The following is a 56,735-nucleotide window of genomic DNA, read 5'->3' as shown; positions in this document are numbered from 1 at the left end:
TGGATGGTGAGGTTCTGCAGTTGCAGGCCATTGTTCTGTGACCAGAAAACAGCGGAACACATCACGCCAACGGTGGCGTTACGGTTGCTCTGGCATTTATCAAACATATACCAGGCGGGTTTACCCGGCATGTATTTGCCTGATGGATTGACCAGTTTACGCCATGTCGTGCTGTCCATTTCAGAGTCGATAGCCAGCCCGATTTTCACGTCCAGCGGTTTTTCGCCGGTACCGTAAATGGTCACGCTGCCAGACGCCGCAGGAACATACACCGTGCCTTCGTAATCACCCGGCATCACGGCAATATACTGACGATCGCTGGAGTGTTTGTTGATGGCTGCGTCAACCGCTGCCTGAATGGTGTTGTGCGTTACGCCAGGCGTACCCGCCGGGCCAACCACGAAGTTTGCCTGTGCCGGCAGACGGATAGCATAAGGCTTCCACGCGGCTGCGTTCGGCGTCAGGGAGGCGAAGTAGTTATCCGCAACGAAGTTTTTCGCTTCGCCCGCCGTCAGAACAGGGCGCGATGCTGTACCCGGCGCAGTTTGTTGAGAAGGCTGTTGATCCGGCGGCGTTGAGCTACAGGCGGTCAGTGTCACGCCAAAAGCCAGTGCCAGCGTCAGACGAGAAACCGAGAATGTGTTCAAGAGGTACTCCAGCTGTGCAAGTTTAAATGATTTCGTCAGAAGCCTGCTTTTTTATACTAAGTTGAGCGAAACGGGAAGCCGATTGTGCAAATCGGCCTCAAATGAATGGTTTTTTAGCTAAAAAGGGCGGTGAGGGAGGCGCTGGCGAGAGAATGGAAATGCACATTAAAGCCGACCATTGCACCGCTGGCGTCGGCATCGACCTCTATAGCCGGAACATCCAATGCATAGACGGTGAAAATATAGCGGTGGGTTTCACCTTTCGGCGGTGCCGCGCCGCCATAACCGGCTTTGCCAAAGTCGGTTCGTGTCTGGATAGCGCCATCCGGTAGCGCGCTTATTCCTGAACCGGCTCCTTGTTGTAATACGCGGGTATCGGCGGGCAAGTTCGCGACGACCCAGTGCCACCAGCCGGACCCCGTGGGGGCATCCGGGTCGTAGCAGGTAACCACAAAACTTTTGGTTGCGGCGGGAACATCATCCCAGGCCAGATGCGGCGAAATATTGTCGCCGTCGTAGCCCATGCCATTGAAAACGTGGCGGTGGGGCAGTTTGCCCCCGTCCTGTAAATCATAACTGATCAGTTTCATTTCACCTCCTGTCAGCGATGCAACAACTTGACGATTTCCTGTGCGGCAGCGGCCGATGACGCCGGGTTTTGCCCGGTAACCAGGTGACCGTCGGTGATTGCATACACGCCCCAGTCTTCACCGCGCTCGTACAAGCCTCCGGCCTGTTTTAACGCATCTTCAACCAGGAATGGCACAACCTGTGTCAGGCCGACGGCTTCTTCTTCGCTATTGCTAAAACCCGTCACGCGTTTGCCCTGGACCAGTGGGCTGCCATCTGGCTTATGGGCATGGCGTAGCACGCCCGGCGCGTGGCAGACGGTTCCTACCGGCTTGCCTTCGGCCCAATATTTTTCGATAAGCGCGATAGATACAGGATGTTCTGCCAGATCCCACAGCGGACCGTGCCCGCCGGGGTAAAACACAGCTTCATAATCCCCTGCAGCGATATCACTCAGTTTGTGGGTGTTTGCCAGGGCGATCTGTGCGGCTTTGTCTTTGCGAAAGCGCTCGGTGTCCTGGGTTTGGGCATCGGGCGCATCGCTTTTCGGATCCAGTGGCGGCTGTCCGCCTTTGGGGGTGGCAAGCGCAACCTCCAGCCCTGCATCGCGAAAAACATAATAAGGCGCGGCAAATTCTTCCAGCCAGAAACCGGTCTTTTGCCCGGTGTCGCCGAGGGTGTCATGCGAGGTCAGTATCATTAAAATCGCCATTATTCCTCCTGATTCCGGGATGAGTTAACCCTCCAGAGTGTAGCATCCCGGAATCAGGCGGGCGTTAAATCAGACAATGAACATCTCGTCCATGGCGACGGCGGCATTCACGGCCTGGGTTAAGCGCGTCAACTGCTCGCGGCTTATCGCATAAGGCGGCATCAGGTAAATGAGGCGGCCAAACGGGCGGATCCACACGCCTTGCCCGACAAAGAAACGTTGCAGCGCCGCCATGTTCACAGGGCGCCTGGTCTCCACCACGCCGATTGCGCCCAGTATGCGAACGTCCTCCACATTGGCGCTATCGCTCGCTGCTGCGAGCTCGTCGCGTAACTGGCGTTCAATCGCGGCCACCTGGGATTGCCATTCGCCGCTTTCCAGCAGGCCGAGACTGGCCGTTGCCGCCGCACAGGCCAGCGGATTGCCCATAAACGTCGGGCCGTGCATAAAGCAGCCCGCTTCGCCGTTGCTAATTGTCTCGGCCACATGGCGCGTCGTAAGCGTGGCGGAAAGCGTCATTGTGCCGCCGGTTAAGGCCTTGCCAAGACAGAGAATATCCGGGGCAACCCCGGCGTGTTCGCAGGCAAACAGCTTGCCGGTACGACCAAAGCCGGTGGCAATCTCATCGGCAATCAGCAATATCCCTTCCCGGTCGCACATTTTACGGATCCGTTTAAGCCACTCAGGGTGGTACATGCGCATCCCGCCGGCGCCTTGCACGATGGGCTCAAGGATCACCGCGGCGATCTCATGGCGATGCGCCGCCATCAGGCGGGCAAAACCCACCATATCGCGCTCGTCCCATTCACCGTCGAAACGGCTTTGCGGCGCGGGGGCGAAGAGGTTTTCCGGCAGGTAGCCCTGCCACAGACTGTGCATGGAGTTGTCCGGGTCGCACACCGACATCGCGCCAAAGGTGTCGCCGTGGTAGCCGTTACGGAAGGTGAGAAACCGCTGCCGGGGCTCGCCTTTCGCCTGCCAGTATTGCAGGGCCATTTTCATCGCCACTTCCACGGCCACCGAGCCAGAATCAGCGAGGAAAACACACTCCAGATTGTCCGGGGTCATCGCCACCAGTTTACGGCACAGGGTAATGGCGGGTTGGTGGGTGATGCCGCCAAACATCACGTGCGACATGGCATCAATTTGCGCTTTCATCGCCGCGTTCAGTACCGGGTGATTGTAGCCGTGAATAGCGGCCCACCAGGAAGACATGCCGTCTACCAGCCGCTCGCCGCTGGTCAGCGTCAGTTCGCATCCTTGTGCGGATTGCACCGGATAAACCGGCAGCGGAGAGGTCATGGAAGTGTACGGGTGCCAGATGTGGCGCTGGTCAAAGGCAAGATCGTCCGTTGTCATAATCGACTTGTAAACCAAATTAAAAACATTTAGGTTTACAAGTATAACCCGAATCGAGATTTAACAACACCCTTTGGAGAAGCCCAATGGCTCACCAGACACGCTGGACAATGTCGCAAGTCACCTCCCTGTTTGAAAAACCGCTGCTGGAACTGCTGTTTGAAGCGCAACAGGTTCACCGCCAGCATTTTGATCCCCGCCAGGTGCAGGTCAGCACGCTACTTTCGATCAAGACCGGGGCCTGTCCGGAAGATTGCAAATACTGTCCGCAAAGCGCCCGTTATAAAACCGGGCTGGATGCAGAAAGGTTGATGGAGGTGGAGCAGGTACTGGACTCGGCCCGTAAGGCGAAAAACGCCGGTTCAACGCGCTTTTGTATGGGCGCGGCCTGGAAGAACCCGAACGATCGCGATATGCCGTATCTGGAACAGATGGTCGAAGGGGTGAAGGCAATGGGCCTGGAAGCCTGCATGACGCTCGGAACGCTCACTGACAGTCAGGCGCAGCGTCTGGCGCATGCCGGGCTGGATTACTACAACCACAACCTGGATACCTCACCGGAATTCTACGGCAACATCATCACCACCCGAACCTATCAGGAGCGCCTGGATACGCTTGATAAAGTGCGTGGCGCGGGAATCAAGGTCTGCTCTGGCGGCATTGTGGGGCTGGGCGAAACGGTCACCGATCGCGCCGGGTTACTGCTGCAACTGGCAAACTTGCCTACACCGCCGGAAAGCGTACCCATCAACATGCTGGTGAAAGTGAAAGGCACGCCGCTGGCTGATAATGAGGATGTCGACGCCTTTGATTTTATCCGTACCATCGCCGTTGCCCGTATTATGATGCCCACCTCGTATGTACGTCTGTCCGCAGGGCGCGAGCAGATGAACGAACAGACTCAGGCCATGTGCTTTATGGCCGGGGCAAACTCCATTTTCTACGGTTGTAAGTTGCTGACCACCCCCAACCCGGAAGAGGACAAAGACCTGCAACTGTTCCGTAAGCTGGGGCTGAATCCGCAGCAGACCGGGGTGCTCAACGGCGACAGAGCGCAGCAGGAACAACTGGAACAGCAGCTCGTGCATGCGGATACCGATCAGTATTACAACGCGGCTGCGCTATGAGCTGGCAACAGCGCATCGATGAGGCGTTAGCGGATCGTCTGCAGGCCGATGCCTTGCGCACACGCCAGTGCGTGGCACAGGGGGCCGGGCGCTGGCTGGTTCGCGACGGGCAGCGCTATCGCAACTTCTCCAGTAACGATTATCTGGGCTTAAGCCAGCATCCGGCGGTTGTTCGCGCCTGGCAGCAGGGGGCAGATAAATACGGGGTTGGCAGCGGCGGTTCTGGTCATGTGAGCGGCTACACCCTGGCACACCAACAGCTCGAGGCCGGGCTTGCCGACTGGCTGGGGTATCCGCGCGCGCTGCTGTTTATCTCGGGATTCGCTGCCAATCAGGCGGTGATTGCCGCGCTGGGTAAGAAAGAGGACCGTATCGTTGCCGACAGGCTAAGCCACGCCTCGTTGCTGGAAGCGTCCAGCCTCAGCCCGGCAGAACTACGCCGCTTTGCCCATAACGACGCCACGCATCTTGCGGCTCTGCTGGCAAAACCGAACGGTGGCGAACAACTGGTTGTTACCGAAGGGGTGTTCAGTATGGACGGCGACAGCGCGCCGCTGGCTGACATCGCCCGGGTGACCCGACAGGCAAACGGCTGGCTGATGGTCGACGATGCGCACGGTATTGGCGTATGCGGCGACGAGGGGCGCGGTAGCTGCCACGCCCGCCAGGTCACGCCGGATATCCTGATTGTCACGTTCGGCAAAGGGGTTGGCGTGAGCGGTGCGGCGGTGCTGTGCAGCGAATCGCTGGCCGATTATCTGACACAGTTTGCCCGCCATCTGATTTACAGCACCAGTATGCCGCCCGCCCAGGCCGCGGCAATCAGCGCCTCACTTGCTGTTATTCGATCCGAAGAAGGCGCACAACGCCGCCATAAACTGAATGCGCTGATTGCGCAATTCCGTGCCGGCGCACAGGCGCAGAAACTACAGGTGACAGCATCTGACAGTGCCATTCAGCCGCTGATTGTGGGTGAAAACAACCGTGCGCTGCAACTGGCCGCGCAGTTACGGGCGAACGGTTTTTGGGTAACCGCGATTCGCCCGCCAACCGTCCCGCAAGGTACCGCCCGGTTGCGCTTAACGCTCACTGCCGCCCATGAGCCGGAAGACATTACGCAGTTGCTGGAGATATTGCATGACGCGCGTTGATAAACAAGCCATTGCCGATACCTTCGGTCGCGCCGCCCACCGCTACGACCAACACAACGGATTGCAGCAACAAAGCGCAGAATTACTGCTTTCCCGTCTCCCTTCTGCCCCTGTTGAACAGGTGCTGGATGCCGGCTGCGGGCCGGGGTTGCTGAGTCGCTACTGGCGAGAGCAGGGGGCGCGGGTGACGGCGCTGGATATCTCCCCGCCCATGCTGGAGGAGGCCCGGCGCAGGCAGGCGGCAGAACGCTATGTGCTGGCGGATATCGAAGCCATGCCTTTTGCCCGCGCTGAATTTTGTCTTGCCTGGAGTAACCTGGCGGTGCAGTGGTGTGATGATGTGCGTCAGGCGCTGGCGGAGTTATACCGCGTAGTGCGCCCCGGTGGACATATTGCGTTTACCACCCTGGTGAGCGGCTCGTTACCTGAATTGAATGAGGCATGGCGCGCGATTGATGACCAACCTCATGCCAATCGCTTTCTGGCCGCTACGCAACTCCACGATGCGTTATCGGGCTGGCGCTATCAGGCGGGCATTGAGCCCATCACGCTCTATTTTGCGGGGGCCCTGGAGGCCATGCGATCGCTTAAAGGGGTTGGGGCGACCCATCTGCATGCCGGACGCAGGCAAGGGCTTACGCGAGGGGGGCTACAACGCTTGCAACTGGCCTGGCCGCAACAGCAGGGAGCATTCCCGCTGACCTATCAACTTTTCTGGGGAGTTATCACGCGTGACTGAACGCTATTTTGTCACCGGCACGGACACCGAGGTCGGAAAAACGGTGGCGAGCTGCGCGCTCTTGCAAGCGGCAAATCTTCGGGGGCTGCGAAGTGCGGGTTACAAACCGGTGGCCTCGGGCAGTGACATGACTGCACAGGGGCTACGCAACAGTGACGCGCTGGCTTTGCAGCACAACGGCAGCGTGATGCTCGATTACGACCAGGTAAACCCCTGGACTTTTGCTGAGCCGACATCGCCGCATATTGTCAGCGCAGAGTCCGATACGCCTATTACGCTTGAGGGGATGTCTTCCGGGCTTCGGGCGCTGGAAGCGAAGGCCGACTGGATATTGACAGAAGGGGCTGGCGGGTGGTTTACGCCGCTTTCAGAGACATTCACTTTTGCCGATTGGGTGGTGGCCGAGCAATTGCCGGTGATTCTGGTGGTGGGCGTTAAACTTGGGTGTATTAACCATGCAATGTTGACCGCACAGGCGATAGAGCAGGCGGGATTGCGTTTTGCTGGCTGGATTGCCAATGATGTTCAGCCGCCAGGTAAACGGCATACCGAGTATCTTGCGACGCTACGGCGCGTGTTAAAGGCACCTTTGATGGGAGAAATTCCCTGGCTTGCCCACGCGCCGTTCGCTACACAAAACGGTCATTATCTCGATCTCAACGTGCTGAATCAGGCGACATCCAGTGCGACAGAAGTTGATCGTCAAGCTGTCTGACATCCCCTTCGGCGACGTTGCGACCACGATGTAACAGACAGAAACGGTCGGCCACCCGGCGTATAAACGACAGATGTTGTTCGGCCAGCAGGATAGTCATACCGAAATCCTGGTTGAGCCGGACAAGTAAATTGCCGAGTTTATGGATAAACGCCTGTCCAAGCCCGCGTGTGGGTTCGTCCAGAATCAACAGCCGCGGGCGATTGACGAGCGCGCGCGCCATCGCCAGTTGGTGCTGATTATCCTCAGACAGCCCAGCGCCTTTCACCTGACGTAGCCCGTAGAGTTCGGGAAACAGGTCATAAATCTCACGATTGACGGTACTGCGCGGTTCACCAGCGGCCAGCATGGCGATATGCAGGTTCTCCTCAACGGTCATTTGTGAAAATATCCGCCTGTCCTGGGGAACATAGCCTATGCCCATTGCGCTGCGATGCTCCGCCTGTAGGTTGAGTAAATCCCTGGGCGGCGCCCCCGCTTCTTGCCAGACCATGCTACCGCTCTCCACGGGCAGATAACCGGTAATGCAATTGATAAGCGTCGTCTTGCCCATCCCAGGGAGGCCAATAACAGAGGTGCATACGCCGGGGGAGAGGTCGAGATCGACATTCCACAGCGTATGTTGATTGCCGTAATACTGATTGACTGCACGTAAGCTCAACACGGTTCGCTCCTTATCTCTGATCGGGTGACAGAGAAGATGTTGTAGAAGTCTCTGCAAAAGCCTTGCCAGAACCTAAAAGCGAGATTTTTTTCGGAACCCGCTGATGAATAAGAGAGTAAAAGTGCGTTTTGCGGGTGGCAGGCGAAAATATATGCTCTTTGACAGTGCCAGGGATGGCGGGAAATGGTGCAGTCAATTGGTGAATTGTGAGCAGGATCGCATGATAATTCACCGATTCGTTAGCAGATATTCTGCGAAAATAAGCGAGAAAATTTTTTTATTGACCTCAAAGAGGCTGCCGGGTGGTTTTTGGCGACAGGCGAGGCATATGGGCTGGAAGCAGTTATCCACTATTCCTGTGGATAACCTTGTGCATTAGAGTTAGAAAAAGTGCGAGAAGCGAGTAAATACGCGGCTTGCGCCTGAATTGCTGCGAAAGGCGTCTTTTATGATATTCCTTTATTTTTTAATTAGTTAAATAAAAGCAATCCTTGTAAGAAATCTGTCACCCACTGCCACAAAACTTTCATTACCTGTCTTGACAAGTGTTAAAAAAGGAAATGTTCTGGGGATAACCCGCTTTTGCTGGTGTTTTGTACCGTCCCAGATGATTTTCGAGGTGTGCTCATCGTGCCGGGCCAGTGAGTAGAAGAGATTCCTGATTATGCCACTGTTTTTACATCCAGTATTTTTTATTGGCAAATCTCGCTGTGGTGAGTAAAATTACTTTCCTGCCCGCTCATTCCTTCATCAGGTAGCCGTCCATGAGTAAACCATTCAAACTGAATTCCGCTTTTCGTCCCTCCGGCGATCAGCCAGAAGCTATTCGTCGCCTGGAAGAAGGGCTCGAAGATGGTCTGGCTCATCAGACTTTGCTGGGCGTGACCGGTTCAGGGAAAACGTTCACCGTGGCGAATGTCATTGCCGATTTACAGCGCCCGACGATGGTGCTGGCACCGAACAAGACCCTTGCGGCACAGTTGTATGGCGAAATGAAAGAGTTCTTCCCGGATAACGCCGTGGAATATTTCGTCTCTTACTACGACTACTATCAGCCGGAAGCTTATGTGCCGAGTTCGGACACGTTTATTGAAAAAGATGCCTCGGTGAACGAACACATTGAGCAGATGCGTCTGTCGGCCACTAAAGCGCTGCTTGAACGTCGGGATGTCATTGTGGTGGCATCGGTCTCCGCGATTTACGGCCTGGGCGATCCGGACCTGTACCTGAAGATGATGCTGCACCTGACAAAAGGGATGATCATCGATCAGCGCTCCATACTGCGTCGGCTGGCGGAGCTGCAGTACACCCGCAATGATCAGGCGTTTCAGCGCGGTACCTTTCGCGTGCGCGGCGAAGTGATCGATATCTTCCCGGCAGAATCGGACGATATTGCCCTACGCGTTGAGCTGTTTGATGAAGAAGTTGAGCGTTTGTCGCTGTTTGATCCGCTGACCGGGCATGTTGAGTCGACCATCCAGCGTTTTACGGTCTATCCCAAAACTCACTACGTCACGCCGCGTGAACGCATCGTTCAGGCGATGGAAGAGATCAAGGTCGAGCTGGTCGACCGGCGCAAGGTACTGCTGGAGAATAACAAGCTGCTGGAAGAGCAGCGGCTGACCCAGCGCACCCAGTTCGATCTGGAAATGATGAATGAGTTGGGCTATTGCTCCGGCATCGAAAACTATTCGCGCTACCTTTCCGGGCGCGGGCCGGGCGAGCCACCGCCGACGCTGTTTGATTACCTTCCGGCGGATGGCCTGCTGGTGATTGATGAATCCCACGTCACCATTCCGCAAATTGGCGGTATGTTCCGCGGCGACCGCGCGCGTAAAGAGACGCTGGTGGAGTACGGTTTCCGTCTGCCGTCAGCGCTGGATAACCGCCCACTGAAATTTGAAGAGTTCGAAGCGCTGGCACCGCAAACTATTTATGTGTCGGCGACGCCGGGCAACTATGAGCTGGAAAAATCCGGTGGCGATGTGATTGACCAGGTTGTGCGCCCAACCGGGTTGCTCGATCCGATTATCGAAGTGCGACCGGTGGCAACCCAGGTGGACGATCTGCTCTCCGAAATCCGCATACGCGTCGCCATTAACGAACGCGTACTGGTCACGACACTGACCAAACGCATGGCGGAAGATCTGACCGAATATCTGGAAGAACATGGTGAGCGGGTGCGTTACCTGCACTCCGACATCGATACGGTCGAACGTATGGAGATTATCCGCGATTTACGCCTTGGCGAGTTCGATGTGCTGGTGGGCATCAACTTGCTGCGTGAGGGGCTGGATATGCCGGAAGTGTCGCTGGTGGCGATTCTGGATGCGGATAAAGAAGGGTTCCTGCGTTCTGAGCGTTCGCTGATTCAGACCATTGGTCGTGCGGCGCGTAACGTCAACGGGAAAGCCATTCTCTACGGCGATAAAATTACCCCATCCATGGCGAAGGCGATGGGGGAAACCGAGCGTCGTCGCGAGAAACAGCAGCAGTACAACGAAGAACACGGCATCACCCCGCAGGGGTTGAACAAAAAAGTGGTGGATATTCTGAGCCTCGGCGAAAGCCTGGCGAAGACCAAAGGCAAAGGTCGCGGTAAATCGCGCACACCGGCTCAGGTGGAAGCTGCTGAACTGGCGTTAACCCCGAAAGCGCTGCAGCAGAAAATTCACGAGCTGGAAGGGCAGATGATGCAACATGCACAGAATCTCGAATTCGAAGAGGCGGCGAAATGCCGTGATCAACTGCATCAATTGCGGGAATTGTTTATTGCCGCCTCGTAACATGATGCCGCTCACGAAATTGACCTGTGCATCTTAATGTTTACTTAATGAAAGCCGATTACTCTCCTGTGAAAAATCAGGAGAGTATCTATGCACAAAGAAAATCTGGCTCAGTATCTGGCCGTTGCTCTGTCCCTCGCCATTATCATCGGCTTTACCCATCTCTGGGTGCTGACTTACTGAACTCCCCTTAACGTGCAATGGGGTTGAGTTTCACCCATGCGCGAACGCCAGGGCCTGGCTGACGGTTGTGTAAGAAGAATTGCGCGTCATGGAGCTGTGCGATGCGTGAAACGATACTCAATCCAAGCCCTGAACCACCATAGCGACTATCCATTCGCACAAATGCTTTGCTTAACTCTCCGCTGCGGGATTCATCCACGCCTGACCCCTCATCTTCCACCGACAGAACCGGCGTTGAACCACCGATAAGGCTCACGGTAATGGTGGTGCCGGGCGGGCTGTACCGGTGGGCGTTCTCTACCAGATTTCGCAGCAGCACCTGCAGGAGTGTGGCATCGCCTGCCACGGCGATATCTTCTGTCATTTCCGGCAACTGTAAGTGCTGCTGACGGGTGTGCAGCATTCTCTCCAGCTCACTGTGGACCGGCATGACCACATCTTCCATCAGCATCACCTGCTGATAGCTGCCAGCGGAAAAAGATTGCCCGACGCGGGCGAGTTGTAGCAACTGGGCAATATTTTCGGTCATCTGGTCCAGCCGCTGGAGCAGGGGGGCGACATCCAGAGCATGGCTTTTGGCCATTAACTCCAGGTGCAGACGCAGGCCTGCCAGCGGCGTACGCAACTCATGGGCTACGTCAGCGGTAAACAGACGTTCGCGATCCAGTGTGACGGTAAGGCGTGAAACCAGTTGATTGATGGCAGAGGCAACGGCTTCCACCTCACGGACCGGGTTTTCCAGAACGATGGGTTCAAGGTTGCCCGGCGCACGCGCATCGAGCTCGCGCTGTAATGCTGAAAGAGGGCGGGTTATGGTTTTCAACGCTTTAAAACAGAGCAGCAGGGCGAGACCAATGATCAGCAGGCTTGGCACCAGCAGACTGGCGACCGCCTCGTGTACTTCATGCTCAACCTGTTTATGGTTGTTATGGCTGTGAATCGCGCTTTCCACCAATAACTGGACTTGCTCTTTACTCTCATGCCATAGCCAGAACACGCTGACCAGTTGACACACCACCAGAATCGCCCCGACGGTGAGCAGCAAGCGGCTTCGCATTGACCAATTCCTGAACTGAAAGATCGCCATGCTTATTCCTGTTTATCGGCGTGGATCAACATATACCCATAGCCGCGAACGGTACGGATACGCGATTTGCCGATTTTGTCACGCAGGTTATGGATGTGCACTTCCAGCGTATTAGTCGCCGGTTCGTTGTCCCAGTTGTAAATGTCGTTATAGAGTATTTCACGGTGTACCGGCGTACCCACTTTCATCAGCAGGCGTGACAGCAACGCGTACTCTTTTGGCGTAAGCTCCAGTAACTCTTCGCTGAGCCATACCTGACGGCGGGTCAAATTCAGCCGCAAATTACCGTTTGTTAATTCGCTGTCTGCCTGGTTATTGTGACGCCGCAGCAGGGCACGAATACGCGCGTTAAGCTCTTCGAGTGCGAAGGGCTTAACCAGATAATCATCCGCACCGGTGTCCAGCCCGGAAATACGATCGGAGAGCGTGTCCCTGGCGGTCAAAATTAATACCGGCAGCGTGAATTTCTCGCGGCGAACACGCTCCAGGAAATGGAGGCCATCTTCGTCCGGAAGGCCAAGGTCAAGCACCATCAGACTGTAGTGTCCGGTTGCCAGACTCAGGCCCGCTTCATGCGCGGTGGATACGCCATCGCAGGCGTATCCTTCACTTTGCATGGCCAGAATCAATCCCTGTAATAACAGTGCATCATCTTCGACGACCAGAATTTTCATTTCGGCTCTCCACGACAGGCAGTCAAAATATCATCTTGCGCACGGTATTCCTTCGTACTGACCCCTGTCATACCCAACATGGTCGAGAAGAGATTATCCTGCGAAAAGTTCTTTTGCTGTGCCTCTTTTTGCAGGCACTGATTATCTACGCCGTAACGCTTTTGATAATCCTCAGACAGCCAAATAAGCATCGGAATATGTTTTTGCGTTTCCGGGGCGATGGAATAAGGCAAACCGTGTAAATAGACACCGTCTTCACCCAGCGATTCACCATGGTCGGAAAGGTAAACCAGGCTGGTGGTGAATTTATCCTGTTTCGATTGCAGTAATTTAATGGCTTTGTCGACAATATAATCAATGTACAAAATGGTGTTGTCGTAAGTGTTCACCAGTTGTTCCTGCGTGCAGGTCTGAATCTGGCTGGTATCGCAGGTCGGGGTAAATTTACGAAATGCCGCCGGGTAGCGGTTATAGTAGGTTGGCCCGTGGCTACCAATGGTGTGCAATACAATGACGCCGTCATGTTGCAGATTATTGATATAGTCTTCGAGCTGATGAAATAACGCTTCATCCTGACATTCACCGTCAATACATAACCCCGGAAGATTCAGCGCAGTCACATCCTGATGAGGAACGCGATCGCAGGCGCCTTTGCAACCGCCGTCGTTTTCATTCCACAACACCTGAATACCCGCGCGCTGAATAATATCCAGCAACCCTTCCTGATGATGGGCCAGTTCTTCGTCGTAATTCTGGCGCGGCATATTAGAGAACATGCAGGGCACGGAAATGGCCGTTGCCGTCCCGCAGGAGGTGGTGTTCGGGAAATAGACCACATTATCCTGTTTTAAACGCGGGTTGGTATCATGAGCATATCCACCGAGGGAAAAGTTGGCGGCACGCGAGGTTTCACCCACGATCAAGATGGTCAGATTCTTACGCGGGCCGTTTTGCATCTGCGCACGTTGTTCTGCATCTTCACCGATACGCACCAGCGGCAAATTATCCATGCGATGATGGCTATACCAGGATAAACCTGCGGTGATGCTGTTTGACGGGCTGAGGGATTTAACCAGTTCTTTATTATTGCGAAACAGTGAGGCGTAATCTTTATAGAACAGCAGCGCGACGAAAACGATCAGTAATGCAGAAACCGCAATGCTCACGAGGCGGCTGATAATACTGCGCCAGGCCGGGACCGGCGCTTTGATTTTAATCCACCAGGCGATAAGCACCATTAACGCGCCTGAGAGCAGCAGCACCACAACCATACGTGGCGATAGCAGGGCGAAACTCTCTGCCGGGGTGGTATCGAGAATATTGGTCACCATTGAGCGGTCGATAATAATGCCAAAGCTCATGATGAAATATTGCGCCGCCGCGCTGACCAGGATAAAGAGACTGATCGTCAGACGGTCCAGGCGTAAAAATGAAGTCAGAGTGAGCGCAATATTGATGACGCTAAAGGCCACAACGGGCATGGAAGCAAATACCAGCGCGTTATGCAATGAGTCTACCGGCAATAATCTAAATGCCTGGCGATAAAACGCGATGTTTAAAATCACTGCGATATAAAGCGCGAACAAAATCAGAAAGCTCAGGCGGCTTAAGCTAGGCCGGCGAAGACGAAAAGTAGGCATGACAACGATCCTGACAAAGACAGGATGACTATTCTGGACAAAGATCTTTAAGACAACCTTAAGAAATTAAGGAAACGTGATGGCGCGAGCACAAATCGTGCTCGCTGCGCGATTAACCCAGCGCCTGAACCGCTTTTTCCAGCGCTTCACGCAACAAGTGCCTGTCATGACGATAGGGGATATCGCTGGCGTCCAGTACCCCCTGAATAACAACCCGGTCGGAAACCGCAGAGACATCCACTTTCGGGCCAACGATAACGGCATCAATGATCGGTTTACCCACATACTGCTCCATGATCGTCAGCTTATCTTTAAGCGTCAGGTTGGCGGCGGCCACGCTCAATTCTCTGCCAAGATTTCCGATATAGACCACGGGCGCCGGGGTGCGGCGCAACGCTTGTGAAAGGTCTTCCAGCAGCAGTAAAGGCAGCAGGCTGGTATAAAAACTCCCCGGACCAATTAAAATCAAATCCGCCTCGGCAATCGCCTGAACGGCTTCCCGCGTGGCGTGTACTTTGGGAAACAGCATCAGTTCCTGTACCGGGGATTCCAGCAGGTCGATATTCACTTCGCCATAGACCATATGGCCTTCGTTGTCTGTTGCCATTAAATCAACGGGTTGTTCAGACATCGGAATAAGAAACGCATCGACCTTGAGCAGGTTGCGAATGAGATTGATCGCCTCCAGAGGGCGCACGCTGAGATGATCTAACGCCTTTAACATCAAGTTTCCGAGGTTATGGCCGGAAAGTTCGCCATTACCGCTAAAACGGTACTCAAACATCGCCGAAGCGACGCTGGGTTCGGTAATAAGCTGGTTTAAACAGTTGCGCATATCGCCCCAGGCGATCCCTCCCTCAGAGCGGCGAATCCGCCCGGTAGAACCGCCGTTATCGGTGGTCGTCACAATACCGGTGAGTCGTGAACCTAATGATGATAAAGCTGACATCACGCGGCCCAGACCGTGCCCACCGCCAAGCGCAACGACGCGATCCAGATCCGCAAGAGTGCGATTACGCATAAACCTTCCTTATAAATGATTACCGCGCTACGTTAACCTAAATACCACCTAATGACGATGCCGCGCAGGGTGGAAAATGACGTATATCAAAGCAAAAAAGGGATTTTCACGTACTCTGTTATGAAAATGCGCGATCATGTCGCTATATACGGGTTTATATAGCGATAATGATATTGGCGAAACAAAACGCTTCGCGCTACTATCGCCATAACGAATTTATCTCGTTACGCACAACATACACTCTAGCCTCTGTACCTACGTCTGACGATATGGTGCTTTGGCCGTGGCGATACCACCGGTATCAGCCGCCAGGGTGCAGGAAGAAATGACTGCATCTCCCGTATTTGGAAAGGTGTACATGGCCACACAACTGACTGACACGTTCGCGCGTAAGTTCTTTTACTTGCGTTTGTCGATCACTGATGTATGCAACTTCCGTTGCACTTACTGCCTGCCCAACGGCTACAAGCCAGGTGGCGTCACCAATAAAGGTTTTCTCAGCCTCGAGGAGATTCGTCGTGTTACGCGTGCGTTTTCTGCTATGGGGACAGAGAAAGTCCGTCTGACCGGTGGCGAACCTTCGTTGCGTCGCGACTTTACCGACATTATTGCTGCCGTGCGGGAAAACCACGCCATCCGCCAGATTGCCGTCACCACGAACGGCTATCGGCTGGTGCGCGATGTGGCGCACTGGCGTGATGCCGGGCTGACGGCGATTAACGTCAGCGTCGACAGTCTCGACGCGCGCCAGTTTTTCGCGATTACCGGTCAGGATAAGTTTAAGCAGGTGATGGACGGCATTGATGCTGCTTTTGCGGCAGGCTTTGAGAAGGTCAAAGTCAATACCGTGCTGATGCGCGATGTCAACCACCACCAGCTCGATACCTTTCTTTCCTGGATCAAACCTCGCCCCATTCAACTGCGTTTTATTGAACTGATGGAAACCGGCGAAGGCAGCGATCTCTTTCGAAAACACCATATCTCCGGCGATGTGCTGCGCGTCGAGCTGCTCAAACGCGGCTGGATCCAGAAGCTGCGCAGCCGCAGTGACGGTCCGGCACAGGTTTTTTGCCACCCGGACTATGCCGGAGAGATTGGTCTCATCATGCCCTATGAAAAAGACTTTTGCGCCAGTTGTAACCGGCTGCGGGTCTCTTCCGTCGGCAAGCTGCATTTATGCCTGTTTGGCGACGGGGGGGTAGACCTGCGCGATCTGCTGCAGGATGACCATCAGCAGGCCGCGCTGGAAGCGCGCATTGCCGCGTCCCTTGCGCATAAAAAACAGACCCATTTTCTGCATCAGGGCAACACCGGCATTACGCAAAATCTGTCTTACATTGGCGGATAATGGCCGCAAGGAGAAAAAGCAATGAGTCAGGTTAGTACTGAATTTATCCCTACCCGTATCGCGATTCTTACGGTTTCCAGCCGTCGTGGCGAAGAGGATGACACCTCAGGCCATTTCCTGCGCGACTCAGCGCTGGAGGCGGGGCATAAAGTGGTGGCGAAAGCGATTGTCAAAGAGAATCGCTATGCCATTCGGGCGCAGGTCTCTGTGTGGATTGCCAGCGATGACGTCCAGGTGGTGCTGATTAACGGCGGCACCGGTTTTACCGAGGGCGACCAGGCGCCGGAGGCCTTATTGCCGCTGTTTGACCGTGAAGTAGAAGGGTTTGGTGAGCTGTTCCGGATGCTCTCTTTCGAAGAGATAGGCACCTCTACGCTGCAATCACGTGCGCTGGCGGGGATCGCCAACAAAACGCTGATTTTCGCGATGCCGGGCTCCACCAAAGCCTGTCGCACCGCATGGGACAATATCATCGCGCCGCAACTCGATGCGCGCACGCGTCCGTGTAATTTTCACTCCCACATTAAGCCCTGAATTATGTCACAACTGACCCATATTAACGCCGACGGCGAAGCGCATATGGTGGATGTCTCCGCCAAAGCAGAAACCGTGCGGGAAGCGCGCGCCGAAGCGTTTGTCACCATGCAGCCACAAACGCTGGCGATGATTATTGACGGCAGCCATCACAAAGGTGATGTCTTTGCCACGGCGCGTATTGCGGGCATCCAGGCGGCAAAACGCACCTGGGATTTGATTCCGCTGTGTCACCCGCTGTTGCTTAGCAAAGTGGAAGTGCAATTACAGGCACAGCCGGAACATAACCGGGTTCGCATTGAGTCGCTGTGCCGTCTGACGGGCAAAACGGGCGTGGAAATGGAAGCGCTGACGGCGGCGTCGGTAGCCGCATTGACGATTTACGACATGTGCAAAGCCGTGCAGAAGGATATGGTCATTGGCCCGGTACGTCTGCTGGCGAAAAGCGGCGGTAAGTCAGGTGATTTCAAGGTAGAAGCAAATGATTAATGTACTTTTTTTCGCGCAGGTACGCGAGCTGACCGGGTGTGACCGGTTGACGCTGGACGAGATATTTCCGTCTGTGGAAGCGTTACGCCAACACCTTGCCGCGCGTAACGATCGTTGGGCGCTGGCGCTGGAAGAGGGCAAACTGCTGGCGGCGGTGAACCAGACGCTGGTGAGCTTTGACACTCCCCTTACCGATGGCGACGAAGTGGCGTTTTTTCCGCCGGTGACCGGAGGCTGAGATGGCGCAGACACGTATCGTGGTTGGCCACGCGCCGTTTAACGTCGGCGAAGAGTATCAGTGGCTGAATGCGCGGGATGAAGACGGCGCGGTAGTGACCTTTACCGGCAAAGTGCGTAACCATAACCTTGGCGATAATGTCAGCGCTCTGACGCTTGAACACTATCCGGGGATGACTGAAAAGACGCTGGCCGGAATTGTTGATGATGCGCGTGAGCGCTGGCCACTTGGTAACGTCACGGTGATTCATCGCGTGGGCGAACTCTGGCCTGGCGACGACATCGTCTTCGTCGGCGTGACCAGCGCACACCGCAGCAGCGCCTTTGAGGCAGGGCAGTTCATTATGGATTACCTTAAGACGCGTGCGCCGTTCTGGAAGCGCGAAGCCACGGCGCAGGGTGAGCGCTGGGTAGAGGCGCGCGATAGCGATAAACAGGCGGCGCAACGCTGGTAACGCTTTGTCGGGATTGTGTTAATCTTGAAGATGGGTATCCACTTTTTGAGGAGTCATTATGGACAGATTCCCGCGTTCCGATTCTATCGTTTCACCCGCCCGTGCTGGTTTGCAAACCTATATGGCGCAGGTCTATGGCTGGATGACCTGTGGGCTACTGCTGACCGCTTTTATCGCCTGGTATACGGTATTTAATGAAGCCGTATTAATGGCTATCTACTCCAGCCGGGTGGTCTTCTTCGGGCTGATTATTGCGCAACTGGCGCTGGTTTTTGTGCTCTCTGGCCTGATCCACAAACTCAGCGCGGGCATGGCGACCACGCTGTTTATGCTCTATTCCGCCCTGACCGGGCTGACGCTTTCGGGCATCCTGTATGCCTACACCGCGGAGTCTATTGCGGCGACCTTTGTCGTTACCGCCGGGATGTTCGGCGCGATGAGCCTCTACGGCTATACCACCAAACGCGACCTGAGCGGTCTTGGCAGTATGCTGTTTATGGGGCTAATCGGTATCCTTCTGGCTTCCCTGGTTAACTTCTGGCTGAAAAGTGAAACGTTGATGTGGGCGGTGACCTATATCGGGGTGGTTATTTTTGTCGGGTTGACCGCGTATGACACTCAGAAACTCAAAGACATCGGCATGCAGCTTGATGTGAATGATAAAGCGCATCTGCGGAAATATTCGATTTTAGGGGCGTTAACGCTCTATCTCGACTTTATCAACCTGTTCCTGATGCTGTTGCGTATCTTCGGCAACCGTCGTTAATGTTATCCCGGCCGGGGTACGTCAGATAGCCAGTGAAAAGCATAAGCCGCACCGGGACATAACCGGGTGCGGCTTGTTCACCTCATGGAGAAGAGATGAAACCTTTTGGTTGGCTTTCGCCGCCGCATATTAAGCCCACGGAACTTATCGTTAATATCTGCCTGTGGCTGGCTGCGGGCATGGTGCTGGGTATCGGTGTTGCCTGGCTGGCGCTGCATCTTCCCGTTATACGGGCGTGGTTTATTCCCGGACCTGCCATCCTGGTGATGATTGCCGCCTTATTTATCAGCGGCCTTCTCCTCTACTGCCTCTTTGAGCGCTTTAGTACGCCGCTGGCGCTGTCCTGGCTCATCTTGATGAACCTGCTGACGGGGCTACTTTTCGCCTGCATCTTCTCCTGGACGGGAATCGCCTTAGCGCTGGGTGTAACCGGCGCGATGTTCGCCATCAGCGCGGTTATCGCCCACTATGCGGGCAGCAATATCAGCGGCGGTGGCTATTATTTGTTGATGTTGCTAGTGGGGCTTAGCCTGACGGCGCTGGTTAATATCGGGCTGCACAATGGCCCATTGGAATGGATTGGCTGTCTGGCGATGGTATTGCTGTTTGGATTAACAACGGCGGGCAGCAGTTCACGGATTCAGATATCCGCCCGCGAACTCTATATGAAACAATTTACCACGGTACAGGCCTGCGCCATCCATGGCGCATTGCGGGTCTGGCTGAATATTGCCAGTCTCGTGTTTGAACTGCTACGTCTGGCAAGCTATGTGATTGATGGCATACGCTCCCGCTAATCAGCCTTTTGCCATCGCCTTTTCATTTTTCGCCCGCAGTTTCTTCGCCCGACTTTCCAGTAGCAGATAGGCAATCAGCGCCAGCAGTAGCGGGATAAAATAATAGAGTACGCGGTAGGCCAGCAGGGCCGCGATGATAACCCCTTGTGACATATGTTCCCCGGCCAGCAGTGCCAGAAAGACGGCTTCCAGCACGCCAATCCCCGCCGGGATATGGACAATCACGCCAGCGATACTGCTGACCAGCAACACGCCCAGCACAAAGAAGAAGTTGGCCTGGTGCCCCATCAGCAGCCAGATAATCACCCCCATAGCTATCCAGTTGGCGCTGGAAATGGCCATCTGGGCAAGGGCAAATCTCCACGAGGGGATCACTAACTTCTGTCCTCTAATCGTGAAATGGCGACGTTTCGCAAAGCCGCAGGCCCACAGATAGAAGGCGATAAAGAGCAGCAGCACCACGCCAATAATGCGCAGTGTGGTGTCGGAGATATACCAGTGCGCCGGGATGTCCACCACACCGAAGGTGAAGATGATGCCGCCGAGTAAAATATAACCCAGCCAGTTGGTGGTGATGCTGAGCGAGAAAATGCGCGTGATGGTGCTGCTGGGTAATCCAAGGCGGGAATAGAGACGATAACGCATGCCGATCCCACCCACCCAGGTGCTGAGCGTCAGGTTAAAGGCATAACAGATAAACGACACCAGCATTACCTGGCGTTTAGCCAGTTTATGTCCGCAATAGGCGCGACCGAGCAGGTCGTAGCAGCCATAAATCAAATAGCTGACCACGACCAGCGCGGTAGCACCCAACAGTACGATGCGGTTATAGTCGTGAATAACCTTCCAGACATCATCCCAGTTGACCTTCTGGGCATACAGCACTAACAGGACGGCAACGGCGATAAAAAAGAGCCAGGTGAGAACCTTTTTTACCAGCCGCCAGCGTGGATGTGATTTCGCCATCAGGATTTCCCCCCGGAATTTTCAGAAGCGACGCGATCCTGAGTCTCTATTTCCGGCTGGATGGGGGGCTTCACCTGGGCCAGCCTTGGCGTATGTGCGGGCAGCCAGCCAACGAGTGCAGGAAAATGGCGCAGGAAGTGGAACACCACCACACTCTTGGCGAGATTCCACCAGGTCCGCTTAGGTGCCATTGATTCGTCCACACGCAGGCAATCTTTGGCGATAATCGCGTTGAGGTTGTCGCGCAGCGTCTGGTTGAATTCCCGATCATGAATGATCAGATTGGCTTCAAGGTTCAGCGACAGACTTAACGGGTCAAGGTTGCTCGACCCGACGGTAGCCCAGTGATCGTCCATTAACGCCACTTTGCCATGCAGTGGGCGACGGCGATATTCGTAGACCTGAACGCCCCCTTTCAAAAGATAGTTATAGAGCAGTTCGGCGCCGACTTTGACGATCGGCATATCCGGCTCGCCTTGTACGATGAGCTTCACTCGTACGCCCCGGCGCGCCGCGTTTTTCATTGCATGCAGCAGGCGGTAGCCGGGAAAGAAGTAGGCATTGGCGATAATCACTTCGCGCTTCGCATTGGCGAGCATTTTCAGGTAGTGGCGTTCGATGTCATCACGGTGATCGTCATTGTCGCGCCAGACAAACAGCGCCTGAGCTTCACCGGGCGTGCGGTTATCCTCCGCCTGGTGGCGACGTCGTTGCCACCAGCGTCTGACTGGCGCGTTTTCAGGCAAATTTTCCACTTCAAATTGCAAAATGTCGGCCACCACCGGGCCTTCAACCCGCACGGCATAGTCCTGCTTGGCTTCGGGGCCATAGCTGGTGACATGTTCAGCGGAATAATTAATGCCGCCAACAAACGCCACCGTGTTATCGATTACCACGATTTTACGGTGCATGCGGCGAAAGACATTGGTCCGCATACCAAACAGCCGGGGACGGGGATCGTAGTAGCGGAAGACGACGCCAGCAGAGGTGAGCGTATTGACGAACTCATCGCTGAGGTCGGGGGAGCCATAGCCGTCGAGCAAAACTTCGATGTTCACGCCGCGACGGGCTGCTTTGAGTAAAACAGCATGCAACTCACGCCCTACTTCATCTTCAAACCAGATAAAGGTTTCGAGGATAACTTTCTGCTGTGCCTGCTCAATAGCGGCATACACCGCCGGGTAAAAGTTTTCGCCATTTTCGAGAAGCTCAATACGATTACCCTCTTTCCATGTGCATTTCATAGGTGGATCTCCGCACTCAGAGGGGCATGGTCGGATAAATGGCGCCAGTTGCGCAGCGGCAGTGCTGTGGGCGAGCTGACGCCAGCATTTTTGACATAGATACGGTCCAGGCGTAACAGCGGCAGGCTGACCGGAAAGGTGCGGGCAGGGCGGCCATGGGCGCGGGTAAAGATCTCTTCCAGCCCGGCCTGGACTTTTAACGGATGGTTCGCCCGCTGCCGCCAGTCGTTAAAGTCGCCAGCCACCACCACCGGTTCATTTTCCGGCAGCGAATTTACCCATTCCGCCAGCATCGTGAGCTGTGCCTGGCGATGGGCTTCACGTAAGCCCAGGTGCACACAAATCACATGCACCGGCCGCTCAATATCAGGCGGCACGATACGACAATAGAGCAGGCCGCGTTTTTCACTGCCGCCCACGGAGACGTCGCGGTTCTCATAGTGCTCGATAGGAAAACGGGAAAGCACGGCGTTACCGTGGTGGCCTTCAGGGTAGACAGCATTACGCCCATAGGCGTAATCGCTCCACATAGCATCAGCAAGAAATTCGTAGTGGGTGGTATCCGGCCAGTTCTCCACATGCAGCGGATGAACCTCATGCGCGCCCATCACTTCTTGCAGGCAAACAATATCGGCGCTGACGGTGCGCACCGCGTCGCGAAGTTCCGGCAAAATGAAACGCCGGTTGAAGGCAGTAAAGCCTTTATGGGTATTTATGGTGAGTACTTTCAATGAAAATTGACGAGTTTGTTGGGTCATAATTCTCCTGCCAGCCTCACTATCCTGATGAAAATAAATTGTAGTCTCTGTCACAAAAAGATGCGGGGTTACGGAATTTTCTGTAAATATCAGTACTCTTTGTTAAGAGAAAAATTCGTCAGGAGAGATGCCATGAAGTGGCAACAACGTGTTCGTGTCGCAACCGGTCTGAGTTGCTGGCAGATTATGTTGCATATGCTGGTTGTGGCGGTGTTAGTAACAGCCTGGATGAGCGGCGCGCTGGTGCGGGTCGGCCTGGGTCTGTGCGTCCTTTATAGCGTAACGGTGCTGTTGATGCTGTTTTTGCAGCGCCACCACGAAGAGCGCTGGCGAGGCATTGGCGATGTTCTGGAAGAGTTGACCACCACCTGGTATTTCGGGGTCGCCATGATCGTGCTGTGGCTGCTGTCACGCGTCATGCAAAACAACCTGCTGCTTGCCCTGGTCGGGCTGGTTATCCTCGCAGGCCCAGCGGTGGTCTCCCTGCTGGCAAAAGAGAAGCGTATCCCGTCCAAATCCTTCAAAGTTTAAGGTGCGAGAGGCGTAAGGTTACATCACCTTACGCCGGAACATCGCATAGGCCGCTGAACCCGTGGTGGCCGTTATCACCAGTAGCGGCCACACGCTTTGCCAGACAATCGCGAAGCTCGCATCCTTCAAATAGATCTGCTTGGTAATGTCCGTAAAATGGCGGATAGGATTAATCCATGTCAGATCCTGCAGCCAGACCGGCATATTCTCGACCGGCGACACATATCCCGAAAGCAGAATAGCGGGCATCATAAAGACAAACACCCCAATAAACGCCTGCTGCTGTGTTGAGCACAGGGATGAGATCAGCAGGCCAAACCCTACCAGCGACAAGCCGTAAATCAGCATCGTGAAATAGAACAGCAGTAGCGATCCGGCAAAGGGGATTTTATAGGCAAGGATCCCGGCGAGCAGCACGATGGTGGCCTGGAACGTCGCCACCACCAGCGCAGGTACCGCTTTGCCGACAAAAATTTGCCAGGTCGCCAGCGGTGAGACCAGCAGTTGATCCAGCGTACCCTGTTCCCGTTCACGGGCAACCGAGAGTGAGGTAACGATCATCACGCCAATGGTGGTGATCATGGCGATAAGCGATGGCACCACGAACCATTTGTAATCGAGGTTTGGGTTGTACCAGTTGCGGATCACCAGTTCGCTGTTGTTCGGTTTCGTTTTCCCCTCTATCAGCTCCTGTTGATACTCTTTAACGATCGCTTGCAGGTAATTGGCGGCAATCTGCGCGCTGTTAGAGTTTCGTCCGTCGAGAATAAGCTGTAGCGGTGCCTGGGTGAAGGTATCCAGCTTGCGGGAAAAGTCAGCCGGAAAACGCACCAGTAGCAGCGCTTTTTGCTCGTCGATTGTCGGGCGAATCTCCTGCGGGCTTTTCAGCATCAGCACATGGGTGAACGCTTTTGCCCTGGCAAAGCGCTGGGTCAGCTCTACCGCATGTTTGCCGTTATCTTCGTTATAGACGGCAATGGTGGCGTTAGTGACCTCCAGCGTCGCGGCAAACGGGAACAGCAACACCTGGATGACAACCGGCAGAATCAAAATGGCGCGGGTCTGCGGTTCGCGCAGCAGCGACTGCAACTCTTTGCGAATCAGTGTCCATAAGCGATGAAACATGGTGCCTCCCTAATCCAGCCGCCGTTTGGTTTTCACCCACGTCAGGCCAATAAACATGATTGCCGAAGCCAGCAAAAACAGCACATTGATGACCAGTACCACCGGGATATTGCCTGCCAGAAACAGGCTTTGCAGGGTACTGACGAAGTAGCGCGCCGGAATAATGTAGGTCACCGCCCGAATCACCGCAGGCATACTGTCAATCTGGAAGATAAACCCGGACAACATGATCGACGGCAAAAAGGCGGCGTTAAGCGCCACCTGCGCGGCATTGAACTGATTGCGCGTAATAGTCGAAATCAGTAACCCCATCCCCAAAGTGCTGAGCAGAAACAGGCTGGTGATAAAAAACAGGATCACCAGAGAACCGCGATACGGCACCCCGAGAATAAATACCGACACCAGCATACACAGCAACATCGCCAGCATTCCGAGGAAGTAGTAGGGGATAAGCTTGCAGAGCAGGAGTTCGGTACGGGTAACTTCGGTAGAGAGCAGCGCCTCCATGGTGCCACGCTCCCATTCGCGCGCCACCACCAGCGAGGTGAGGATCGCGCCGATCACTGTCATGATGATGGTGACCGCGCCGGGGATAATAAAATGCTGGCTGATGGCGGCGGGGTTAAACCAGTAGCGCATCTGCAAGTCAATCAGCGGTTCGAAACTTTCGCCGCGATCGTCGGCCCGCTGTTGTTGCCAGACCTGCCAGATCCCCTGTACATAGCCCTGAACGAAGTTGGCGGTATTGGGTTCGCTGCCATCGGTGATTACTTGTAGCGGGGCATCTTCACCGGGGCGCGCCATCTGTTCGGCAAAATTCACCGGAATGACCACCAGCCCGCGAATACGCCCGGCCTGCATCATCTGAATGAGCTGCTGGCGATTATCGCTGACCGTCGTGTCAAACCACGGAGAGCCGGTCATCGTATGGGCGAAGTCCAGCGCCTCTTCGCTGTGCTGCTCCAGTAAAATGCCCACGCGCAGCTTGCTGGAGTCCAGGTTTATGCCGTAGCCGAAAATAAACAGCAGCATTAACGGGATCACCACCGCAATCAGCCAGCTACTGGGATCGCGCACAATCTGGCGCGTCTCTTTGACGCAGAGCGCGCGCACGCGACGCAGGGAGAGAGGGCTATGCATCGTGATGCTCCTTATCCCAGTTATGGATGAGCGTGATAAAGGCATGCTCCATCGTCGGGTCGGTGTGCTCTGCATCGGCCGTTTGCGCTTTCAGGGCATCCGGCGTGCCGCTGGCGATAAGTTTACCGCGATAGACCAGCCCGATGCGGTCGCAATATTCGGCTTCGTCCATAAAGTGGGTGGTGACCATGACCGTTACCCCTTTCTCCACCATGCTGTTAATGTGCAGCCAGAACTCGCGGCGGGTCAGCGGGTCGACGCCGGATGTCGGTTCATCGAGGAACAGAATGTCCGGCTCATGCATCAGCGCGCAGGCCAGCGCCAGGCGTTGCTTAAAGCCCAGCGGCAGGGCGTCGGTTGCCTGATTGGCTATCGCCTTAAGGCCAAACGCGTCCACCATCCGTGTGATTTTATCCTGCTGCGCCCGTCCCCGCAGGCCGTAGACGCCGGAGAAAAAGCGCAGGTTTTGCGCCACCGTCAGGTTGCCGTAAAGGGAGAATTTTTGCGCCATATAGCCAAGATGCTGGCGTGCCTGGCCGGAGCTGGTTTTTAAATCCATATTCAGTACCAGCGCTTTGCCGGAGGTGGGGACCAGCAACCCGCACATCATCTTGAAGGTGGTGGATTTCCCCGCGCCATTCGGCCCGAGCAGGCCGAAAATCTCGCCGCGCTTGACGGCGAAATCGACGTGGTCGGTGGCGGCGAAATCGCCAAATTTTTTCGTCAGTTGCCGGGCTTCGATCACTGTCTCATCCGGCGTACCTTCCACGGTATGCAGAATGGCCCCCAGCGGCGACTGGGTGAACGCGGCGCCGCCCAGCAGGTCGATAAACGCGTCTTCAAAGCGCGGCGCGGTCTCTTCGATGTCTAACCGGGTCAGTGACGATGCGCTGCGCAGGGCGTCCACCGTTGAGTCTTTCGCCAGAATCACCCGCACCGAACGCCCCTGAATCATCCCGTCGCTGACCTGCGGCAGTTTCAGCAGGCGTTGCAATAACTGGCGGTTGTTTTCCTGTGGGCTGCTGGCGAGAAAACTGCGCCCGGCCATGGTTTGCGTCAGCGCGCGCGGTTCGCCCTGATAAAGCAATTCCCCTTCGTTCATCAGCAGCACATCGCGGCACTGCTCGGCCTCATCCAGATAAGAGGTGCTCCATAAAATCAGCATGCCGTCCCCGGCGAGGGTATGCACCATCTGCCACAGTTCACGGCGTGATATCGGGTCCACGCCGACACCGGGTTCGTCCAGCAACAGCACTTTCGGTTGCCCGACCAGGGTGCAGGCAAGCCCCAGTTTCTGTTTCATACCGCCGGACAACTTGCCCGCCAGCCGCCCGGTAAAAGGGGCGAGGGCGGTGAATTCAAGCAGTCGGGCAAAGGTCTCCTCGCGCTGTTCCCCGGTGACGCTGCGCAGATCGGCATACAGGTTGAGGTTTTCTATCACCGTAAGATCTTCATACAGGCCGAATTTTTGCGGCATGTAACCGAGCGAGGCATGCAATTCGCTGTTGTTGGCGATGGGGTCCAGGCCAATAACCTCCGCGCTGCCTTCATCGGGTTTCATCAGTCCGGCGAGCATGCGCATCAGCGTGGTTTTCCCCGCGCCATCCGGGCCAACCAGCCCCGTGACGTATCCGGCTTTCACGGTGCAGTCCAGACGGGCGACGGCGGGTTTCTCCATCCCGGCGAAGCGCTTGACCAGGCCGTTCAGACGGATGGTTGCCTCACTCATTCCGTGCTCCATTGTCGAAGCTCACGGTAACCGGCATCCCCTGGCGCAGAGCGTCATCGGCGTCGGTGACGATAATGCGCAGCCGATAGACCAAATCGGTACGCAAGTCCGGCGTTTCCACGGTTTTCGGGGTGAATTCCGCCGTCGGGGAAACAAAGCCAATTTTGCCGTGGTAAGGCTTATTGGGGCGGCCATCAACGTACAACAATACCGTCTGACCGGGCTGGGCCTGATGCAAATTGACTTCACTGATGTAGGCGCGAACCCAAACCGGGCGGGTCAGGGAGAGCGTCAGAACGGTACTCCCGGCATTTAACATGCTACCCGGCTCCACGGCGCGGGTGAGCAGAGTACCATTAGAGGGCGACACCAGTTGGGTATCCTGCAAATCCAGCTGTGATTGCGCCAGTTGCGCCTGTGCCTGCTCAAGGCTGGCTTTGGCCTGGGCTATCTCCTGCGGGCGGTTACCGGTACGGTACTGGCTGAGTTTATCCTTCGCCGATTTCAGTGTGGCTTGCGCCTGGTCACGGGAGGAACGCGCATTTTCCAGGTCGTTGGCGGAAATGGTGCGGCTTTTCCACAGCCCCTGCTGGCGCTGATAAAAGTTTTGCGCGTAATCGTAGGCCGCCTGCGCCTGATTGACCGCCGCCGCCGCCTGGGCAATCTCTTCATCGCGATAGCCTGCGGTGACCAGATCGTATTTTGCCTTCGCCGTCGAGACATTGGCTTGTGCCTGCATAAGGGCATTCCCGTAAGGGGCTTTGTCGATTTCGCCAAGCTTCTGCCCGGCGGTTATCGCATCCCCTTCATCCACCGTAAGTGAAGCGAGACGTCCGCCGACCCGGAAACTGAGGTTCACGGTGCGAATATCCACATTCCCGTAAAGCGTGAGGGTGGCTGCCTGTCGGCTTTGATACCACATCCAGCCCCCGCCAAGCGCGGCGAGTACGATAACGACAATCAACACGATGACGACAGGCTTTTTCATAACCCGGAACTCCTTGTTAATCCCTGAAGGATAAGATCGATATGGCACGTGATGACCTGGCAAATCAGGTCGGCTTTCTCATCGTCGAATTGCGCCCATCCGGTGCGCAGTAAAATGGTTTCCCGACCCAGGCGGAAGGCGAGGATCTCGCCGATCAGCGCATGGGTGTGCAAAATGGTTTGCGTATCGTTGGCTTCTCTGCCGGTGTAAGCCGCAATCAGCCGGGTAAGATGGCTATGCAACGGGGCGATCACCTGGTCATGGATTAACTGGTAGGCGCGGGTAGGGGAGAGCTGTTCGCGCGAGATAAATTTACTCAGATTAAGCGTGTCATCGTGGGTGAGCAGCATAATCATGTTCTTGCAGGCGCGATGAATCAGTTCACGTATCGCCTCTTTATCGGGTTCCGCGTGGGTAAACAGGATTTCGGCGGCTTCGGCGTGGGGGCGAAAATTTGCGCCAATAAAATCGGCGATCCACTGGGCGCAGGCGAGATACAGATCCTCTTTTGAACCGAAGTAGTAGGGGATCGCGGCAATATTCTGCCCGGCCAGCGCAGCGATATCGCGCGTGGTGGCATGCAACCCGTATTCGCCAAACTGCGCGAGGGCAGCGGCAATCAACTGGTTTCTGGCCTGCTCACCTTTACTGGTCGTCGAGTTCATATTCATCGGTGGAATAAAGTTAATCAATCGATTGATTAACTTTATGGCTAATTTTTCGCCGTGTCCAGTCGGGTGTTATCACTCTCTTACCGCTAAAAATAGCGTGTCGTTCCCCAGGCCCCGGGCCATCCGGGTTGGGAAAATCGGAGAAATATTTCTTCAATGATTAGCAGAGCGATATTTTATGCGCTGTGTCACAAAAGCTGTTACACTCCGCCCCTTCATGACATTGTGGTTTTTGTCATCTGTCATATTATTATCTCCTCGAAAACTACACCTGTTATGGTCGGGGCGGTGCGGAGTTGTTATGTCTTTTGATTCCCTTGGCCTGAACCCGGAAATTCTGCGTGCTGTTGACGAGCAGGGCTACCGTGAGCCAACCCCTATTCAGCAACAGGCGATCCCAGCGGTGCTGGAAGGCCGCGACCTGATGGCGAGCGCCCAGACGGGTACTGGCAAAACCGCGGGCTTTACGCTGCCGCTGCTGCAACGTCTGGTACAAAAAGAGCCGCACGCGAAAGGCCGTCGCCCGGTGCGTGCGCTGATCCTGACGCCAACGCGCGAACTTGCCGCGCAAATCGGCGAAAACGTACGTGATTACAGCAAATATCTGAACCTGCGCTCGCTGGTGGTTTTCGGCGGCGTGAGCATTAACCCGCAAATGATGAAGCTGCGTAGTGGTGTCGATATCCTCGTCGCCACGCCGGGTCGTCTGCTGGATCTGGAACACCAGAACGCCGTCAAACTGGACAGCGTGGAGATCCTGGTGCTGGACGAAGCTGACCGCATGCTGGACATGGGCTTTATCCACGATATCCGCCGCGTGCTGGCTAAACTGCCTGCGCGTCGTCAGAATCTGCTGTTTTCCGCGACCTTCTCGGATGACATCAAAGGCCTGGCCGAAAAGCTGCTGCGCAACCCGCTGGAAATCGAAGTGGCGCGCCGCAACACCGCCTCTGAGCAGGTAACGCAGCACGTTCACATGGTCGACAAAAAACGTAAGCGCGAGCTGCTCTCCCAGATGATTGGCGAAGGCAACTGGCAGCAGGTGCTGGTCTTCACCCGCACCAAACACGGTGCGAACCATCTGGCCGAACAACTGAATAAAGACGGTATTCGCAGCGCGGCTATCCACGGTAACAAAAGTCAGGGCGCGCGTACCCGTGCGCTGGCAGACTTTAAATCGGGTGATATCCGCGTACTGGTCGCAACCGACATTGCGGCCCGTGGTCTGGATATCGAAGAGCTGCCGCACGTAGTGAACTACGAGTTGCCGAACGTGCCGGAAGATTATGTACACCGTATTGGTCGTACCGGTCGTGCTGCGGCAACCGGTGAAGCGCTGTCGCTGGTCTGCGTCGATGAACATAAACTGCTGCGTGACATCGAACGCCTGCTGAAAAAAGAGATCCCGCGTATCGCTCTGCCGGGTTACGAGCCCGATCCGTCTATCAAGGCCGAGCCGATTGTGAATGGTCGTCAGAGCCAGGGCCGTGGTGGTCGTGGTCAGGGCGGTGGCGGTGGTCGCGGACAACAGCAGCCACGCCGTAACGACGGTGGCGCGCCGAAAGCGAAAGCGCCACGTACCCAGGAAGGAAGTAAACCGGCGGGTGAGAAACCGCGCCGTCGTCGCCCGCGTAAACCCGCGGCGAGCGCCTGACGCCTGATGTGATTAAGAAGCCCTGCCCGCGTGCAGGGCTTTTTGTTTTTTGGGTTTGAGTAAGGGGTTATATGTTCCCCTCACTCCAGCCCTCTACCTGGAGAGATGAGATGAGATGAGATGAGATGAGGGGAGGGATGAGGGGGAAAAGCTTATACCGCCGTCGGCCTGAATTGTGCAATCCATGCCTGACGTTGTTCCCGCGCCCGCTGGGCCACGCGTGCCTGCGGATCAGAGTTAAAGCCGTGATACGCCCCAGGCCACACATTCATTTCTACCGCCACGCCTGCACGGATTAACGCCTGCGCAAAGCGAAGATTCTCATCAAGAAACAGATCCAGCGTGCCCACGCCGAGCCAGGTGGGTGGCAAAAAAGTCAGGTCCGTTGCTCGTCCCGGCGCAGCATAAGCCGACACCCCTTCCGAGCCCGGCTCGCAGCCCAACAGCGATCGCCAGCCAAAACGGTTATATTCACGCGTCCAGACAAACTCACCGGTCACCGGATTCGGGTTTTCTTCCGTCACCGTACGATCATCGAGCATAGGAAACATCAGGTTCTGAAAGGCAATACGTGGGCCATTGCGATCGCGGGCCAGCAGCGCCAGCGAGGCCGCAAGTCCGGCCCCTGCACTGTCGCCCATCAGCCCAATATGGTCAGAATGGATACCGAGTGCGGTGGCCTGTTCGTTCATCCACACCAGCGCGGCGTAACAATCCTCCAGCGATCCCGGAAAGACCGTTTCGGGTGCCAGACGATAATCGACAGAGACAATCACGCAGTCGTGTTGCAGCGCGGTGGCGCTGGTCAGCGACAGTGACTGCTCCGGGCTACCGAAAAGATGACCGCCGCCGTGAATATGCAAAATGCCCATTCGGTTCTGCCCCGGCGTTGCGGGGGTAATGACACAGACTCTGACGGCAGGATGTGCGGGTGAGGAGATAAGGTGTTCTTCCACCGATAACCCGGTATCCCGGAAATGTTGCACATTAGCCAGCGCTGCCTGCTGGCGTTGTTGGCGAAGGGCAACGAGAGCGTCTTGTGTCAGGGAGAGGGGGCGGCTATCCGCCAGTGCCGGGCGTAATTCAGGATCGACCAAATTCCATGTGTTCATCATGTAGCCTTGTCTGTCTCGGTAATATTTGCAGAGCGGGAAATCTCCCGCTCCGTCATTACCTTACAGTGTTTCGCCGTTGCTGGCGATAACCTGCTTATACCAGTCAAAGCTGCGCTTTTTGCTGCGTTTTAGCGTACCGTTGCCGTCGTTGTCCTTATCGACATAGATAAAACCGTAGCGTTTTTTCATCTCGCCGGTCCCGGCGCTGACAATATCAATCGGTCCCCACCAGGTGTAACCCATGATGTCGCAGCCATCGGCAATGGCCTCGCCCATCTCACGGATATGCTGGCGACCATAATCAATACGCGCGGTATCGTTGATGACACCGTTTTCATCTGGCTCATCCACCCCGCCGTAGCCGTTTTCGACGACAAACAGCGGCTTACGATAGCGGTCCGCCAGTTCATTGCAGACGATACGAAAACCTTTGGCGTCAATCGGCCAGCCCCAGGCGGTTTTTTCGAGATACGGATTGTCCTGACCGACAGTACCGCCGGTGTCGACGCGAAACTCACCGCCTGCCTGATGCAGCACGCTGCGATAATAACTAAAGCCCAGGTAATCGGACGGGTAACGGGCGATAAGCTCGAGATCGCCATCCTCCATGACCAGTTCAATGTTTTGCTCGCGAAACAGGCGTGGTGTCCAGGCCGGATATTCACCCAGCATCATCACATCAGAGTAGAAGAGTGAACGGCGGCGCAACTGCATGGTCGAGAAAATATCTTCCGGGTTGCAGGTGGCCGGGTAGACGGTGCTCAGCGACAGCATGCAACCTATCTTCGCGTCCGGGATAATCTCATGACACAGCTTGTTGGCCAGCGCGTTGGCGACAAACTGATGATGGTTTGCCTGATATAGCTCCTGCGCAGTGGAGTTGGGGTCAACCGCGCCTGTCGCAAAGGGCATCCGGTTCATATTGTTCAGTTCGTTAAAGGTCATCCAGTATTTGACCTTCTCGCGATAACGCCTGAACACCACCTCACAGTAGCGGGTGAAGAAATTCACCAGTTTGCGGTTCTTCCAGCCGCCATACTCCTGATACAGCGCCAGCGGTGTTTCGTAGTGGGAGAGCGTAATCACCGGCTGAATACCGTATTTCAGCAGCTCATCAAACAGGCCATCATAAAATTTCAGCCCGGCCTCGTTAGGCGAGGTTTCATCGCCACGCGGGAAGATGCGTGTCCAGGCGATAGAGGTGCGAAAACAGGTAAAGCCCATCTCAGCGAACAGCGCCACGTCTTCTTTGTAATGGTGATAGAAATCGATGGCTTCATGGCTGGCGTAGTATTTATGCGGATCGATAACCGCATCGTGTTTGCCGGAGGCGATACCGCCGCGTACCACATCGGAGATAGACGGCCCTTTGCCGTCCACATTCCATGCCCCTTCTGCCTGGTTGGCGGCAATGGCACCGCCCCATAAAAAATCGTTCGGGAAAACAGACATATCCACTCCTTAATCCGCCAAATCTTCGCCATTGGAGGCGATCACTTTTTTGTACCAGTGGTAGCTCTTTTTCAGGGAACGCTTCTGGGTGCCGTTACCCATGTCATCCTGATCGACATAGATAAACCCGTAGCGTTTGGAAATTTGCGCGGTGCCCGCGCTCACCACGTCGATTGGCCCCCACCAGGTGTAACCAAACAGATCCACGCCATCGGCCAGCGCCTCGCGCATCTGTTCGATATGCAGACGCAGATACTCAATGCGGTAATCGTCATCGATTGAGCCATCCGGGTTCACCGTGTCCACTGCGCCAAGGCCGTTTTCGGCAATAAACAGCGGCTTCTGATAGCGGTCATATAACTGATTTAGCGCCAGGCGCAGCCCTTTCGGATCAATCTGCCAGCCCCACTGGCTGGTGGGCAGATGCGGGTTACGAACACCGCCGGTGATCAGGTTGCCCTCGGCCCCTTCCAGTTTTTCCGGGTGGGCGCTGACGGTGCTGGACATGTAATAACTGAACGAGACGAAATCCACCGGGTGCTGACGCAGGATCTCATCGTCACCCACCACTTTTTGCAGCGTGACGCCTTTCTCTGCCAGCATACGGTCGGTATAAGCCGGGTAGTAGCCGTGCGCCTGCACATCGCTAAAGAACAGCGACACGCGCTGCATCTCTTCACAGGCCTGCAAATCGTCCGGGTGACAGGTGTGGGGGTAGAGCATCTGGTAGCTGATCATGCAGCCGACTTTCGAGTCGGGAATGATCGCATGGCAGGCTTTAGTCGCCAGGGCGCTGGCGACGAACTGGTGATGCGCCCCCTGGTATTTATCCTGTTCAAGGTGCGGGTTATCCTCTTCAATCACCCCGACGCTGACGTACGGGTGGTGCTTCACGCAGTTAATCTCGTTGAAGGTCATCCAGTACTTCACTTTTTTGCGATAACGGGTAAAGCAGGTCGTGGCGAAACGCACATAGAAATCCACTAACTGACGGTTCGGCCAGCCGCCGTAATCGGTCACCAGCGCCAGCGGCATTTCGTAATGGGAGAGGGAAACAATCGGTTCGATACCGTGAGAGTGCAGGGTGTCAAACACCTCGTCGTAGAACTTAAGCCCGGCTTCGTTAGGCTCGCTTTCGTCACCACGCGGGAAGAGACGCGTCCAGGCAATCGACATGCGGAAGCATTTAAAGCCCATCCCGGCGAAGAGAGCGATATCCTCTTTGAAGTGGTGGTAAAAGTCATTGCCTTTGCGTTTCGGGTAATATTTGGTACTGTTCGGATCCTGCGCTTCACGCACCTGCGCGTGGGTCATTCCCAGCCATTGATCGAGCCAGCGCTCTTTGGGCGTATTGATGTCAAAGGTATAGACATCGGAGACGGACAGCCCCTTGCCATCGACGTTCCACGCCCCTTCGAGCTGGTTTGCCGCCGTCGCGCCACCCCATAAAAACCCTTCCGGAAATGATTTAGAAAATGTCATGCGCTTGCTCCTCATGCCGCTGATGCGGTCAGTGTCAGAAATTCGTCGCGGCTGGCAACATCGCCGTTCGCTTTAACCGGGCTGATATCGCCGTAGCATTCGCTGTTGGTCACTACCAGGATAACGCTCGGATCAATGCCTTCGGCCCGTAAGGCGTCAAGATCAAAGGTGACCAGCAGGTCGCCCACTTCGATAAACTGTCCGGCCTCGATATGGCTGGTGAAGTGCCTGCCGCCGAGTTTGACGGTGTCGATACCGATATGAATCAGGATTTCCGCCCCGGTATCGCTTTGCAGCGCCAGTGCGTGGTGAGTTTCAAAGACCGATGCCACCTTGCCGTTAACAGGGGAACGTAACTCACCGGTGGTGGGATAAATTGCCAGTCCTTTGCCGAAAATCTCGTCGGCAAAGACCGGGTCGCTCAGGGTGTTAAGCGCTTTCAGCTCCCCGCTTACTGGCGCAAACAGCTTCTCTTCTGAGCGGGCGATGGGCATCGGGCTTACGCCTGCGACCACCGGCTGTGCTGCCTCTTCAAACCCCAGAATCACCGTGAGGGTGGCGGCACAGACAAAGGAGATGGCGATACTGACCAGCGCCCACAAAAAGGTTGGGCCCACCAGCGCCGGAAGACCAGGCAGGCCGCTTAAGGCGAAGGCATAGGTTTTCACTCCCATCGCCATGGCGAAAGCACCGCCGCAAGCCCCGCCTGCCAGCGCTGCGGCAAAGGGCCGTTTGTAGCGGATGTTGACCCCGTACATCGCCGGTTCGGTAATCCCCATCATGGCGCTAAAGCTGGTGGTCAGCGCCAGTGATTTGAGCTTTTTATCGCGAGCACGCAAGAAGACGCCGAAGGCGGCACCGGCCTGCCCGAGGTTGGCAATGTAAAAGAGGATCTTGATAGGGTCGAAGCCCATGGTACTGATGTTATTGATCATGATCGGCACGATCACATAGTGCATACCGGTAATGATGATCAGCGACAGCGTGCCGCCGACCACGACGCCTGCCACGATCCCCATATTCTCCACCAGCCAGATAATGCCGCCAGAGAGGGCATTGCCGGTATAAATCCCCACCGGGCCGATGGCGATAAGGGTAATGGGCGTGACAATCAGCAGGCACAGCAGCGGCACAAACATGGTTTTCAGCGGGCCGGGCATAAAGCGGTCAATGAGGCGCTCAACACGACTGAGCAACCACACGGCAAGCAGAATCGGGATCACCGTTGAGGCGTAATTCACTGTGGGAACCGGTAGGCCGATAAAATTCACCGGCGCGCCGGCTTTAAACAATGTCTGGATAGCCGGATGAAAGAGAACGGCGGCAAGTGCGACCGCAACGTAAGGGTTAGCACCGAATTTCTTCGCTGCGCTAAAGGAGAGCGCTAACGGCATGAAGTAAAAAACGCCGTCACTGATTGCCAGCAGGATTTGATAGGTCTGGTTAGTGGTTTCCACCCATTGCATGGCCACCATCAACGCCAGCATACCTTTCAGAATACCGGCCCCGGCAATGGCCGGAATAATCGGCGAAAAAATACCCGACAGGCCTTCCAGTACCACCGAAACCGGGTTACGCCGTTTGGTGGGGCGAGCGGCATTGTCGAGATCGGGGAGCACTGCGAGTAGGGCTTTACACAAGGGTTCGACGTCGTTACCAATAATAAGCTGGAACTGGTCGCCGGAAATATTCACACCCATGACGCCATCAAGGGCTTCGAGGGCGGCGCGGTCAGCCTTGTCGTTATCCTTAAGCAGAAAACGCAGGCGGGTAATGCAGTGAAACAGTGAGAGTACGTTCTCTTTGCCGCCAATCCTGTCGATGATTTGGCAAGCCGTGTCCTGATAATTCATAAAAATTCCTCCAGACTGAAGTCAAAAGCCGACTTCATCCACAATGACCGGCGTTTGCCGGGACCTTGTTTCCTCTGGGGTTTGCCTGATCTTCCCGTCTATTTAGGGGATGAACAGTAACAAGCCTGGATGGAATTTATACGCTTCATCCTTCGGGCTACAGATGCGTTGGCTTTCCTCGTTCACCCCAGTCACTTACCAATGTAATCTCCTGGAGATTTACTGCGTCGCCACCTTCCTGTAGCCCGAATTATTTTGCGTATAACTTAACATTTTAAATTTTCCCTGCGTCGGGCACCGTCCGCTGCACAATATTCTCGATGTGCACCGCAAGGTAGAGCTTTTCCGAGTTGCTCATGGGGTGGTGATAATTCTTGCTGACGAACTCATTCATTGCTTCGACACATTTCAGCGTAGTTTGATAACGGCGCTGGACCAGTTCGAAGAACTCTTCGTCGTCATTATTTAACACCACCCCATCAATCACCCGTTGGGCAAAGAACTTTAGATGAGTAATAAATCGCTGGTAATTCAGACTATGCTCATCAAGCGGGATATTAAAAAAATACTTCACAATGTTTTGTAACTGATAAATAAGCCGTGTAATTTGTGCGGTTTTTCCCATGGTGTCATTGAGCCCGGCATTCACAATATGCAGAGCGATACTACACGCCTCGCTGTCGGGTAATAATGTTCCGGTGCGGGCGACAACCATCCCCAGCGCCTGGCGGCCAATGGCGTATTCCGCGGTGTAGAAATGGCGAACTTCCCACTCCAGCGGATTGGGTAAAACTTCATTGTTTTGTTGGCGTTGCAGCGCAAAATGCAGGTGGTCTGCGAGGGTCACATAGAGCCCATCGCTGAGCTTGTGCGTCAGCACGCTGCGGGCGTGAGTGATGATATCGGCGGTTAACTGCAAAATATCCACAGGCACTTCGCTGACCAGGTCTTTAAAACGAGCAGAAATTTGCGAATCTTCCAGACGGAATATTTTATCGATGGCGTCACGGTCGATGCTGGCACCGTTGTGGGTATTAAACCCCAGCCCCCGGCCGGTTAAAATAACCTCCAGACCATCCTCATCCACTGCGCTGACAACATTATTATTTAATATTTGTTTGACCAGCATCGCCAACTCCTGAAAACAAAAACGGGCAAGACATAAATACAGATATGGGCGGATTAGCCCCTCAGTCTGCATTTAGGTTTTGCCCGATAGTCGGTAACAAGCGTAATGCAGTTAAAACCTAGCACCGCGAAAAAAATTATTCAATGTGACAAAAGGCGTTGCGTAAATTCGTATGCCAAATTGTGATCCGGTCTGCGAAAACGGGCGCGGCGACGGAAAATGTCTGTCAGGTCGCAACCCGGAACCCTTAGCCGGCTCAACCAGGTGATTGCGAAGAACGGTTTTATCCGGGGGAGGCCGGGTGGCGGTTTGCCGAGAGTCATTTTTGCGAGCGGCTTTCCGTAATACGAAAAAGCGTTACCCCTGAAACGTGAAAAATGCCACAATAGTGGCTGTTTATACAGTGTTTCAGGTTTATCGATGGCCCTCACCGCCGCGCTAAAAGCGCAAATTGCCGCCTGGTATAAGGCGTTGCAGCAACAGATTCCGGACTTTATTCCTCGTGCTCCGCAGCGGCAGATGATCGCCGATGTGGCGAAAACGCTCGCCGGGGAAGAGGGGCGGCATCTGGCCATTGAAGCGCCGACAGGTGTCGGTAAAACTCTGTCGTACCTCATTCCCGGCATTGCCATCGCCCGTGAAGAACAAAAAACGCTGGTGGTCAGTACCGCCAATGTCGCCTTGCAGGATCAGATCTACAGCAAAGATTTACCGCTGCTGCGCAAAATTATCCCCGATTTGCGCTTTACCGCTGCCTTTGGGCGTGGGCGCTATGTCTGCCCGCGTAACCTGACCGCGCTGGCGAGCTCCGAGCCTTCGCAGCAAGATCTGCTGGCCTTTCTGGATGACGAATTAACCCCTAATAATCAGGAAGAGCAGAAACGCTGCGCGAAGCTGAAAGCCGATCTCGACAGCTACAAGTGGGACGGCTTACGCGATCATACGGATCAGGCTATCGAAGACGATCTCTGGCGGCGGCTCAGCACCGACAAAGCCAGTTGTCTCAATCGTAATTGTCACTACTATCGTGAATGCCCGTTTTTTGTCGCCCGGCGTGAGATCCAGGAAGCCGAAGTGGTGGTGGCTAACCACGCGCTGGTGATGGCGGCGATGGAAAGCGAGGCGGTGTTGCCGGAGCCGAAAAACCTGCTGCTGGTGCTGGATGAAGGCCATCATCTGCCGGATGTAGCGCGTGATGCGCTGGAGATGAGTGCCGAGATCACTGCCCCCTGGTTTCGCCTGCAACTTGACCTTTTCTGCAAGCTGGTTGCGACCTGCCTTGAGCAATTTCGCCCGAAAACCACGCCGCCGTTGGCGACGCCCGAGCGCCTGAATGCCCACTGCGAAGAACTCTACGAACTGATTGCTTCGCTTAACAACATCCTCAATTTATATATGCCCGCCGCCCAGGAGGCCGAACACCGGTTTGCGATGGGGGAGTTACCCGACGAGGTGATGGCTATTTGTCAGCGGCTGGCCAAACTCACCGATATGCTGCGCGGCCTGGCAGAACTGTTTCTCAACGACCTGAGCGAGAAAACCGGTAGTCATGACATTGTGCGTCTGCACCGGGTTCTGTTGCAGATGAACCGGGCGCTGGGAATGTTTGAGGCGCAAAGCAAATTATGGCGGCTGGCAGCAATGGCGCAGGCCTCTGGCGCGCCGGTCACGAAATGGGCAACCCGTGAAGTGCGCGACGGGCAACTGCATATGTATTTCCACTGTGTTGGCATTCGCGTCAGCGATCAGCTGGAAAAACTGCTCTGGCGCAGCGTGCCGCATATTGTTGTGACCTCTGCGACCCTGCGCTCGTTGAACAGTTTTTCGCGCCTGCAGGAGATGAGCGGGCTGAAAGAGAAAGCAGGCGACCGCTTCGTGAGCCTGGATTCGCCGTTCAATCATGTTGAACAGGGCAAAATCGTCATTCCACAAATGCGCTATGCCCCGCTGGTTGAGAACGAGGCGGAGCATCTCGCCGAGATGGCAGCTTATTTTCGCGAACAGGTAGAGAGCAACGCTCACCGGGGAATGCTGGTTTTGTTCGCCAGTCAGCGGGCGATGCAGCTCTTTTTGACGTTTGTGACCGATCTGCGCCTGTTGCTGCTGGTGCAGGGCGATCAGCCGCGCTATCGTCTGGTGGAACTGCACCGTAAACGTATCGACGGCGGCGAGCGCAGCGTGCTGGTGGGGCTGCAGTCCTTCGCCGAAGGGCTTGATTTAAAAGGTGACTACCTGACCCAGGTGCATATCCATAAAATTGCCTTCCCGCCTATCGACAGCCCGGTGGTGATTACCGAAGGCGAATGGCTTAAAAGCCTCAATCGATACCCTTTCGAGGTGCAAAGTCTCCCCAGCGCCTCCTTTACGCTGATTCAGCAGGTGGGGCGTTTAATACGTAGCCACAGTTGTCACGGTGAAGTGGTGATTTATGACAATCGCCTGCTCAGTAAAAGCTACGGCAAACGTCTGCTGGACGCGCTGCCGGTTTTTCCTATTTCCCAACCAGATGTACCAGACGTTATAGTGAAGAAACCGAAACAAAGCCGCCGTAAGCGCCGCTGACATTGTGAGCCTGTAAGGAGTTTTGATGGATTACCGCAAAATCATTAAAGAGATTGGCCGGGGGAAAAATCATGCCCGCGATCTGGATTTTGATACCGCCCGGGGGCTTTACACCCGGATGCTGGAGGGTGATGTACCCGATCTGGAATTAGGGGGGATCCTGATAGCTCTGCGTATTAAAGGTGAAGGCGAAGCGGAAATGCTCGGTTTTTACGAGGCAATGCAGCAACGTACGATGCGTCTTACGCCGCCGGTCGCGAAACCGATGCCGATTGTGATCCCAAGCTACAACGGTGCGCGTAAACAGGCAAACCTGACGCCACTGCTGGCTATTTTATTGCACAAACTGGGTTTCCCGGTAGTGGTCCACGGTGTCAGCGAGGATCCGACGCGGGTAGTCAGCGAAACCATTTTCGCGCTGCTGGGTATTGAGGCGACGCACCATGCGGGTCAGGCCCAGGCACGGCTCGATGGACATCAGCCGGTGTACATTCCGGTGAGCGCGCTGTGCCCGCCGCTGGAAAAACAGTTAGCGCTGCGCTGGATAATGGGCGTGCGTAACAGCGCTCATACGCTGGCGAAACTGGCCACACCGTTTGAGAAAGACGCCGCGCTGCGCCTCTCCAGCGTGTCGCATCCCGAATATGTCCCGCGTGTGGGGAAATTCTTTAGCGATATCGGTGGGCGAGGTTTGCTAATGCACGGAACGGAAGGGGAGGTTTACGCCAATCCACAACGCTGCCCGCAAATCAATCTGATTGATGCGCAGGGGAGCCGCGTTATCTATGAACGTCAGAATGAACTGGCGGATGTCGTTCTGCCTGCGGCTAAAGATGCCGAAACCACGGCTAAATGGATTGAACGCTGCCTGGCCGGAAGTGAGCCTGTTCCTCAGTCGTTAAAAATTGAGATGGCGTGCTGCCTGGTGGCAACCGGCGAGTCAGAGACGCTTGAGAGCGCATTAGCGCGTATCGACGCGAGTTTTTAAGCGTGGTTCAAACGAAAAAAAGCCCGTCTCATCACTGGACGGGCCAAAAAGGGTAACAACAACAGGGTCAATGAGGGTTGGACAGTGTCCGTCGGAGGGTCGCCGACGGGGTAAAACATTCTTATTTGTAGATAACCGCAGTACCGCTCATTTTATTATTGCTGTTTGCGGACGTGATGCTGTAACCCGTTGCGCCAGCGGCGGCTGCTTTCTCAGCCAGTTGTGCTTCAAGGCCGTCCAGCGTGGTCGCGCCGTCAGCAGATACTACACCGACTTTATTCATGCTCTGTGCCTGAGACGGGCTGATGGCCTGTGCAGCGAAAGCACCGAAAGAAAGGGTTGAAAGAGCGATAGCGGCTACAGCATATTTGATGGTTTTCATGGTCATAATCTCGCAGGTTATTCTGTTAAGGAGACGTTGTTCCGTCGATGTGATAAGTATCACGGTTTTTTGCGAGAGAGAAAATCTAAGAGAATTGACGACCTTGTTCTAAAAAATTGAACAATCATCAAGTCAATGAAATTATTGTGATTTATTGATGTGAATTATGTGTTTTGCCGTTTCGGCAGCCGGGAGATGTTTTTCTGGCACAGAATGCTACTTTATCTGCGGAATTTTGTGCGCAAGAAAGCAACCGCTTGCGCTAATGAGACAGGTAAAGAACAGTCAACGAAGCTGGCTATCCTTCGATCCTCTGCGATTATATCCTGCATGTGTAGAGTTATGTAAATCTTTCTGTTGCTGGCATTGCAGGCAGAAACGAACGCCGGGAATCGCTTTGCGACGCGCTTCCGGAATCGGTTCGCCGCACTCTGCACACTCTGTAAGACTTTCTCCTTTCGGCAAGTCGTGACGCGCACGCGCCACCGCATCTTCAATGGTGCTGTCTATTTGATCCTGTACCGCCCCGTCATTTGCCCAACCGGATGCCATTGTGTTTTCTCCTCAGTGAGTAAGGACATATCAGTATAATATTTGCGCAAATATTCGCCATTTCAATGTGTGGGTGAACGAAACAGTGTCCACCTGACATATATTTATATCTTAGCGATCATCCGGACGACGCATATCAAAACGCTGCGCGTCGGTAACGGTGTAATAGGCCGTCGGGCCACCCGCACGCAGGATCGGCTGCGCTTTGGCCGTCTGGTAGATGCCATTTTCAAGCAGGGATTCATCAATATGAATGGCAACCGCCTCACCCAGTACCAGCCAGCTATCCAGCGCCTCACCGTTTGCTTTGGTCAGTTGAATGCACTGAGACAGGCGGCACTCAAAATGCACTGGGCTTTCTGCGACACGCGGCGCTTTAATAATGCGGCTGGCAAGCGGGGTCAGGCCGCTAAAGGCGAACTCATCTTCCCCATGCGGGAGTGAGGCGGATGTCTCGTTCATTCGCTCCGCCAGCGCACGGGTCGTCAGATTCCAGACGAACTCTTTGGTCTCACAAATATTGCGTACGCTGTCTTTCCAGCCGCTGCTGGCAAAGCCGATAATAGGCGGGCGGTAATTGAAACAGTTAAAGAAGCTGTACGGGGCGAGATTCTGTCGCCCTTCGCCATCGAGCGAGGAGATCCAGCCGATAGGCCGTGGGCCGATAATCGCATTGAGCGGGTCGTGGGGCAGGCCATGGCCTTGAGACGGTTCGTAAAAATACATTGCGAGTCCCTTTGGGAAGCGAGTTTCTTTAGCCTCACTTATTTACCCTGCCGCCGTCAACGGGTATCTTACGCCGCTGCCAACAGGAGAAAGACATGAAAGCCCAGAAGCCGGGATTGCACCCGCGTAACCGTCACAATAGCCGCTACGATCTTGACGCCCTTTGCGCCACGATGCCCCCATTGCGTGAATTTATGATTACCAGTCCGGCGGGCGAACCGACGGTTAATTTTGCCGATCCCCTGGCCGTGAAAGCGCTGAATAAAGCGCTGCTGGCGCACTTTTATGGCGTAAAAGAGTGGGATATTCCGCCGGGCTTTCTTTGCCCACCCGTTCCAGGTCGCGCCGACTATATTCACCATCTTGCCGATTTGCTCGCCCAGGACACGGGCGGGGCTGTTCCGTCGCAGGCCAGCGTGCTGGATATCGGCACCGGGGCAAACTGTATCTATCCGCTGATTGGCGCCCATGAATATGGCTGGCGCTTCACCGGCAGCGAAGTCGACAATGCCGCATTCGCCAGCGCGCAGGCAATTATCAATGCCAATCCAGGCCTGAGCCGTTCAGTGCGTTTACGTCGACAAAAAGATCCGGCGGCGATCCTGGCGGGCATCATCCATAAAAATGAGCAGTATGATGCCACGCTCTGTAACCCACCTTTTCATGACAGCGCGCAGGCTGCGCAGGCGGGCAGTGAGCGTAAACGCCGCAATCTTGGGCTTGATAATGACGCGGCGCTCAACTTCGGCGGCCAGCAACAGGAGCTGTGGTGCGAAGGCGGGGAAGTGGCGTTTATCAGCAAGATGATTGATGAGAGCAAACAGTTCGCGCGGCAGGTTCTTTGGTTTACCTCGCTGGTTTCTCGTGGTGATAATTTACCGCCGCTATATCGCGCGCTAACCCAGGCCGGTGCCGTTAACGTGGTGAAAAAAGAGATGTCACAAGGGCAGAAGCAGAGCCGCTTTATCGCCTGGACATTTCAGGATGAGGCCCAGCGCAAGCGCTGGGCGCAAACCCGCTTTAAGGCGCAGGTTCAACAGGCGGCTGCGGCGCGTTAACCGCTTGTGGCGCAGGGATACTGCCCGGCATGGGCAGTATCTGGTAAGTTTGTACCGGCGCGCGAACATCGGCTAAATCGAAGTGTTTTTTCACCATGCTGTCCAGCGCAAAGCGCACTGTCCACTGTTTGAGCGGTAGCGTGGTGCATGTCACCCTCAGCGTAAACGCGGTATTGGTCAGTCCGACCAGCCCGGCAAATGTAGGTTCGCCAATAATCAGCCCGCGAATATCCTCCATCTCCATCAACTCCGCGACCGCATCTTTCAACGCCTGATTCGCTTTTTCCGTGTTTTCGTGGCGATCCACATCATAGTTGGCGACAACCGAACCGATCCCGCGCACGAAGTTGGCAAAAGTGGTTATCGATGACCACGGAATAATATGGTACGCCCCGGTATCCTGGCGTACGCCAACTGAACGAATCGACATCCGTTCAACCGTACCGGTGAGCGGGCCAATGGTCACGAGATCTCCAGTGTTCATCCCATTTTCAAACTGAATAAAGATGCCGGTAATAATATCTTTCACCAGGGTTTGCGAACCGAAAGAGATCGCCAGACCCAGAGCCCCGGCACCCGCCAGCAGCGGCGCGATATTAACGCCTATCTCTGAGAGCACAATCATCACCGTGATGGTGCTGATCACCACGGCCAGCGCGTTACGGAAGAGGGTTAACAGCGTACGGGTACGCGCGCTGGGAAGCGGCCTGCCGTGAATATCGGAGGCTAGGCGGTTTTCGATAATGCTTGCCAGCACCGTCCAGCCCACGGCAGAGAAAAACAGAATCAGGGCAATGCGAATAATAATATCAACCGCTTTTTCGCCTGCGCCATAGGTCAGCCAGTACCAGAAATCGAACAGGCCCCAGGCGTTGAGCAACAGCAGTACGGTAGCGCAAACAATGAGGATACGTGCCGCTTTCATCGACGCAGAAAGCCAGCCGTTAAGCCGCTTTTGCAGTTCCGGGTAGTTACGCTGCACCTGCGGTGACAGGGTGATGGTCTTATTAATCCAGCGCGACAGCATGCCGGAAAGAAACGCCGCGATGCTTAAAATCGCCACACTGTGCAATGACGCTCCCATCATAAATTTCAGGCTGTTGCCGGGATCAAAGAGTGAGAAGAAGAACAGTACGATGAAGTAAGCGCTGGCGAGCCAGTGCCAGATAAGCGCAAAAGCGCGAATAAACAGGCTAAAGAAGGCGAGTGAATGATCCGCCAGATGGATCAGGTTATGCTGGATGATGCGCTTATTGCGAAAGATCAGATACAGCGCCCAGACGGTAATACAGAGCATGATGGTCACGTTAGCCAGCGCGCCTACCTGCACATTCACCTGATTGGAGATAATTGGGACGGCAACAAGCAAGCCGTAGCCGATGAGGCTGCTCAGCGCACTGAGTCGCAGATGCCAGTAGCGGGCAGTGTCGTCCTCGATACGAAATGGGCGCAGCTCCGGAATGCGTGGACTGAAGATAAGCCTCAGGATGGCTTTAAAGAATTCAATCAGAGCAAAAGCATTTAAAAACAGGCTTTGCTGAAAAGCGATGGTCCGGTTTCCGTTATTCAGATTGGCGCTAAGTATCTGACCGACAAATAGCGTTAGCGCCAGCAAAAGCAGGTCAACGATAAACGCCCCGATAATCATCGCCGGGAGTTGTAACCAGTTATTGCGCTCACGGTTTTTATTACGCCCCCAGTAGCCCATTTTGCGGTACAACGGCATCACGGCAAGGCGCACCAGAAGCCAAAAGGCGAACACCAGCAGGGCGAGCAGTAAAAAATGTCCGGCGGCACTGGTAAAGGTTTCCGGGTTAAACGCCTTATGCGGAGAGCCGGTAATGTTGCGATAGAGTTGAGCAAACCGCGAGGCGAACTCCTCACCATAGTGGCTGCTGACTTCAGTAACGTTCTCAAGTACCGTTTTTTGCTCAACGATTTGTGGTGGCGTAATGACGGGAACGGGTTCCTGTGGCGGTGTCGCTGCGACTTTGCGCAGTTGGTCAATCAGCTCCTGGCGTGATTGCTGGTTATCCAGCACATCGGCCAGCGCGGCATAGGCGGCTTTTTTCTGCTCAATATCGGGGGTTGGGGTTTCGGCGGTGGGCTGTGTGCTCGTGGCCCCGGTTGTGACGCCGGGAATACCAGCCGCCTGAGCGGGCAGCCAAATAAGACTGATGAGTAACAGGATCCACGGCATGGGTGCCTCCGGCGAGAAAGTCCAGCAAAATGATAAGTATAGATGCCGGGAAATGCGTCGAAGGAAATGAGATAAATCCGGGGATAAGGGGAGATAACCCTCTTCCCGACGGGAAGAGGGTAGAGATAACTCAGGAGACGTGCTGCAAGAATTCCTGCAAGCGCGGGCTTGGCGGGTTCTCGATAAGTGTCTGTGGATTGCCGTCTTCGGCAATGCGACCTTTATCAATGAAGATCAGACGAGAGGCCACTTTTTCGGCAAAACCGATTTCGTGCGTCACGATAACCATCGTCATCCCTTCTTCGGCCAGATCCTGCATGACTTTCAGCACCTCATGGCGCAGCTCCGGGTCAAGTGCGGAGGTCGGTTCATCAAACAGCATCATCTTCGGTTTTACCGCCAGCGCGCGGGCGATAGCCACACGTTGCTGTTGGCCGCCGGACAACTCAGACGGATAGTGATGCGCACGCTCGGCAAGGCCGACTTTCGCCAGCAGCTCTTTTGCCAGTTTCTCGGCTTCGTCTTTTTTCGCACCGCGCACGCGCAGCGGACCAAACATAACGTTTTCCAGCGCGGTCAGGTGTGGGAACAGATAAAACTGCTGAAACACCATCCCGGCTTCCTGACGGATCAGACGCTCGTCAACTTTGGGATCGTTCACTTTCAGGCCATCAACAATCAACTCACCGCTGGTGATCTCTTCGAGCTTGTTGATGCAGCGCAGCAGGGTAGATTTACCTGAGCCCGACGGCCCGATAATCACCACCACTTCGCCCTGGGTAATGTTCAGGTCGATGTTATGCAGCACCTGGGTTTGACCAAAGTGCTTGGAGACATTTTTAAATTCAATCACAGGATTTTCATCCTTCTTTCAAGACGACGCAAAATAAAGCTCAGCACCAGGGTGATGATCAGATAAACAACCGCAACGGCACTCCAGATTTCCAGGGCGCGGAAGTTGCCGGCGATGATCTCCTGGCCCTGACGGGTCAGCTCGGCGACGCCGATAACAATAAACAGAGAAGTGTCTTTAATGCTGATGATCCACTGGTTACCCAGCGGTGGCAGCATACGACGCAGCGCCAGTGGCAGGATAACGTGGCGGATGGTTTCACCCTTAGACAGCCCCAGCGCCAGGCCTGCTTCACGAAAACCTTTATGAATAGACAGTACCGCACCGCGGGTGATTTCCGCGATATACGCGCCCGAGTTAATCATGATGGTGATAACAGCGGCGCTAAAGGGGTCGATACGCAAATCGTTGAATGCCATGGGCAGGGCGAAGTAGATAAACATCACCTGAACAACAATCGGGGTACCGCGAATAATCTCAATAAAAACGAGTGCGATGTGGTTGGCGATCCAGCCGCCAAAGGTGCGTGCGAAACCTGCCGCCAGTCCAATAATCAAGCCGCCAACTAAGCCGAGGACCGAGATCCAAAGCGTCATTTTTGCGCCTTCAATCAGAAGCGGAATGGCAGGCCAAATGGCACTCCAGTCAAACTGCATGATGAATTCCTGTAAACCGTGGTGGAAATATACAAACACCCATAGTGCCGGTTTCCCGGCCTACGGGTGATAAGTCTGCTTACGTAGGCCCGGTAAGCTTAGCGCTGCCGGGCAACACTACCGCACAGAACAAAATATTATTTAGGCTCGGTACCGAACCATTTTTTATAGATTTCGTTGTAAGTACCGTTATCGCGCAGCGTTTTCAGCGCGCCGTTCACTTTTTCACGCAGTTCGTCGCTACCTTTCGGGAACGCGATACCGTACTGCTGTGCTTCCAGTGAATCACCTACCGCTTTGAACTGACCGTTACCTGCGGTTTTGATGAAATAGAGAATGTTCGGGGTATCGTGCAGGACCGCATCAGCACGGTTGGTGCCCAGTTCCATGTATGCGTTGTCGATGTTCGGGAACTGACGCAGGTCTTTGGTTTTGATATTCGCTTTCGCGTAATCAACAGAACCGGTACCGCTCTTCACGGCAACCACTTTACCGTCGAGATCTTTTACGCTTTTTACGTCGTTGTTATTGGCTTTAACCATCACCATCAGGCCGCTTTTGTAGTAGCCATCAGAGAACTCAACCGCTTTCTTACGTTCTTCTGTGATGGTGATACCGGCCAGCGCCAGGTCAACGTTTTTAGTTTGCAGAGCCGGGATGATGCCGCTGAAATCCATCGGCTTTAACTCGTAATCCAGTTTCAGTTCTTTCGCGATAGCGGCCCACAGATCAACGTCGAAACCAACGTATTTGTCACCCTGCTTGAATTCGAAAGGAACGAATGCGGTGTCGGTTGCGACAACCAGTTTGTTTGCAGCCTGGGAAGAAACAGCAAACGCGAGAGCGAGTGTAGCCAGGGAAAGTTTGAATACAGACTTCATAGTTTTTCCTTTTATATCCACGGGGCGATCCCCTGCGAGAACGTACGCAGTATGAAAAAATCATGCCAGGTTTACAACCTGTTGTTTTGTAAAGAGGCGATCTTCTGAATCTGTGCCCTGAACGAAGCGCAAGTGATATTATGCACCATTTTGGGGCTTCATATTGGTGCGTATTAACGTCTGCACAGAAAACACGATTATTTAGCGCAGGAATGCACCATTTAACAATCTTTTCTTAACAATTTTGTGAAGTGATGATAACAGTCTGATGGTCTTTCGGGTGGGGAAGAACAAAATGATGCACCATAAAAGTGCAAACCCCTTTGCCGGGGCGGCAAAGGGGTCATCTGAAGTATTTATATTAGCGACAGAGCTTATTCGATGTTGGATTCGATAAACCACAGGAATTTATCCAGGTCGCGTGAAGCAGCGGTAAAGATATCTGCGGTATCTTCATCTTTTGCTTCGCTGATGGCTTTGCGTACATCGTTCGCGACGATAGCATAACGGTCAGCCAGTTCTTTCAGGTGATCCTGGACACTGTGAATGTCCAGCGGGTAACTTTTCAGTGCCGTTTTACTGTTGATGACCTGCGTTGTGCCCAGTGCGACACCACCTAACTGCACGGCACGCTCTGCCATGGTATCAAGGTGATCAACAAGGGCAGTACGGAAGCCGTCGAGCATTTCATGGACGGCGATGAAGTTAGCACCGCGCATATTCCAGTGGGCCTGTTTTGTGATCAGTGACAGGTCAATGAACTGGATCACCTGGCGATTAAGCAACTCGATAGTCGCTTTTTTATCGCTGTCTGATACATCGTTACGGGTATAAAGCAGATTAGACGCTTTCGTTTTAACCAGTTTAGCGGTACTCATAATCTCATATCCTCTTGATGTTTGTGTCCCAGGTAATTATCGAAACTAAGTATAGCACCAGATTTTTGATTGCTGTTTTGGATATACCTATCGGTTCAATAGCAGCGATAAACATACATCTATACTGGAGAGTAATAATTATTATTTCGCCATTCGCGATGCGTATAAATAATCGGAAACGTGGGTTTGGGATGTAAGAATATATATTGAAGTGTGACAATTTATCGCAATGAAACAGGTTTTATTGACATGAATGCTTATTCAGCATGATACGATAACCATGCTGAATAATAATTATTATCCTATCTCCACCTTCTCGACTTTGACTTCTCTGCGTAGCGTCATGGTTGAGCCTATTGAGGCAATCACAATGCACATCAGCGCGGCAACCTGTTGAAGGGAAAGCGTTTCGCTCAAGAAGATCATGCCTGATACTGCCGCCAGGGCGGGTTCCATGCTCATCAGTGTCCCAAAGGTGCGCGTCGGTAACCGGGTGAGGGCAATCATTTCCAGCGAATAAGGCAGTGCGGTCGATAATATTGCGACCGCTATTCCCAGCGGTAGCACAGACCATTGCCATAATAGAGCGCCGGACTGGAAAGTGCCTAAAGGTACAAAAACCAGCGCGGCTATTAATGAACCCAGTGCAACGGTTGCCGGACCATGTTCTTCCCCGGCCTTATGACCAGAAATAATATATACAGCCCAGCATGCGCCTGCGCCGAGCGCATATGCCGCGCCGGTTAAATCGACATGGGAAACATTGTCACCAAGCGGTAATAAATACCACAGACCGAGCACCGCCAGAATGACCCACAGAAAATCAATGGGGCGACGGGAGCCAAAAAGGGCAACGGACAGGGGGCCGACGAACTCCAGCGCAACCGCAATACCTAGAGGTATAGTCTGAATAGAGAGATAAAACATGTAGTTCATCGCCCCCAGCGATAAACCATAGGCCAGAAGGGGGAGGCGCTGTTCGCGGGTAAAACGCAGACGCCAGGGTTTAAAGATAACCACCAGAATCAGCGTACCCAGTGCCAGACGGAGCGCGGTCATTCCCGGTGCGCCCACTATCGGAAATAGCGATTTTGCCAGTGATGCGCCCCCCTGTATCGAACACATCGCAATGAGCAACACCACCACAGATAACCAAACCGGTATCTTACGAGACGACCCAGGCATCCTTTCTCCTGTCAAATTATGTCAATCAAGGTAAAACCTGCAGTCTACTTGAAATAGCCCCGGCTGGTTGAGACTTTGTTGAAAAACAGCGGCTAAAAATACGTAAAATAGATGACAGTTGATGGTTAATTAACCTGTCCGATTAGGAATAATCTGGATGAACATGCCGGGTAACACGCTTCATAATGGCATGTCCTGCGGAAAAATGACCGTTTAATGAAAGAGTTAGTAAGCTTATGAAATGTTCTGTTACATGAAATGGGCCATTAGACATCGTTTATCCCAAAGAGTTTCTTAACAATTTTTGATATATTTAAAACTTAGGATTTACTTGAAGCACATTTGAGGTGGTTATGAAAAAAATTGCATGTCTTTCAGCACTGGCCGCTGTTCTGGCGGTATCCGCAGGTTCCGCTTTTGCAGCTACTTCCACTGTTACCGGTGGTTACGCACAGAGCGACGCTCAGGGTGTAGCGAACAAAGCAAACGGCTTCAACCTGAAATACCGCTACGAGCAGGACAACAACCCGCTGGGTGTTATTGGCTCCTTCACGTACACTGAAAAAGATCGCACTGAAGATGGCGTCTATAACAAAGGCCAGTACTACGGTATCACTGCAGGTCCGGCTTACCGTCTGAACGACTGGGCAAGCATCTACGGTGTTGTGGGTGTTGGCTACGGTAAATTCCAGCAGACCGTTGACACTGCTAAAACTTCCGATACCAGCGACTACGGTTTCTCCTACGGCGCGGGTCTGCAGTTCAACCCGATGGAAAACGTTGCACTGGACTTCTCCTACGAGCAGTCTCGCATTCGTAGCGTTGACGTAGGCACCTGGATCGCAGGCGTCGGCTACCGTTTCTAATTCGGCAGGCAATAAAAAATCCGCCTCAAGGGGCGGATTTTTTTTTGCCTGCTATTCAGTAAATCGATTAACGGCGCGTATCGAAAACATCGGTCGCCAGGCGGTCGTAGTCAATTTTCTGTAACTTAAAGTTGGTAATGTAGACTGGCCCGGCTTTTTTCTCAGACATGAACGGGTAAGAATTTTTAATCTCTTGTGTGGTAATCCCCGTCCACTGCGAGAAGAAGCTCAGGAAATCGTTCGCGGAACGGCGCGCTTTAATCTCCCGATGCTTTGTGTCATCGCTCGACAGCACCATAAACGGCACCTGGAAGTTTTGTTTAAACAGGTCGTCATGCGCCAGATATTGCACATCCGTCCCACGCTCTCTGAATGTCAGCCCATGGTCAGAAAAGTAGACCATTGAGAAACTGTCATTCGTGGCGACCAGTTGGGAGTAGAGTTTACCCAGCAGTTCATCTGTTGCGGTGATGGAATAGAGGTAGCAAGAGGTCTCTTTTGACTGGACGAACTCGCTGTATTTACCGCCGGAGCGCTCGCAGGTTGAAGGGTGTGAGCCCATCAGATGCAGCACAATTAACTGCGGCTGGTTGCGTTTGGTGGCCAGTACCTGATTAGTCAGCTTAAGCAGATCGTCATCACGGGTGTTTTTATCCGCTTCGAAATCACCGCTTTTCAGGAACTGCACTTCATCCGCGCGTTTTGCGATACTGGCAATGGCGGTGTCATACTCGCCAATTTGCCCCTGATTGGAGAACCACCAGGTCTGGAAGCCTGCACGGTTTGCGAGGGTGACAAAGTTATCCTGATACTGCGGCTTATCATCGACCACTCGGTTGAGCGTCAGGCCCAGTGATTTCTGTGTCGAGCCACTGGCAGAGATGTAATCCATAAAGAAAGTGCCATTGGCCTGGCTTTCGAACGGCGTGTTGTTCCAGTGGCCGCCAAAAGCGCCAGCCGCGTCACGGCGAACACTCTCGCCAATCACCACCACATAGGTGTGATACTTTGGTTTGACGCCAAGGACAGTCCAGGTGTCCTTCATGCTGGCGAGCTGCGCCATGTTTTCCTGCTCTTTCACCACTTCGTAGTTGTTCACTGCCACATCGCGCACGAAGCGCAGCACCGGAACGCCGGTATCGATGAGTCTGAACTCAAAGCCGCGGAAGTGGTTTTGTACCGGGCCAATAAAATAGGACGCAACGCAAAATACCACGCCGAGCGTATCCCATTTCAGCCACGGGGTTGACGGCTGCGTTACCCGGCGACGCATTGACACAATACCCATCGCAAAGATAAACGCGCCGATAGCGTAGTGGTGCCACGGGAAAATAGTCAGAATTTCCGTCGACTCTTCCATATTGGTCGAGTGCAGGGCCAGCAGGGTATTAAAGTTCGGTGCGCCATAGGCCTGGCCAAACGGGAAATAGCTGGCGGCGACAAGCGAGGTAATACCGATGACAATTTTTTGCGCCCGGGGCGCATGTCGCCATAGCACGCACAGAGCACAGGTAAAGACCACGGCGTACAAAACACTAAATTCATAACCAAGAGCAAAATTAATCAACATTGACTGGAGAAAGTAGAAACCTGTCCACGGATTGATCGTCTGGCTGCGGAAGGCAACGGATTCTTTAAGGATTATGCTCATAGATTACTTCACGAAAACGCCATGTGCTCACCCTGGCGAAAGGGTCAAAACCTGCCGGACAGTGCGTGGAGAGGGGAAGAGGTCCGCTTCTGCGAGCCGCAATTTGTGCAGGGCTGCGCAAAGATAAAGTTAGCCGTGCTGAAGGTCAACACCTGCTACCGTCTCGTTTTGGGAGGGCGGTTGCAAATCAAACAAATAAGTGAAAATTATGTGCGGGCAATCCGATTATAACGGGAGAATGTGACGGAAAAATGAAGCGGCGTACCGCGACGCCGCATTAATGAGAAGTTTTATCGTCTTTCTGTGGCTTGCCGTTAAACATATCACATAGCATGTTCAGCAGCAGCAGACGAACTTTAAACGGGGAGTGAGTAAACACGCTCATGCACCTCTGAAATTCGTTCATATTGACCTCCTTACTGACTTGTTCGCTACCGACCATCCATGCCCGGTTGAACGTATTACATACAGATATAGCACAGGCTATATTTTATAGCTATGGCTAAGACGTTAATTTTTTGTGCTGGTTCACCTATGGTTTACAATGTGCCTTCTCTTATATGATGCGGGTATCGCGTCACCCCCCAGAGGAAGCACAATGAACCGTCGCGCAGGTAAGCAAACAATAAAAAAAGTGACGCTGGTAAATGTTGAAGAGCACGTGGAAGGCTTTCGTCAGGTGCGCGAAGCGCATCGCCGCGAGCTGATCGACGATTATGTTGAATTGATTTCAGATTTAATCCGCGAAGTGGGCGAAGCTCGCCAGGTGGATATGGCCGCGCGGCTGGGTGTCTCTCAGCCAACGGTAGCAAAAATGTTAAAAAGGCTGGCGACAGTAGGCCTGATTGAGCAAATTCCCTGGCGCGGGGTATTTTTGACGCCGGAAGGGGAGAGACTCGCCCAGGCCAGTCGCGAACGCCATCAAATTGTTGAAAGCTTTTTACTGGTGCTGGGTGTGAGCCCGGAGATTGCACGCCGTGACGCGGAAGGAATGGAACACCACGTCAGTGAAGAAACGCTTGAGCGTTTTCGTCTGTTCACTTTGCAACAAGGGTTGCCGTCCGAATGAACCTTCCATTCTTTCGCGCATTGCTGCGCGATCGCTTTTTGCACCTCCTGCTGGTTATTGGTCTGGGTCTCTGTTTTGTTGTTCCTTTTGCGCCTGCCACCTGGCCCGGTGCCATTGACTGGCACACCATTATTACCCTCAGCGGTTTGATGCTGCTGACGAAAGGCGTGGAGCTGAGCGGCTATTTTGATGTGCTGGGGCGTCGTATGGTGCGGCGTTTTCGTACCGAGCGGCAACTGGCCATGTTTATGGTCCTGGCGGCGGCACTCCTTTCCACTTTCCTGACCAATGACGTGGCGCTGTTTATCGTGGTGCCGCTTACCATCACCTTAAAAAAACTGTGCGAAATCCCGGTCAATCGGTTGATCATTTTTGAGGCACTGGCCGTAAACGCGGGTTCGTTGTTAACCCCCATTGGCAACCCGCAAAATATCCTGATTTGGGGACGTTCCGGGATGTCATTCCCGGCCTTTATCTGGCAGATGACCCCCCTGGCGCTGGCGATGATGGTGACGCTGCTGGTGCTGTGCTGGTTCTGTTTTTCCAGTAAGACGCTTAACTACCATAGCGGCGTTAAAAACCCGGACTGGCAACCCAGGCTGGTCTGGAGCTGCCTGGGCTTTTACCTGGTCTTTATCACTGCGCTGGAGCTAAAACAGGAGCTGTGGGGACTGGTGGTGGTGGGCATGGGCTTCTTATTACTCGCAAGACGCGTTGTGCTAAGCGTGGACTGGACGTTGCTGCTAGTGTTTATCGCCATGTTTATCGACGTGCATTTACTGATCCAGTTGCCCGCATTGCACCATTTGCTTGCCAGTACCAGCCAGCTTTCGGCGTCCGGTCTGTGGCTGACGGCGATTGGTCTGTCGCAGTTTATCAGTAATGTGCCCGCAACCATTTTACTGCTCAATTATGTGCCGCCAGACACCCTGCTGGCCTGGGCGGTCAATGTCGGTGGATTTGGCCTGTTGCCCGGCTCACTGGCGAATCTGATTGCGCTGCGTATGGCGAATGACCGTCGCATCTGGTGGCGCTTCCATGTTTATTCCCTTCCCATGCTGCTGTGGGCCGCGCTGGTTGGCTACGGACTATTCCTGGTCAGATAGTGCTGATTTGTCAGTTTATCCTGGCAAATATATAGCGACCGCCTAAGTTTAGTGAACGGCGTAACTGTGACGCCGTTCACTGACAGGACTGTTGCGTACTATGGCAGAACATTCAACCGCCCCTGAGAACGGGCAGGAAACTCAAACAGAAGAGACGCAAAACCGCAAACGCCCCGGTAAAAAGCCCCTCATCATCCTCGGCATTGTGGTGATTGTGATGGTTGTCGTCGCGCTGGTGTGGTGGTTACTGACCCGCAATGAAGAGACGACAGACGATGCGTTCACCGACGGCGATGCGGTCACCATTGCGCCGAAAGTGGCGGGCTACGTCACTGAACTGCGTGTAAAAGATAACCAGCAGGTGAAAAAGGGCGATCTGCTGGTGGTGATTGATCCCCGTGACGCCACGGCGCAGCGCGATCAGGCGCAGGCGCAACTTGGGCTGGCGACGGCGCAGCTCCACCAGGCGCAGGCACAACTGGATTTGTCAAAAGTGCAGTACCCGGCCCAGCGCGACGAAGCGCGGGCGCAGGTGCTGAAGGCGCAGGCGGATTTAGCTAACGCACAGGCTGCCTATAAACGCCAGCGCGGTGTCGATCCTCGCGCCACGACGCAACAAAATATCGACAGCGCCAATGCGCAGTTACGCAGCGCGCAGGCACAACTGGCGAGCGCGCAGGCGCAACTGGAAGTGGCGGATCAGGTGCAGTTGCAGATTCGCCAGCAGGAGACCAATGTCGAGGCCCGTCAGCGTCAGGTGGATCAGGCGAAAGCACAGCTTGAAACCGCCGAGCTGAATCTCTCCTGGACTGAGGTCCGTGCGCCGTTCGACGGGTTTGTCACCAAACGTAATGTGCAAACCGGCACCCTGGTGCAGGCGGGTACGGCGCTGTTTTCGCTGGTCTCACCGCAAATCTGGGTGACGGCGAATTTCAAAGAGTCACAGCTTGAACGCATGCGTCCGGGCAATAAAGTGACGGTGAAGGTCGATGCCTGGCCGGATCTGGAGCTGGAAGGGCACGTTGACAGTATTCAGCAGGGGAGCGGCTCGAAGTTCTCTGCTTTCCCGTCCGAAAACGCTACCGGTAACTTTGTCAAAATCGTCCAGCGTGTACCGGTGAAAATCGTCATTGATAAAGGGTTGGATACGAATCGTCCGCTGCCGCTGGGTCTGTCAGTTGAACCGAAGGTAACCGTGGAATGACAGACGTTAGCCATGAAAACTGGCGACCGGCCAGTAATCCATGGGCCGTCGCCTGGGTGGTGACGCTGGCGGTCTTTATGGAGATCCTTGATACCACCATCGTTAACGTCGCACTGCCGCATGTTGCCGGCTCGCTTTCTGCCAGTTACGACGAATCCACCTGGGTGCTGACCAGTTATCTGGTGGCCAATGGTATCGTGCTGCCCATTTCGGCATTTCTCAGCCGCGTGTTCGGTCGCAAGCAGTTTTTCCTGATTTGCATCGTGATGTTCACGATTTGCTCCTTCTTGTGCGGTATCGCAACGGAACTGTGGCAAATCATTCTTTTTCGCGTGCTGCAGGGCTTTTTTGGCGGCGGCTTACAGCCAACGCAACAGTCG

55 protein-coding genes and 1 riboswitch (2 of these 56 running past the window's edge) are annotated in these 56,735 nt (G+C 54.4%); of the genes, 22 read left to right on the top strand and 33 right to left on the bottom strand.

Translation table 11 applies throughout. The annotated features are described in order from the left end of the window. The 4 genes from ACS0RQ_RS19220 to bioA form a co-directional block, all read right to left on the bottom strand. Positions 1-647, bottom strand: the 5' portion of a protein-coding gene (locus tag ACS0RQ_RS19220; RefSeq protein WP_271849870.1) for a putative acyl-CoA thioester hydrolase. Its footprint begins 637 nt before the window's first position; only the first 647 of its 1,284 coding nucleotides appear in the window; the start codon lies at positions 645-647; the stop codon falls past the left edge of the window. Between the two features lie 113 nt (positions 648-760). After that, the gene (locus tag ACS0RQ_RS19215; protein ID WP_271849869.1) at positions 761-1,237 is read right to left on the bottom strand and encodes a kinase inhibitor; all 477 of its coding nucleotides are present in this window, start codon (positions 1,235-1,237) and stop codon (positions 761-763) included. Positions 1,238-1,248: 11 nt separating this feature from the next. Then, the gene (locus ACS0RQ_RS19210; RefSeq protein ID WP_271849868.1) at positions 1,249-1,929 is read right to left on the bottom strand and encodes a type 1 glutamine amidotransferase domain-containing protein; all 681 of its coding nucleotides are present in this window, start codon (positions 1,927-1,929) and stop codon (positions 1,249-1,251) included. Positions 1,930-1,998: 69 nt separating this feature from the next. Further along, a complete protein-coding gene (gene bioA / locus ACS0RQ_RS19205; protein ID WP_271849867.1) occupies positions 1,999-3,288 on the bottom strand; it encodes an adenosylmethionine--8-amino-7-oxononanoate transaminase in 1,290 nt (429 codons plus the stop codon). 86 nt (positions 3,289-3,374) lie between these two features. On the opposite strand from bioA, the gene bioB reads away from it, so the two are divergent. Genes bioB through bioD form a run of 4 tightly spaced genes read left to right on the top strand, consistent with a single transcriptional unit; the run spans position 3,375 to position 7,020 of the window. Then, positions 3,375-4,415: a biotin synthase BioB gene (gene bioB / locus ACS0RQ_RS19200; protein ID WP_271849866.1), complete on the top strand. Its 1,041-nt coding sequence runs from the start codon at positions 3,375-3,377 to the stop codon at positions 4,413-4,415. Beyond that, a complete protein-coding gene (gene bioF / locus ACS0RQ_RS19195; RefSeq protein ID WP_271849865.1) occupies positions 4,412-5,566 on the top strand; it encodes an 8-amino-7-oxononanoate synthase in 1,155 nt (384 codons plus the stop codon). The genes bioB and bioF overlap by 4 nt, the downstream gene beginning before the upstream one ends. Further along, positions 5,553-6,305, top strand: a complete 753-nt coding sequence (gene bioC, locus ACS0RQ_RS19190; protein WP_271849864.1) for a malonyl-ACP O-methyltransferase BioC — start codon at positions 5,553-5,555, stop codon at positions 6,303-6,305. The genes bioF and bioC overlap by 14 nt, the downstream gene beginning before the upstream one ends. Beyond that, on the top strand, positions 6,298-7,020 hold the full coding sequence (bioD, locus tag ACS0RQ_RS19185) for a dethiobiotin synthase (RefSeq protein ID WP_271849863.1): 723 nt from the start codon (positions 6,298-6,300) through the stop codon (positions 7,018-7,020). Before bioC ends, bioD begins: the two co-directional genes overlap by 8 nt. On the opposite strand, the gene ACS0RQ_RS19180 is transcribed toward bioD, so the two are convergent. Beyond that, positions 6,962-7,684: an ABC transporter ATP-binding protein gene (locus ACS0RQ_RS19180; RefSeq protein WP_193795534.1), complete on the bottom strand. Its 723-nt coding sequence runs from the start codon at positions 7,682-7,684 to the stop codon at positions 6,962-6,964. The genes bioD and ACS0RQ_RS19180 overlap by 59 nt on opposite strands. A gap of 764 nt (positions 7,685-8,448) precedes the next feature. On the opposite strand from ACS0RQ_RS19180, the gene uvrB reads away from it, so the two are divergent. Continuing rightward, entirely contained in the window at positions 8,449-10,470 is a 2,022-nt protein-coding gene (gene uvrB, locus ACS0RQ_RS19175; RefSeq protein WP_271849862.1) for an excinuclease ABC subunit UvrB, read from the top strand. Positions 10,471-10,660: 190 nt separating this feature from the next. On the opposite strand, the gene pmrB is transcribed toward uvrB, so the two are convergent. The 4 genes from pmrB to yvcK form a co-directional block, all read right to left on the bottom strand. Continuing rightward, positions 10,661-11,740: a two-component system sensor histidine kinase PmrB gene (gene pmrB / locus ACS0RQ_RS19170; protein WP_271849861.1), complete on the bottom strand. Its 1,080-nt coding sequence runs from the start codon at positions 11,738-11,740 to the stop codon at positions 10,661-10,663. A 2-nt stretch (positions 11,741-11,742) separates the two neighbouring features. After that, positions 11,743-12,414: a two-component system response regulator PmrA gene (pmrA, locus tag ACS0RQ_RS19165; RefSeq protein WP_039077237.1), complete on the bottom strand. Its 672-nt coding sequence runs from the start codon at positions 12,412-12,414 to the stop codon at positions 11,743-11,745. Next, the gene (eptA, locus tag ACS0RQ_RS19160; RefSeq protein WP_271849860.1) at positions 12,411-14,054 is read right to left on the bottom strand and encodes a phosphoethanolamine transferase EptA; all 1,644 of its coding nucleotides are present in this window, start codon (positions 14,052-14,054) and stop codon (positions 12,411-12,413) included. The genes pmrA and eptA overlap by 4 nt, the downstream gene beginning before the upstream one ends. Before the next feature lie 112 nt (positions 14,055-14,166). Next, positions 14,167-15,075, bottom strand: a complete 909-nt coding sequence (gene yvcK, locus ACS0RQ_RS19155; RefSeq protein ID WP_271849859.1) for a uridine diphosphate-N-acetylglucosamine-binding protein YvcK — start codon at positions 15,073-15,075, stop codon at positions 14,167-14,169. A 226-nt stretch (positions 15,076-15,301) separates the two neighbouring features. After that, positions 15,302-15,446, top strand: a riboswitch (molybdenum cofactor riboswitch). On the opposite strand from yvcK, the gene moaA reads away from it, so the two are divergent. From moaA to ACS0RQ_RS19120, 7 genes are all read left to right on the top strand, one after another. Beyond that, positions 15,434-16,423, top strand: a complete 990-nt coding sequence (gene moaA, locus ACS0RQ_RS19150) for a GTP 3',8-cyclase MoaA (protein ID WP_334633965.1) — start codon at positions 15,434-15,436, stop codon at positions 16,421-16,423. Its footprint overlaps the riboswitch before it by 13 nt. 21 nt (positions 16,424-16,444) lie before the next feature. After that, complete coding sequence (gene moaB / locus ACS0RQ_RS19145; RefSeq protein ID WP_039077233.1) at positions 16,445-16,957, top strand: molybdenum cofactor biosynthesis protein B; 513 nt, start codon at positions 16,445-16,447, stop codon at positions 16,955-16,957. 3 nt (positions 16,958-16,960) lie between these two features. Further along, the gene (gene moaC, locus ACS0RQ_RS19140) at positions 16,961-17,446 is read left to right on the top strand and encodes a cyclic pyranopterin monophosphate synthase MoaC (protein ID WP_107222938.1); all 486 of its coding nucleotides are present in this window, start codon (positions 16,961-16,963) and stop codon (positions 17,444-17,446) included. After that, on the top strand, positions 17,439-17,684 hold the full coding sequence (moaD, locus tag ACS0RQ_RS19135; RefSeq protein WP_071195596.1) for a molybdopterin synthase sulfur carrier subunit: 246 nt from the start codon (positions 17,439-17,441) through the stop codon (positions 17,682-17,684). The genes moaC and moaD overlap by 8 nt, the downstream gene beginning before the upstream one ends. 1 nt (position 17,685) lies before the next feature. Further along, positions 17,686-18,138 (top strand): molybdopterin synthase catalytic subunit MoaE, encoded by a 453-nt coding sequence (gene moaE, locus ACS0RQ_RS19130; RefSeq protein ID WP_039077230.1) that lies wholly within the window; start codon positions 17,686-17,688, stop codon positions 18,136-18,138. Positions 18,139-18,196: 58 nt separating this feature from the next. Further along, complete coding sequence (locus ACS0RQ_RS19125; protein WP_271849858.1) at positions 18,197-18,904, top strand: Bax inhibitor-1/YccA family protein; 708 nt, start codon at positions 18,197-18,199, stop codon at positions 18,902-18,904. A 95-nt stretch (positions 18,905-18,999) separates the two neighbouring features. Further along, positions 19,000-19,701 carry a Bax inhibitor-1/YccA family protein gene (locus tag ACS0RQ_RS19120; RefSeq protein ID WP_271849857.1) on the top strand — a complete coding sequence of 234 codons (702 nt, stop codon included), beginning with the start codon at positions 19,000-19,002 and terminating at the stop codon, positions 19,699-19,701. Here ACS0RQ_RS19120 and ACS0RQ_RS19115 read toward each other — a convergent pair whose 3' ends face one another. Genes ACS0RQ_RS19115 through ACS0RQ_RS19105 form a run of 3 tightly spaced genes read right to left on the bottom strand, consistent with a single transcriptional unit; the run spans position 19,702 to position 22,669 of the window. Continuing rightward, positions 19,702-20,667 (bottom strand): lysylphosphatidylglycerol synthase domain-containing protein, encoded by a 966-nt coding sequence (locus tag ACS0RQ_RS19115; protein ID WP_271849856.1) that lies wholly within the window; start codon positions 20,665-20,667, stop codon positions 19,702-19,704. Then, complete coding sequence (clsB, locus tag ACS0RQ_RS19110) at positions 20,667-21,911, bottom strand: cardiolipin synthase ClsB (protein ID WP_271849855.1); 1,245 nt, start codon at positions 21,909-21,911, stop codon at positions 20,667-20,669. The genes ACS0RQ_RS19115 and clsB overlap by 1 nt, the downstream gene beginning before the upstream one ends. Then, complete coding sequence (locus ACS0RQ_RS19105) at positions 21,908-22,669, bottom strand: endonuclease/exonuclease/phosphatase family protein (RefSeq protein WP_071195601.1); 762 nt, start codon at positions 22,667-22,669, stop codon at positions 21,908-21,910. The genes clsB and ACS0RQ_RS19105 overlap by 4 nt, the downstream gene beginning before the upstream one ends. A gap of 132 nt (positions 22,670-22,801) precedes the next feature. Between ACS0RQ_RS19105 and ACS0RQ_RS19100 the strand changes: the two genes are divergently transcribed. After that, on the top strand, positions 22,802-23,200 hold the full coding sequence (locus tag ACS0RQ_RS19100) for a YbhQ family protein (RefSeq protein ID WP_039077224.1): 399 nt from the start codon (positions 22,802-22,804) through the stop codon (positions 23,198-23,200). An 18-nt stretch (positions 23,201-23,218) separates the two neighbouring features. Here ACS0RQ_RS19100 and ACS0RQ_RS19095 read toward each other — a convergent pair whose 3' ends face one another. From ACS0RQ_RS19095 to cecR, 5 genes are read right to left on the bottom strand one after another with little or no spacing between them, the layout of a single operon-like run. Next, complete coding sequence (locus ACS0RQ_RS19095) at positions 23,219-24,325, bottom strand: ABC transporter permease (RefSeq protein WP_271849854.1); 1,107 nt, start codon at positions 24,323-24,325, stop codon at positions 23,219-23,221. 9 nt (positions 24,326-24,334) lie between these two features. Then, positions 24,335-25,465 (bottom strand): ABC transporter permease, encoded by a 1,131-nt coding sequence (locus tag ACS0RQ_RS19090; RefSeq protein WP_271849853.1) that lies wholly within the window; start codon positions 25,463-25,465, stop codon positions 24,335-24,337. Continuing rightward, positions 25,458-27,194, bottom strand: coding sequence for an ATP-binding cassette domain-containing protein (locus ACS0RQ_RS19085; RefSeq protein ID WP_271849852.1), 1,737 nt, complete (start codon positions 27,192-27,194; stop codon positions 25,458-25,460). The genes ACS0RQ_RS19090 and ACS0RQ_RS19085 overlap by 8 nt, the downstream gene beginning before the upstream one ends. Further along, on the bottom strand, positions 27,187-28,182 hold the full coding sequence (gene hlyD, locus ACS0RQ_RS19080) for a secretion protein HlyD (protein WP_271849851.1): 996 nt from the start codon (positions 28,180-28,182) through the stop codon (positions 27,187-27,189). The genes ACS0RQ_RS19085 and hlyD overlap by 8 nt, the downstream gene beginning before the upstream one ends. Beyond that, the gene (gene cecR, locus ACS0RQ_RS19075) at positions 28,179-28,853 is read right to left on the bottom strand and encodes a transcriptional regulator CecR (protein WP_271849882.1); all 675 of its coding nucleotides are present in this window, start codon (positions 28,851-28,853) and stop codon (positions 28,179-28,181) included. Before cecR ends, hlyD begins: the two co-directional genes overlap by 4 nt. Positions 28,854-29,154: 301 nt before the next feature. Here cecR and rhlE point away from each other — a divergent pair, with 301 nt between their 5' ends. Further along, positions 29,155-30,507, top strand: coding sequence for an ATP-dependent RNA helicase RhlE (rhlE, locus tag ACS0RQ_RS19070; protein ID WP_039077218.1), 1,353 nt, complete (start codon positions 29,155-29,157; stop codon positions 30,505-30,507). 152 nt (positions 30,508-30,659) lie between these two features. Here the strand turns inward: rhlE and ACS0RQ_RS19065 are convergent, their stop codons facing one another. The 5 genes from ACS0RQ_RS19065 to licT form a co-directional block, all read right to left on the bottom strand. Next, positions 30,660-31,619: an alpha/beta hydrolase gene (locus ACS0RQ_RS19065; RefSeq protein WP_271849881.1), complete on the bottom strand. Its 960-nt coding sequence runs from the start codon at positions 31,617-31,619 to the stop codon at positions 30,660-30,662. Between the two features lie 63 nt (positions 31,620-31,682). Further along, the gene (locus tag ACS0RQ_RS19060) at positions 31,683-33,074 is read right to left on the bottom strand and encodes a glycoside hydrolase family 1 protein (protein ID WP_271849850.1); all 1,392 of its coding nucleotides are present in this window, start codon (positions 33,072-33,074) and stop codon (positions 31,683-31,685) included. Positions 33,075-33,083: 9 nt separating this feature from the next. Further along, positions 33,084-34,556: a glycoside hydrolase family 1 protein gene (locus ACS0RQ_RS19055; RefSeq protein WP_039077215.1), complete on the bottom strand. Its 1,473-nt coding sequence runs from the start codon at positions 34,554-34,556 to the stop codon at positions 33,084-33,086. 11 nt (positions 34,557-34,567) lie between these two features. After that, the gene (locus ACS0RQ_RS19050; protein WP_271849849.1) at positions 34,568-36,409 is read right to left on the bottom strand and encodes a beta-glucoside-specific PTS transporter subunit IIABC; all 1,842 of its coding nucleotides are present in this window, start codon (positions 36,407-36,409) and stop codon (positions 34,568-34,570) included. A gap of 274 nt (positions 36,410-36,683) precedes the next feature. Continuing rightward, positions 36,684-37,538 (bottom strand): BglG family transcription antiterminator LicT, encoded by an 855-nt coding sequence (gene licT / locus ACS0RQ_RS19045; protein ID WP_271849848.1) that lies wholly within the window; start codon positions 37,536-37,538, stop codon positions 36,684-36,686. Between the two features lie 420 nt (positions 37,539-37,958). On the opposite strand from licT, the gene dinG reads away from it, so the two are divergent. Both dinG and ybiB read left to right on the top strand, forming a co-directional pair. Continuing rightward, entirely contained in the window at positions 37,959-40,100 is a 2,142-nt protein-coding gene (gene dinG, locus ACS0RQ_RS19040; protein ID WP_271849847.1) for an ATP-dependent DNA helicase DinG, read from the top strand. 25 nt (positions 40,101-40,125) lie between these two features. Then, entirely contained in the window at positions 40,126-41,088 is a 963-nt protein-coding gene (ybiB, locus tag ACS0RQ_RS19035; RefSeq protein WP_271849846.1) for a DNA-binding protein YbiB, read from the top strand. A gap of 121 nt (positions 41,089-41,209) precedes the next feature. Here the strand turns inward: ybiB and ybiJ are convergent, their stop codons facing one another. The 3 genes from ybiJ to ACS0RQ_RS19020 form a co-directional block, all read right to left on the bottom strand. Further along, the gene (ybiJ, locus tag ACS0RQ_RS19030; RefSeq protein ID WP_039077264.1) at positions 41,210-41,470 is read right to left on the bottom strand and encodes a DUF1471 family protein YbiJ; all 261 of its coding nucleotides are present in this window, start codon (positions 41,468-41,470) and stop codon (positions 41,210-41,212) included. 285 nt (positions 41,471-41,755) lie between these two features. After that, positions 41,756-42,022, bottom strand: coding sequence for a DksA/TraR family C4-type zinc finger protein (locus ACS0RQ_RS19025; RefSeq protein WP_271849845.1), 267 nt, complete (start codon positions 42,020-42,022; stop codon positions 41,756-41,758). Positions 42,023-42,133: 111 nt separating this feature from the next. Further along, entirely contained in the window at positions 42,134-42,748 is a 615-nt protein-coding gene (locus ACS0RQ_RS19020; protein ID WP_039077209.1) for a flavin reductase family protein, read from the bottom strand. Between the two features lie 95 nt (positions 42,749-42,843). On the opposite strand from ACS0RQ_RS19020, the gene rlmF reads away from it, so the two are divergent. Then, positions 42,844-43,806 (top strand): 23S rRNA (adenine(1618)-N(6))-methyltransferase RlmF, encoded by a 963-nt coding sequence (rlmF, locus tag ACS0RQ_RS19015; protein ID WP_039077208.1) that lies wholly within the window; start codon positions 42,844-42,846, stop codon positions 43,804-43,806. Here rlmF and ybiO read toward each other — a convergent pair. From ybiO to rhtA, 6 genes are all read right to left on the bottom strand, one after another. Next, positions 43,769-46,006, bottom strand: coding sequence for a mechanosensitive channel protein (gene ybiO / locus ACS0RQ_RS19010; protein ID WP_271849844.1), 2,238 nt, complete (start codon positions 46,004-46,006; stop codon positions 43,769-43,771). The two genes, rlmF and ybiO, sit on opposite strands and share 38 nt — an antisense overlap. Positions 46,007-46,136: 130 nt before the next feature. Further along, positions 46,137-46,859, bottom strand: a complete 723-nt coding sequence (gene glnQ, locus ACS0RQ_RS19005) for a glutamine ABC transporter ATP-binding protein GlnQ (protein ID WP_039077206.1) — start codon at positions 46,857-46,859, stop codon at positions 46,137-46,139. Continuing rightward, the gene (gene glnP / locus ACS0RQ_RS19000; protein WP_071195613.1) at positions 46,856-47,515 is read right to left on the bottom strand and encodes a glutamine ABC transporter permease GlnP; all 660 of its coding nucleotides are present in this window, start codon (positions 47,513-47,515) and stop codon (positions 46,856-46,858) included. Before glnP ends, glnQ begins: the two co-directional genes overlap by 4 nt. A gap of 137 nt (positions 47,516-47,652) precedes the next feature. Beyond that, positions 47,653-48,396 carry a glutamine ABC transporter substrate-binding protein GlnH gene (gene glnH / locus ACS0RQ_RS18995; protein WP_039077204.1) on the bottom strand — a complete coding sequence of 248 codons (744 nt, stop codon included), beginning with the start codon at positions 48,394-48,396 and terminating at the stop codon, positions 47,653-47,655. 374 nt (positions 48,397-48,770) lie between these two features. After that, positions 48,771-49,274, bottom strand: a complete 504-nt coding sequence (gene dps, locus ACS0RQ_RS18990; protein WP_039077203.1) for a DNA starvation/stationary phase protection protein Dps — start codon at positions 49,272-49,274, stop codon at positions 48,771-48,773. Between the two features lie 297 nt (positions 49,275-49,571). Next, positions 49,572-50,459, bottom strand: coding sequence for a threonine/homoserine exporter RhtA (rhtA, locus tag ACS0RQ_RS18985; RefSeq protein WP_071195614.1), 888 nt, complete (start codon positions 50,457-50,459; stop codon positions 49,572-49,574). Between the two features lie 353 nt (positions 50,460-50,812). Here rhtA and ompX point away from each other — a divergent pair, with 353 nt between their 5' ends. Further along, positions 50,813-51,325: an outer membrane protein OmpX gene (gene ompX, locus ACS0RQ_RS18980; RefSeq protein WP_039077201.1), complete on the top strand. Its 513-nt coding sequence runs from the start codon at positions 50,813-50,815 to the stop codon at positions 51,323-51,325. A gap of 67 nt (positions 51,326-51,392) precedes the next feature. On the opposite strand, the gene ACS0RQ_RS18975 is transcribed toward ompX, so the two are convergent. Both ACS0RQ_RS18975 and mntS read right to left on the bottom strand, forming a co-directional pair. Next, positions 51,393-52,976 (bottom strand): phosphoethanolamine transferase, encoded by a 1,584-nt coding sequence (locus tag ACS0RQ_RS18975; RefSeq protein ID WP_271849843.1) that lies wholly within the window; start codon positions 52,974-52,976, stop codon positions 51,393-51,395. Positions 52,977-53,253: 277 nt separating this feature from the next. Beyond that, positions 53,254-53,382 carry a manganase accumulation protein MntS gene (gene mntS / locus ACS0RQ_RS18970; RefSeq protein ID WP_039077199.1) on the bottom strand — a complete coding sequence of 43 codons (129 nt, stop codon included), beginning with the start codon at positions 53,380-53,382 and terminating at the stop codon, positions 53,254-53,256. 192 nt (positions 53,383-53,574) lie between these two features. On the opposite strand from mntS, the gene mntR reads away from it, so the two are divergent. The 4 genes from mntR to ACS0RQ_RS18950 all read left to right on the top strand — a co-directional run. Further along, positions 53,575-54,045 (top strand): manganese-binding transcriptional regulator MntR, encoded by a 471-nt coding sequence (gene mntR, locus ACS0RQ_RS18965; protein WP_039077198.1) that lies wholly within the window; start codon positions 53,575-53,577, stop codon positions 54,043-54,045. Then, positions 54,042-55,151: an anion transporter gene (locus ACS0RQ_RS18960; RefSeq protein WP_271849842.1), complete on the top strand. Its 1,110-nt coding sequence runs from the start codon at positions 54,042-54,044 to the stop codon at positions 55,149-55,151. The genes mntR and ACS0RQ_RS18960 overlap by 4 nt, the downstream gene beginning before the upstream one ends. A 100-nt stretch (positions 55,152-55,251) precedes the next feature. Then, positions 55,252-56,355, top strand: a complete 1,104-nt coding sequence (locus tag ACS0RQ_RS18955; RefSeq protein ID WP_103245799.1) for an HlyD family secretion protein — start codon at positions 55,252-55,254, stop codon at positions 56,353-56,355. After that, positions 56,352-56,735, top strand: the start of a protein-coding gene (locus ACS0RQ_RS18950; protein WP_071195617.1) for a DHA2 family efflux MFS transporter permease subunit. 1,188 nt of this gene lie beyond the right edge of the window; the window shows 384 of its 1,572 coding nt (coding positions 1-384); its start codon is at positions 56,352-56,354; its stop codon lies off the right edge, out of view. Before ACS0RQ_RS18955 ends, ACS0RQ_RS18950 begins: the two co-directional genes overlap by 4 nt.

It is taken from the genome of Phytobacter diazotrophicus (assembly GCF_052061655.1).
Classification (GTDB): Bacteria; Pseudomonadota; Gammaproteobacteria; order Enterobacterales; family Enterobacteriaceae; genus Phytobacter; species Phytobacter diazotrophicus.
The sequence above is the reverse complement of the archived record's forward strand: the minus strand, read 5'-3'. Positions and strand labels throughout refer to the sequence as shown.

Coding starts and splice junctions, on each gene's coding strand:
- ybiJ (WP_039077264.1), bottom strand. CDS start 41,470: ATGAAAACCATCAAATATGCTGTAGCCGCTATCGCTCTTTCAACCCTT.
- ACS0RQ_RS19090 (WP_271849853.1), bottom strand. CDS start 25,465: ATGCATAGCCCTCTCTCCCTGCGTCGCGTGCGCGCGCTCTGCGTCAAA.
- ACS0RQ_RS18955 (WP_103245799.1), top strand. CDS start 55,252: ATGGCAGAACATTCAACCGCCCCTGAGAACGGGCAGGAAACTCAAACA.
- ACS0RQ_RS19125 (WP_271849858.1), top strand. CDS start 18,197: ATGGACAGATTCCCGCGTTCCGATTCTATCGTTTCACCCGCCCGTGCT.
- ACS0RQ_RS19095 (WP_271849854.1), bottom strand. CDS start 24,325: ATGTTTCATCGCTTATGGACACTGATTCGCAAAGAGTTGCAGTCGCTG.
- eptA (WP_271849860.1), bottom strand. CDS start 14,054: ATGCCTACTTTTCGTCTTCGCCGGCCTAGCTTAAGCCGCCTGAGCTTT.
- rlmF (WP_039077208.1), top strand. CDS start 42,844: ATGAAAGCCCAGAAGCCGGGATTGCACCCGCGTAACCGTCACAATAGC.
- ACS0RQ_RS19120 (WP_271849857.1), top strand. CDS start 19,000: ATGAAACCTTTTGGTTGGCTTTCGCCGCCGCATATTAAGCCCACGGAA.
- ACS0RQ_RS19020 (WP_039077209.1), bottom strand. CDS start 42,748: ATGTATTTTTACGAACCGTCTCAAGGCCATGGCCTGCCCCACGACCCG.
- mntR (WP_039077198.1), top strand. CDS start 53,575: ATGAACCGTCGCGCAGGTAAGCAAACAATAAAAAAAGTGACGCTGGTA.
- ACS0RQ_RS19115 (WP_271849856.1), bottom strand. CDS start 20,667: ATGGCGAAATCACATCCACGCTGGCGGCTGGTAAAAAAGGTTCTCACC.
- ompX (WP_039077201.1), top strand. CDS start 50,813: ATGAAAAAAATTGCATGTCTTTCAGCACTGGCCGCTGTTCTGGCGGTA.
- dinG (WP_271849847.1), top strand. CDS start 37,959: ATGGCCCTCACCGCCGCGCTAAAAGCGCAAATTGCCGCCTGGTATAAG.
- ACS0RQ_RS19025 (WP_271849845.1), bottom strand. CDS start 42,022: ATGGCATCCGGTTGGGCAAATGACGGGGCGGTACAGGATCAAATAGAC.
- bioB (WP_271849866.1), top strand. CDS start 3,375: ATGGCTCACCAGACACGCTGGACAATGTCGCAAGTCACCTCCCTGTTT.
- rhlE (WP_039077218.1), top strand. CDS start 29,155: ATGTCTTTTGATTCCCTTGGCCTGAACCCGGAAATTCTGCGTGCTGTT.
- ACS0RQ_RS19215 (WP_271849869.1), bottom strand. CDS start 1,237: ATGAAACTGATCAGTTATGATTTACAGGACGGGGGCAAACTGCCCCAC.
- ACS0RQ_RS19085 (WP_271849852.1), bottom strand. CDS start 27,194: ATGAGTGAGGCAACCATCCGTCTGAACGGCCTGGTCAAGCGCTTCGCC.
- bioA (WP_271849867.1), bottom strand. CDS start 3,288: ATGACAACGGACGATCTTGCCTTTGACCAGCGCCACATCTGGCACCCG.
- ACS0RQ_RS19105 (WP_071195601.1), bottom strand. CDS start 22,669: ATGACCCAACAAACTCGTCAATTTTCATTGAAAGTACTCACCATAAAT.
- ACS0RQ_RS18960 (WP_271849842.1), top strand. CDS start 54,042: ATGAACCTTCCATTCTTTCGCGCATTGCTGCGCGATCGCTTTTTGCAC.
- licT (WP_271849848.1), bottom strand. CDS start 37,538: ATGCTGGTCAAACAAATATTAAATAATAATGTTGTCAGCGCAGTGGAT.
- uvrB (WP_271849862.1), top strand. CDS start 8,449: ATGAGTAAACCATTCAAACTGAATTCCGCTTTTCGTCCCTCCGGCGAT.
- hlyD (WP_271849851.1), bottom strand. CDS start 28,182: ATGAAAAAGCCTGTCGTCATCGTGTTGATTGTCGTTATCGTACTCGCC.
- bioC (WP_271849864.1), top strand. CDS start 5,553: ATGACGCGCGTTGATAAACAAGCCATTGCCGATACCTTCGGTCGCGCC.
- ybiB (WP_271849846.1), top strand. CDS start 40,126: ATGGATTACCGCAAAATCATTAAAGAGATTGGCCGGGGGAAAAATCAT.
- ACS0RQ_RS18975 (WP_271849843.1), bottom strand. CDS start 52,976: ATGAGCATAATCCTTAAAGAATCCGTTGCCTTCCGCAGCCAGACGATC.
- mntS (WP_039077199.1), bottom strand. CDS start 53,382: ATGAACGAATTTCAGAGGTGCATGAGCGTGTTTACTCACTCCCCGTTT.
- bioF (WP_271849865.1), top strand. CDS start 4,412: ATGAGCTGGCAACAGCGCATCGATGAGGCGTTAGCGGATCGTCTGCAG.
- ACS0RQ_RS19210 (WP_271849868.1), bottom strand. CDS start 1,929: ATGGCGATTTTAATGATACTGACCTCGCATGACACCCTCGGCGACACC.
- glnH (WP_039077204.1), bottom strand. CDS start 48,396: ATGAAGTCTGTATTCAAACTTTCCCTGGCTACACTCGCTCTCGCGTTT.
- ACS0RQ_RS19100 (WP_039077224.1), top strand. CDS start 22,802: ATGAAGTGGCAACAACGTGTTCGTGTCGCAACCGGTCTGAGTTGCTGG.
- ybiO (WP_271849844.1), bottom strand. CDS start 46,006: ATGCCGTGGATCCTGTTACTCATCAGTCTTATTTGGCTGCCCGCTCAG.
- moaD (WP_071195596.1), top strand. CDS start 17,439: ATGATTAATGTACTTTTTTTCGCGCAGGTACGCGAGCTGACCGGGTGT.
- yvcK (WP_271849859.1), bottom strand. CDS start 15,075: ATGCGTAATCGCACTCTTGCGGATCTGGATCGCGTCGTTGCGCTTGGC.
- pmrB (WP_271849861.1), bottom strand. CDS start 11,740: ATGGCGATCTTTCAGTTCAGGAATTGGTCAATGCGAAGCCGCTTGCTG.
- dps (WP_039077203.1), bottom strand. CDS start 49,274: ATGAGTACCGCTAAACTGGTTAAAACGAAAGCGTCTAATCTGCTTTAT.
- moaE (WP_039077230.1), top strand. CDS start 17,686: ATGGCGCAGACACGTATCGTGGTTGGCCACGCGCCGTTTAACGTCGGC.
- ACS0RQ_RS19065 (WP_271849881.1), bottom strand. CDS start 31,619: ATGAACACATGGAATTTGGTCGATCCTGAATTACGCCCGGCACTGGCG.
- pmrA (WP_039077237.1), bottom strand. CDS start 12,414: ATGAAAATTCTGGTCGTCGAAGATGATGCACTGTTATTACAGGGATTG.
- moaB (WP_039077233.1), top strand. CDS start 16,445: ATGAGTCAGGTTAGTACTGAATTTATCCCTACCCGTATCGCGATTCTT.
- glnP (WP_071195613.1), bottom strand. CDS start 47,515: ATGCAGTTTGACTGGAGTGCCATTTGGCCTGCCATTCCGCTTCTGATT.
- rhtA (WP_071195614.1), bottom strand. CDS start 50,459: ATGCCTGGGTCGTCTCGTAAGATACCGGTTTGGTTATCTGTGGTGGTG.
- clsB (WP_271849855.1), bottom strand. CDS start 21,911: ATGAAATGCACATGGAAAGAGGGTAATCGTATTGAGCTTCTCGAAAAT.
- moaC (WP_107222938.1), top strand. CDS start 16,961: ATGTCACAACTGACCCATATTAACGCCGACGGCGAAGCGCATATGGTG.
- ACS0RQ_RS19050 (WP_271849849.1), bottom strand. CDS start 36,409: ATGAATTATCAGGACACGGCTTGCCAAATCATCGACAGGATTGGCGGC.
- ACS0RQ_RS19055 (WP_039077215.1), bottom strand. CDS start 34,556: ATGACATTTTCTAAATCATTTCCGGAAGGGTTTTTATGGGGTGGCGCG.
- moaA (WP_334633965.1), top strand. CDS start 15,434: ATGGCCACACAACTGACTGACACGTTCGCGCGTAAGTTCTTTTACTTG.
- cecR (WP_271849882.1), bottom strand. CDS start 28,853: ATGAATATGAACTCGACGACCAGTAAAGGTGAGCAGGCCAGAAACCAG.
- ACS0RQ_RS19060 (WP_271849850.1), bottom strand. CDS start 33,074: ATGTCTGTTTTCCCGAACGATTTTTTATGGGGCGGTGCCATTGCCGCC.